The following is a 55,002-nucleotide window of genomic DNA, read 5'->3' as shown; positions in this document are numbered from 1 at the left end:
CAGCAGAAGCAGCGTGGTGTCGATGGTGGACGCCCGGGTCGTGAGCGCGCGTCGGGCCCAGCCGTGGCGGGGTGGACGTGTGGGGAGGTGGCCGGTCCAGTTGTGCTGGACGGAGACGGTGGTGTGATCCCAGCGCAGGAGGTGACGTCCGTGTTCGAGGATGCCGCCGTTGCCTTTGAGGATGGCGAGTCCGGTCCTGTGGCGCCAGTCGAGGTGGCCGGTAAGCCGGGCCAGGTGCCCTTGGACGGGGATGTCGGCTGTGACCTGGGCGGCACCGCGCCGGTAGTTGGTGAACCGAGTGAGGGCGAGCAGTTCGGCCTGCGGGGTGGTCAGGGCGGGGGCCGTGGTGGCGACGGCCGGGGTGTGCGGCTTGTCCTGGGTACAGGCCGAACTGCCGAGGAGAAGCAGGAAAGTCAGGAGGGTCAGCGCGATGCAACGTTCGGGTGGGCGCGGTGAGGTCCGGCGGCGTGACGGCGTCACCGTGCGGTCGCGCCTTGGCGAGGGCGTGGGGCGAGCAGGTCCGCGGCGGGGAGGCGTACGCGGCCGGGATGAACGTCGCCGGGCAGGTGGAGGGCGGGTGTGGCGGGTGCGGTGCGGGCGTGCGGAAGTTGCGGCTGGGCCGGGGGCGCGGTGACGTCCAGGAAGGCGATTCCGGCTGGTGGCGGGGCGGTGCGGCGGGCCGCGGCGGAGGACCGGCTGTTCCCCTCGGGGCAGGGGGCCGTGCGGGGGAAGCCTTCGGGGAGCGTGCGGTGAAGGGTGTTGCCACGCAGGCAGTTGCCTTCACCGGGGGCTCGGGCCGAAGCCTGGTAGGTGATGTCGGCCGCGTTGTCGGACAGGGTGTTGTCCTCCAGCCGGTTGTTCAAGGGAGGTACGTCCTCGTGGGAGGCGAGCACAACACCGGCGCGTGAGTTGCCGCTGACGCGGTTGCGCAGCAGCCGGTTGCGCTGCCCGCCGGCGATGCCGATGCCGATCCCGAAGCCACCGTCCGCCTGCTCGGGAGTGTCGCGGGCGTTGTTGTCGGAGACCAGGTTGCCGGCGACCACGCCACCGGTCTGGGGTACGTACGCCTCCTGGTAGTCGGTGTTGACGGTCAGGCCGACCCGATTGCGGGTGAACCGGTTGCGCAGCACCCAGATGGGGCCGCTGGCGTTGGTGCCCTCGTAGCCGATGGCGTTGTGGTCGGCGATGTTGTCCTGGACGAGCACGTGACAGGGCTTGCACTGGCCCACGTAGAGGCCGGAGTCGGCGCTTCCGGAGGCGTAGTTGCGCTCGATCACACCGTTCCGGGCGTTGAACGCGTAGATGCCGTACAGGCCGTTGGCATGAGCGGTGACGTAGCGGACGCGGAAGCCGTCGAGGGGAGGGAAGCGGTCCGGGTCCAGGTGCTGGTAGCCATCGCTGCCGCGGGCGAGCCCACCGTCGGCGTCGCTCATACCGGTGACCAGGACCCCGTTGAGGAGGTGGTTGCGGACGGTCAGATTCTCCACGGAGACGCCTGCGGCGGTGACCACGATGCCGTTGGAGCGCCGACCCTGGCCGTCGATGATGACGCGGTTGCGGTCGGTGCCCCGCAGCACCACGCGGTCGGTGCGCACCTGAACGCTCTCGTGGTACACGCCGGGTGAGACGAGCACCAGGTCGCCGGGGTGGGCCCGGGCGAGGGCTGCCCTGATCGTCGGAGCCTGATCCGGTACCCGGATGGTGGCGGGCCGGGACGAGCGGGCAGGAGCGCGGTCGTCCGTAGGGGCTGACGTACCCGAGCAGCCGCCGCACAGGAGCGCTGCGGCCAGCACGATGCCCAGCGTCGTAGCGCGCCAACGGCCATGTGCCCGGCGGGCGATGAGCGGCACCATGTGCGGATTTCTCCGATCCGTGACGACAGCCAGCCTTAGCCTAAAGTGCTCGAATGACCACTGACAGTACTCGTCTGGGTGAATCAGGTACGCCGCGACGGCCGTCGCGGCGCAGGGCGCTGGTGGCGGGGACGGCGGCCATGGCGACTGCAGGAATCACCGGCTACGCGGTCGGTGATCGGGGACGGCCGGCCGCTCCCCCGGACGGCGCGCCTCGGGAGGGGGCCGCCGGGGCCGGGCCGTCTTCCGTACCGGGGATGATGGCCGCGTCCGCTCGGGGCAGTCGACAGGCCGGGGTTGACCGTCCGGTGCAGCCCCAGCAGCACGTGGCCCTGTCGGTCTACGACCTGCCCGGAGCCGGACACCCGGATGCGCCGGACAGCGACTTCGTGCGCCGGAGCGGGCGGCTCGTCGCCGAGTTGGGCACCCGCGTCCGTACGCTCACCGCCCGGGACGGTGGCGCGGCCTTGGGCGGATTCCCGCCGGGCGACCTGACCGTCACCGTTGGGGTGGGGCCACGCGTCGTGGCCGCCGTGGACAGCGACCTGCCCGGAGCCCGTGAACTGCCCGGATTCGACCGGGAGGAGATGCCCGACTCGGCCCGGGGCGGCGACCTGATGGTCCAGGTCTGCGCGTCCGACCCGCAGGTGGTGACGCTGGCCGACGGCGCCCTGAGGGCCTGGCTCCAGGAGCACTCGGTGGAGCCTCGCTGGACGCAGCAGGGTTTCCGGCCCCCCGCGCCACCCGCCCGCCCCGGACAGACCGGGCAGCGGGTGCCGATGCGCAATCTGCTGGGGTTCCTGGACGGCATCGTCGTACCGCGCACCGGACGGGAGTTGGACCGGGAGGTGTGGCTGCCGGCCCCGGACCGGGTGCGGGGCGGCACGATCTCGGTGGTGCGGCGCCTGCGGCTCGATGTGGCAGGTTTCCTCGCCCAGGACCTCGCACAGCAGGAGCGGGTGATCGGGCGGCGCCGCGAGGACGGGGCGCCACTGAGCGGCGGCGCCCCGGACGCGCCCATCGATCTGGGTGCGAAGTCCGCGCGGGGCCGCTACCTGGTCCCGGCCATGGCGCACGCACGCCGCGCCCACCCGGGCGGCACGGGCAGCGGACTGATGCTGCGGCGCGGCTACAGCTACGCCAACGGACCGGAGGACCGCGGGCTGCTGTTCATCTGCTTCCAGCGGGAACTGCGCACCTTCGTGGCGACGCAGCAGCGGCTGGACGACGGCGACGAACTGTCCTCCTTCGCCACGGCCACCGCCTCCGGCACCTTTCTCGTGCTGCCGGGATTCACCGGGGCGCGTCCGCTCGGCGCCCCGCTGTTCTCCTGAGCCCGGAAGGGAGCCTGCCGGAACCGGAGGATCCGGGTCGCCCATGCCGGCGCGGCCCGGATCCTCGTGGCTGACGCGGGCGGCTGTCAGGTGCCGGACCACAACCCGGCGTCAAGATCGTGGTTGACCGAGCCGGGAGGACCGGTCGTCACCTTCGCCGCCGCGACCGGGTCCTGATCGTCGCCGCCGGTCGGCTTGGCGTCCGAATTGGTCGCCGGGTCACGCCCCCTGGTGCGCGTCCACTCCAGGTCGGCGGGTGAGGTGAGCCCGCCGGGCAGTTTGCTGACGTCGGCGGTGGTCTTGTCGAACTCCACCGTGTAGGCGGTGTTCGGTTTGAGCCCGTCTCGATGGTCGAAGTAGTACTCGCCCTTGGCGTTGGTCTTCTTCGTCGCGACGACCTGCCCGGAAGAATCCTTGAGAGTGACGGTCACGTCCGGGATACCGAGGGTTTCGTTGTTCATGGCGTTCTGGGTGCCGCCGCCGTCGTCGAGCCAGACCCGGTTGCCGATCTGCACCGGCGGGTCGTCACACAGCAGTTCCAGGTCGCCCAGACCATTGGCCTTGCCGAAGCCGCCGTCGGTGGCGTAGACGACCCCGAACCCGTCCCGGACCGCGTCACGTTGGCCCGTCGTCCGGTCGAACCACCCGACCCCGCCCGAGTTGATGGTGCGCCACGGGTCCAGGAAGGTGCTGGCGATCGTGTCCTGCTGGAGCGGCAGGGCGAGCGAGCCCCACGCCGCCTCCCGATGGCCGGTCCCGGTGTAGTAGGTGTCGCCGGTGAACCACTCGTTGCCGCCGCCGGGGCGGGGGCAACCGGCGCTGCCCTCCCAGTGGTAGGTGCCGTTGGACTTGCGGCAGACCTTGATGATGTCGCCGCCGGTGACGGTGGACTCGACGGGACCGTTCGGGTTGGCGTTGGGGATCACCAACCCGGACTGGTCACCGAACCGGTCGCGGAAGCCCAGGACCAGGCCGCCGTCGCGCTCGATCTCGATGTCGCTGAGCATCGGCTGGGGGTAGGCCACGTTCCCCATGGGGAACTGGGCCAGGTTGTCCCGCGTCCACGGCTTCCAGTCGCCCGGCGTCGGATCATTGGCCGGGTCGCGGGGGAAGTTCAGTGGTTCGTCGACGATGGGTGCGGCACCGAACGTGGCGGTGGTGGGGTCGTACGTCCACACCACCGCCCGCAGTTTGGTGGTGTCCTGCGTGCTCTCGGCGGAGCAGACGCCGCCCACATACACCACACCGTCGCGCACGCCCAGCCCCATCGGCCGCCAGTCGCCGGGAGGGGAGCAGGCGGAATCCGGGATCGGGACCGGTGCGCGCTTGGGGCCGCCGGCAGTGGTCCGCGTCGCGTCGTAGGTGTAGAGCTTGCCGTCGTTCATGTTGACGACGTACAGCTCCGAGCCGTCCGAGGAGATGTCGATGTCGCCGAGCGACTCTTTGCCGGGCCGGTTGGAGAACGGGGCGTCCACGCGGTTGCCCTGGTTGTGCGCGGTGGTTCCGGCGTTCGGCACCTTCGTGAACAGAGTGGTGGAGCCTGTGGTCCGGTCGGTCACGTAGATCGCGCCCTGGCCGTCGGGGCCGTACTCGGTGTGGCGCTTGGCGTAGGCACCGGAGAAGAGCCGCTTGTCCTTCTTCCGGTAGGCCAGCCCGTAGACAGAACCGGTCTCCTGCACCGTGGCGATCGGCTTCGGGTTCGCGGTGTTGCCCTGGGTGTCGCCGCGGGAGTTGTACGGGAAGGTGACCAGGGTCTTCTCGCCCGGCTTCGTCGCCGCCTGCTGGCACGCCGTGACGAGGTCGGGGTTGTCCTGGCAGTAGTCGTCGGGATTCCACACGGCCATGTTGAGCGTGGCGTCCCGGCCGCGTCTCATGTCCACGAAGTTGAGGTGGGAGGACAGCCCCGTGCCGGCGAACGCCGGCTGGAGGAAGCCGGTGCCGGTGGCCGGGTCGTACTTGTCGGGCCAGTCGATCAGCTCGACCCTGTACCTCCCCTCGGAGCCCGTCCAGGTGTCGAAGTCGATGGTGATGGTCCCGTTGGGACCGACGGGGTAGGTGCGCGTCTCTCCTGATTGGTCGCTCTTGACGCGAATGGTCGCCCCGGCCAGGGCGGTCTGGATCTGCGGGTTGAGAGCGCCCCTCGCCGCGAACTCCCTGAACACATTGACCGTCAGCTTGCCCTCACCGGGGTCGGCGGATGCCGGCGCGGCGGGCGCCAGCAGCGCGCCCGCACAACTCAGCGTCAGCACCGCCCGCCAGGCTGTTCGTCTGATCACGTCATTCCCATCTCTGCCTCGCAGTCGCCATGGAGCGGGGCCCAGGGCGGGTGCGCCCGGGGCCCGTGTTCTGTGGGGTCCGCGACAGGAGAAACGCGGGTCAAGTCCTGGACGTCAGGCCCCCATGAGCCCTGACCGAACACGGCCCCCTCGCTGCATCACAGCCACACCCCTAGCTCAAAGTAACAAATGTCACACTGAGGGTGACTAGAGTCCGAGTGGGCGACCCGGGCCCGCCGCCAGAAAGTCGGGTAAGAGACCACATCACCCCCGAGATCAGCGCCGCACGAGACGCGGGCGTGCTGCCCAGCCCTGGCACTGGTGGGATGCACGGCGCGAGCGGGCCTCACGCGGTCTTCGGCCCCGTCCGCCTCTTCGCCGCACGCAGCAGCGGGAAGAGCAGCAGCCCAAAGGGCGAGAGCAGGATCGTGAACACCAGCAGCGGCCCCATGATCAGCGGATGGATCCCGATCCGCGGGGCCTCGCGGTACATCCACTGCCCGATCAGCAGGTCCCAGGCGATGACCTGGGCCCAGATCGCGCCCGCGCCGTTGGCGCGCACCATCGGACGGCGGAACGTGTCGATGTCCGGGCTGCTGACGGCGGCCCGGAGTTCCGGAAAGACCCGGCAGTACCATCACGAGATAGACGGCCAGTACGGGCACCACGGTCAGCGGCGACGCGGCGATAGGGGCGGTTGGCCGTGCCGCCCGCTCGGGGCCTGGGGGCCGGAGTGCCCCCTAGGCGGCCGTCGGGGCGCCGACAAAGATCAGCCCCGCCGCCGCCAAGGTCGCCCCATCCGGGTGGATCAGCGGCTGCCCGCGTCGCGCCTGCCAGGTGACCAGGGCGAAGACGGCGGCGTAGGCACCCGAGGCGACCAGGATCAGACGCAGCCGTACCCGCTCGGCCCGCAAGCGCGGCAGACGCGGGGCCAGTGCCACCAGCCCATGAGCATCAGTGGAAGCAGCCGCAGCGCGTGCATGCCGCAGAAGCGCGGGACGCGCAGATCGCCGCCGGTGGTCGACCAGCACCAGCTCGGCACGGCGCCGAGCGATGACGACGACGCGGAGTCGGCGGCCGCGAGCGCCGCCGTCGCCGAGTTGATCGCGCGACGCGGCTGGCTCGCGCAGGAGTCGGCCCCGGCCACCGGGGACACAAGGGAGCCAGGGCGGGCAGGTCGGCGAGGGAGGTCATCTGCGTTCCGGCTCCGGGTGGTCGCCGCCGGTGTTCACCGCTCGTTACGGATGCGCGGCCAGCGGGTCGAGGAACGTCAGGACGGAGGCGTCCTCCTCGATCAGGGGGGTGAGGGCCGCGTTGAACGGGGCGCCGTACGGGGCGTTCAGGTGCGTCTTGAAGGCGTCCTCGTCCCGGTAGACCTCGAAGATCCAGTAGGCGCGCGGGTTCGCCGCCTTGGTGTAGACGTCGAACGCCAGGTTGCCTTCCTCTTCACGCACCTTCCGGGCGTAGTCCCGGATCAGGCGGGCGACCTCGCCCTCCGCTCCTTCTCGGGCGGTGAACTCGGCGAGCAGGGTTTTCGTCACGGTTCCTGTCCTTGTCAGTGGGTGGAGTCGAGGTGGTGCAGCAGCCCGGCGGTGAAGGAGTCCCCCACACCGACCGTTTCGACGACCGACGTCGCCACCAGGGACTGCTCTTCTCTTGGGACGCGCGACGCGGAAACGGGCAAGCCCCGGGCATGCCGACGAACGGCTTCGGGCGGGCGACGGTCACGGTGTTGCCGATTTGTGACCGGTAGAAGGCATTGACGTTGCCTGGAGGCGGAGTCCATCATCCTCGCCAAGAAGTGTCAACGATGACATAAGTCAACGATGACACCTCGGGCGGCATGCCTCGGCGCCTACCGCTTCGCCCGCAATCCCGCAGGAGTCGTTCATGTCACGTACCTCTCGTCTTCCTTCGTCCCTGCTCAGAGCCGCCGCGTGCACGGGCATCGCGGCCCTCACCCTGACTGCCTGTGGCTCCGGATCCGGATCGGGCACCGCGAGCACCGGATCGGGCGACATCAAGGTCGGTCTGATCACCAAGACCGACACCAACCCGTTCTTCGTGAAGATGAAGGAGGGCGCGGAGAAGGCCGCCAAGGAGAACGGCGTCAAACTGTCCACCGCCGCCGGCAAGTTCGACGGAGACAACGCCGGTCAGGTCACGGCCATCGAGAACATGGTCGCCTCCGGCGTGAAGGGCATCCTGATCACCCCCAGCGACTCGAAGGCGATCGTGCCCGCGCTCGAGAAGGCCAAGGCCAAGGGCGTCCTGGTCATCGCCCTGGACACCCCGACCGACCCGGAGAGCGCGGTCGACGCTCTCTTCGCCACGAACAACCTCAAGGCCGGCGAGCTGATCGGCGAGTATGCCAAGGCCGCCATGAAGGGCAAGACGGCGAAGATAGCCACCCTCGACCTCGCGCCGGGCGTCTCGGTCGGCGTCCAGCGGCACAACGGCTTCCTGAAGGGCTTCGGCATCAAGAAGGGCGACTCCTCGATCGTCTGCTCCCAGGACACCGGCGGCGACCAGGCCAAGGGACAGACCGCGATGGAGAACTGTCTGCAGAAGGCCCCCGACATCAACGTCGTCTACACCATCAACGAGCCCGCCGCCCTGGGTGCGTACACCGCGCTCAAGGCCAAGGGCCGGGAGAAGGACGTGCTGATCGTCTCCGTCGACGGCGGCTGCACCGGTACCCGGGCCGTCAAGGACGGCAAGATCGCCGCGACCTCGCAGCAGTACCCGCTGAAGATGGCGGCCCAGGGGGTCAAGGCCGTCGTCACGTACGCGAAGGACGGCAAGAAGGCGTCGGGCTACACCGACACCGGCGTCACCCTGATCACCGACAAGGCGCAGGCCGGAGCCGCTTCCAAGGACACCGCCTACGGCCTGGCGAACTGCTGGGGCTGAGCCGCCGGCCCCGGATCCCGCCGTTCGACACCCCTCAGCGGGGCGGCCGGCCTCCTCCCCGACGGGGACGGCTGCCCCCTCGTCCTCTTGCCGTCCGACAGGCACGGACAAGGACTTCTGTCTTCCGACAAGGACCTCGCATGACTGCCACGTCCACGCCACCCTCCACGTCCACGCCGTACGCGGAGCTCAAAACGCCGACCACGGTCCGCAGGCTGCTCACGCAGCCGACCACCGGCCCGCTGGTCGCCCTCCTCCTGGCCTGTGTCTTCTTCTCCGTCTCGACCGCCCAGTTCCTCACCGGCGGGAACCTCTCGCTGATCGTGCAGCAGGTCATGGTCGTCGGCACCCTCGCCATCGGCCAGACGCTGATCATCCTCACCGCGGGCATCGACCTGTCCTGCGGAGCGGTGATGGCGTTCGGCAGCATCGTGATCGCCAAGATGGCAGCCGAGGGCACCGTGCCACCGCTCGCCGCCATCGCGCTGGGCCTGATCGTCTGCGCCGGCTTCGGCATGCTCAACGGGGCACTGGTGAAGAAGATCCCGCTGCCGCCGTTCATCGTCACCCTCGGCATGCTCAACGTGGCGTTCGCACTGACCCACATCTACTCCGAGGAGCAGACGGTCAGCAGCCTGCCCGGCCCGCTGACGGCCCTCGGGCAGACCTTCCCCCTCGGCAAGACCGACATCACCTACGGCTCGCTGGTCACCATCGCTCTGTTCCTCCTCCTCGCCTACGCGCTGAGCAGCACCAGCTGGGGCCGGCACGTCTACGCCCTGGGTAACAGTCCGGAGGCGGCGCGGCTGAACGGCATCCGCACCTCCCGCCTGGCCATCGGCGTCTACACCGTGGCCGGCCTGATGTACGGCATCGCCGCCCTGCTCCTGATCTCCCGCACCGGAGTCGGCGACCCCCAGGCCGGGCAGACCGACAACCTCGACAGCATCACCGCCGTCGTCCTCGGCGGCACCAGCCTCTTCGGCGGACGCGGATCGGTCCTGGGCACGTTCATCGGCGTCCTCATCGTCGGCGTCTTCCGCAACGGACTCCAGCTGATGGGCGTCGCCTCCATCTACCAGACCCTCATCACCGGAATCCTGGTGATCCTCGCGGTGACCGTCGACCAGATCTCCCGGAGGAAGGCCCGATGACCGCCACCACTTCGCCCCCCATCCTCCAGGCCCGCGGCCTGGTCAAGCGCTACGGCCATGTCACCGCCATCGACGGCGCCGACTTCGACCTCCTGCCCGGCGAGGTCCTCGCCGTCATAGGCGACAACGGCGCCGGCAAGACCAGCCTCATCAAGGCCCTCACCGGCGCCTTGGTGCCGGACGAGGGCGAGATAAGCCTCCACGGCAAGCCGATCCAGTTCTCCGGCCCGCAGAGCGCACGCGCCCACGGCATCGAGACGGTCTATCAGGACCTCGCCGTGGCGGCCTCCATGGACATCGCCTCCAACATGTTCCTCGGCCGCGAGCTGCGCCGCCCGGGCATCCTCGGCAGCGCGTTCCGCATGCTCGACAAGAAGCGCATGCGTCAGGAGGCCGCCGAGCACATGGCCGACCTGAAGATCGGCCTGCGCTCGCTGACCCAGTCGGTCGAGACCCTCTCCGGCGGGCAGCGGCAGGCCGTGGCGGTCGCCCGCGCGGTCGCCTGGGCCCGCAGCGTCGTCGTCATGGACGAACCCACGGCCGCCCTCGGCGTCAAGGAGTCCGGGCAGGTCCTCGACCTGATCCGGCGCGTCCGCGACAAGGGCATGCCGGTCGTCCTGATCAGCCACAACATGCCCCATGTCTTCGAGATCGCCGACCGTATCCACGTTCACCGGCTGGGCCGGCGCGCCGCCGTGATCAAGCCCTCCGACTACTCCATGGCGGAGGTCGTCGCAATCATGACCGGCGCGCTCAGCGTCGACGAGTCCGGAGATACTGTCGTAGCGGATTCCAAGGCCGCGAAGGCCGCCGGAGTACAGGCCACCTGACAGCGCAACCCGCCCTCGCATGTTCCGGCCGAGGCCGCGGCCCGCAACCCGAGAGCACCCAGGAGACGGTTTCCTCCATGGCAGCGAGCCGCCGCCCCACCTTGGCCGATGTAGCCCGAGAAGTAGGTGTCAGCGCCAAGACGGTCTCCCGAGTCCTCAACGAGGACGGCCCCGTCTCGGCGCGGACACGGGAACAGGTACTCGCCGCCGTGGCCAAGTTGGGCTTCCAGCCGAACCTCATGGCCCGCAACATCCGCGTCGGCGGTCCGGACACGACCATAGGGCTGGTCATCCCCGACCTGGCCAACCCCTTCTTCGGAGCCGTGGCCCGCGGTATCGAGGAAACGGTCCGGGACCGCGGACTGACGCTGCTCATGGGCTCGTCCGCGGACGACCCCGAGCGCGAACGCGCCCTGACGGCCCAGTTCCTCGCCCGGCGGGTCAGCATCCTGATCGTCGTGCCGTCCGTCGGAGCCGACCACTCCGACCTCAAGTCCCACCGTACGGCGGGGCTGCCCGTCGTCTTCCTCGACCGGCCAGGGGTCGGCCTGTCCACGGACAGCATCGTGAGCTCCAACCGTGCGGGGGCCCAGGAGGGCGTCACCCACCTGATCGCCCACGGGCACCGACGCATCGGTTTCGTCGGCGACCTCCCCGTGAAGCTGTACACCCGCCGCGAACGCCTCGCCGGATACCGAGCGGCCCTGCAAGAAGCCGACATTCCCTACGACCGCTCGCTGGTCGCCAGCGCACACGATCAGCAGGGCGCGGAGGCCGCGACCTCCCAACTCCTCGACCTGGCCGATCCCCCCACGGCTCTGTTCGCCGGAAACAACATCGTGGCGCTCGGCATCGTCGCCGAACTCGCCCGCGGCAAACGCAAGGACGTGGCCGTCGTGGCTTTCGACGACGTGTCCCTCGCCGAAGCATTGGAACCGGCCCTGACGGTCGTCGCCCAAGCCCCCGAAGAACTCGGCCGCACCGCCGCGGCCACCGCCCTCGCCCGTCTCGACGGCGACCGCTCACGGGCCCGCACCATCACCGTTCCCACTCGCCTGATCGTCCGGGGCTCGGGGGAGCAACCCGCGCCCCCGCTGTAGGCGATGCATGGCGCCCGTGGTCACGTCAGGTCGCCAGGCCTCGGCGGTAGGCGTAGACGACTGCCTGGACGCGGTCGCGGAGATCGAGCTTGGTGAGGATGCGGGAGACGAAGGTTTTCACGGTCTCCTGGCTTATCTGGAGGGCCGCGGCGATTTCGCTGTTGGAGCGGCCGTCCGCGATGAGGCGAAGTACTCCAGTTCGCGCGGGGTCAGCGGGTTGTCGTACGGGGTGCCGGCGGCGGGCCGGATCCGGGCGGCGTACGTGCCCACGAGCTTGCGCGTCACGTCGGGGTCCAGCAGGGCCGCGCCGGTGGCCACGCTCCGCATGCCGTGCAGCGGTTGGGACGGCGGTGCGTCTTTGAGCAGGAACCCGCTCGCCCCCGCGCGCAGCGCCTCGTAGACGTACTCGTCCAGGTTGAACGTCGTCACCACAAGCACCTTGACGGGATGCGGCACCCCGGCACCGGCCAGCGGACGGGTGGCCTCGACCTCCGTCGACCGGCGCCGCTCGGTCCGCCGCACCACCCACCCGTAGACGAGCACCGCGAGCACGGCTGTCGGGACGCCGATGGCCGGCGAGAGCCACGGGTTCCCGTCCACCGCGGCAAGACCCTGGCCGCCGATGAGAGCGACCGCCGCTACGGCCACGAGCTGCCGGACCAGTCTCATGAAGACTCCTTCGCCGAATCCGCGGCCGGAGCGCCGCGGCTGCACCGGACGCTACGGATCCGTCGGCCCGGAATCGTCACCTCGCGCTTCAGAGGGCCCGGGCGGCGTCGGTCAGCGCTTCGTCGAGGATGGCGACGCCGCGGGCGATCTCGTTGTCGCTCGCGGTCAGCGGGGGCGCGATGCGGAAGGTGCCTCCCATGCCGGGCAACTGGACGATGTTCATGTGCAGTCCGAGATCGAAGCAGCGCCGGGTGACGGCCGCGCCGAGCCGGTCGGCACCGCCGGCGCCCAGGACCTGATCGCCGGCCAGTTCCACCCCCAGCAGCAGCCCGCGCCCGCGGACGTCTCCGACGATGTCGTGGCGGGCGGCGAGGCCGTCGAGGCCCTTGCGCAGGATCGTGCCGAGCCGGCGTACGCGCTCGTCGAGGCGGTCGCGGACCAGCACGTCGAGGACGGTGTTGCCGACGGCGGCCGGCAGCGGGTCGTTGACATGGGTGGTGAGGAACAGAAATCCCCGGTCGTGCGCCTGTTGCTCGATCTCGGGGCTGGTCAGCACGGCGGCCAGCGGCAGACCCGCGCCGAGCGTCTTGGACAGCGTGAGGATGTCGGGGACGACACCGTCGTGTTCGAAGGCGTACCAGTCGCCGGTGCGGCACAGCCCGGTCTGGGCCTCGTCGAGGATCAGCAGCATGCCCCGTTCCCGGCACTTGCCGGCCAGGGCGGCGAGATAGCCCGGCGGGAGTTCGATGATGCCGCCGGAGCTGAGGATCGGCTCGACCAGACAGGCGGCGAGACTGCCGACCGACTGGGCGTCGATCAGGTCGAAGCCCAGGTCGAGCTGGCGGCGCCAGTCGAGCGAGCCGTCGGCGTCGGCGATGTCGGGGTGGAAGCGGTCCGGGACCGGCAGCGCGAAGTTGCCCGGCGCGGCGGGTCCGTAGCCCTTGCGCCCCGCGCTGTACGTGGCGTTCGCGGCGGCCTGGGTCATCCCGTGCCAGGACCGGGCGAACGAGACGATCTCATGGCGGCCGGTGACGAGTTTCGCCATCCGCACGGCGGCCTCGTTCGCCTCCGCCCCGGTGGTCAGCAGCAGCGCCTTCTCCAGCGGGTCGGGCAGGGTCCCGGCGAGTCGGCGGGTGAGCTGGACGACCGGGCGGCTGAGCATGCCGCTGTGGAGGTGATCGAGGAGGCCGACCTGCTCGCGGACGGTCGCGACGACATCCGGGTGGGAGTGCCCGAGGATCGCGCTCATCTGGCCGGAGGTGAAGTCGAGCAGTTCGCGACCGCTCTCGGTGAACACCGATGTGCCCGCGGCGCGGGCGATGACCTCCGGAGTGAAGGCGGCCTGGCCGGAATAGCGGATGAGGTGGCGCTCCGGGGCGCCATCGGCTGTCTCGGAATGCATGGGGCCGACGGTAGGGACGCACCCCTGCGCGCGTCCATCGCACAGATCCGACCGTCCTGTTCGGCAGAACCGTACAATCTCGCGCATGCTCAACTCGGGGCGGCTGCGGCTGATCAGCCTGCTGGAAACCCTGGGTACCGTCCGTGCGGTCGCCGAGACGCTGCACCTGAGCGCGTCGACGGTGTCCCAGCAACTGGCGGTGCTCGAGACCGAGACCCGGTGCCGACTGCTGGAGCGGACCGGGCGGAAGGTGCGGCTGACCCCGGCCGGCCGGCTGCTGGCCCGTCGGGGCCGGGAGATCCTGGACCGGATGGCCGAGGCCGAGGCCGAGTTGCACGCCCTGAACGACGAGCCCATCGGCACCGTCCGGCTCGGGGCGTTCCAGAGCGCGATCCACACCCTCGCGGTCCCGGCGGCGACACGTCTGGCCGCCACTCACCCGCGACTGCACCTCGAACTGATCGAGTCGGAGCCGCACGAGAGCGGGCCTGCCCTGCGCTCCGGGGAGGTGGACGTCGTCGTCACCACCACCGACTACTCCGGCCTCTCGTGGGGTGCGGACCTGGAGATCATTCCGCTGGGTACCGATCCGATCGTGCTGGTACTGCCGCGCGACCACCCGCTCACCGGCCGCACGACGGTGAACCTCGCGACCTGCGCGGAGGAGACGTGGGCGTGTGACCGGCCGCGTTCGTACATGGCGGAGCTGACCGTGCGGCTATGCCGCGAGTCGGGATTCGAACCCCGGGTGGCATGCCGGTTCAGCAACTACCTGATGCTGCTGCAACACGTCGAGTCCGGCAGATCGATCGCCCTGCTGCCCGCCCTGGCGGTCACCCCGGACCACGCCGTCGCCACCCGCCGGCTCAGCACACCGGTCCACCGCAACGTCACCATCGTGGTGCGGCGCGGCACGCCACAGCGCGCCGCGGTCGACGCGGTCGTCGCGGCGCTGCGCGACCACCCCGAGATCCCGGCCCTCTCCGCACCCGTCCGGCGCCCCGGCCGAGAACAGCATCCGCTCTCGCAGTTGCCCACGGCGTGATCAGCCGAACAGCTGGGAACCGAGCGGGCGTCGCCGGTCGAAGCCGGGGAGGATCAGGAAGGTCGCACTGGCGGTTGTGGTGGTGAATCGCAGCAGTGCGTCGGAGGCGTCCATGTGGGTGAGGGTGGCGGTGAAGGTCCGCAGGTCGTTCTGGAAACTGATGAAGAGCAGGCCGGGGGCAGGCTCGTCGGTGCTGTAGGAGCGGCGGAGCATGAGGCCGGCGCCGACCACGACGGGGTTGGCCCTGCGCACATGGGCGTCCGCGGGGACGAGATAGCGTCCGTCCGGTGTCTTGGCGCCGAGGTTCGGACCCGAGGCGACGGGGCCGCCGGAGAGGGGGACGCCGCTGGCCCGGCGCCGCCCGAAGACCGCCTCCTGCTCGGCTACGGACAGGGCGGCGAACCGCGGCAGGTCGAGTTCCATGCGCCGCAGTACGGCGAGGGTGCCGCCGGCGACCGCGGCGGGCCCGGCCAGCCACAGGTCGCGTTGTTGTTCGGCGGTCGTGTGCGGGCCCACGATGCCGTCGATGAAACCGAGCGGGTTTCGTGGCGCGGTGAGGCCGTTGCCGATGGGCACGTTCGCACCGCGGCGTGCGGACTGCCGCCAGCGTTCGTGGACGCGGTCACCGGCCTGGTCCAGGAGCGCGGCCGCGACGACCGGCAGGAGCAGCGCGTCGTCGGCGCAGATCTGTATCAACAGGTCACCGCCGCGCGCCCGCGGGGCGATCCGCTCGCGGGAGAAGCGCGGGAGGTCGGCCGCGCCGGGCAGCGAAGCACCGGCCGTGCGCACCAGCCGGGGGCCCACGCCGACGGTCACGGTGAGGTCGCCCGGCGGCAGGCCCAGCAGTCGCGGGTCGGTCCCCGCGACGAGTGCGCGGATGGCCCGGCCGAGTTCGGCCAGTAGCGGGCCGGGAGTCACGGTGGCGCCGAGGTCGGCCACCACGGCCAGCAGGTTGCGCTGGGCGGGCTGAGGGAGGGTGATGCCTGCCTGATGCCGCCCCGTCGCCACGACCGGCTTCGGCGTGGCCGCTGAGGTAGGGGCGTGCCGGCCTGGCCGGGCGGGGTCCGATGTGCACCCGGCGGTCAGACCGGCGGCCACCATGGCGCCGGTGACATCGAGGAACGTGCGGCGGGACGGATGGTGACCGGCTGGGTGCATGGGGTGCAGGGTCCCACACTCGAATCGTGCGTGCCGGTCAATCTCACTGATTCTGGCGTGGAATTGGGCGTTCTGCCAGACTGGGATCATGCCTCGATTAGCTCTTCGCGTGGTGGCGGCGGTACTGGGCACGCTGACACTTGTGGTCGGCTGCGGCGGCGGCGATGGCGGATCGGGCAAAGGCCGGCGACCGGCCGGTGCGCATGTGACGATCCGCGTGCCTTCCGATGCCCCGACCATCTCGGATGCGGTGTCCTTGGCGCGGCCCGGTGACCTGGTGCTGGTCGCTCCGGGCGTGTACCACGAGTCGGTGAAGATCAATACGGCTCGCATCACTCTTCGCGGCGCGTCCCGGCACAAGGTCGTCATCGACGGGCGGTTGCGGCAGCCGAACGGTGTCGTCGTCGCGGCGCCCGGGGTGGCCGTGGAGAACCTGACCGTGGAGAACAACACGCAGAACGGGGTACTGGTCACCGGTTCGGCGGCGGCCGCCGCCGGGCTGCCGGGGCAAAGCGGCGGCTACAACACCGGCGACGAGCCCGTCACCTTCCTGAAGTCGTTCCTGGTCTCGTATGTGACCGCGACCCGCAACGGTCTGTACGGCATCTACGCGTTCTCCGCGCAGAACGGTGTCATCGAGCATTCGTACACCTCGGGCGGCGCCGACTCGGGGATCTACGTCGGGCAGTGCAAGCCGTGTCACATCGTGGTGCGGGACAACGTCGCCGAACTCAACGCGGTCGGTTACGAAGGCACCAACGCGAGCGGCGCCATGTACGTGGTCCGCAACCGTCTCGTCGGCAACCGGGTCGGCCTCACCACCAACTCCGACCACCAGGAGAAGCTGCTTCCGCAGCGAGACGCCGTCATCGCGGGCAACCTGATCGCCGCCAACCAGCAGCGGGCCACCCCGGAGCAGGCCGACGGCGGGTGGGGCACCGGCATCGGCATCGACGGCGGCAGCGACAACCGGTTCATCCGCAACCGCGTCGCCGACAACGCCAACGCGGGGCTGGTGATCACCGCGACCGCCGACCTGCCTTCGGTCGGCAATCAGATCGTGGACAACACGTTCGCCGGCAACGGTGTCGACGTCGGCTGGACGTTCCCCACCGCCACGCGGGGACGGGGCAACTGCCTGCGCGGCAACGATCTGCGCACCACGGTGCCCGCCCGGCTCGCGAAAACCGCGTCCTGTCCGCTTCCGGTCAAGTCGCCCTCGCCGGCGGGCACATGGGCGATGCCGACGGCGCCCCGTGGCATCCCGTTCACCGAGGTCGCGGCGCCGGGTCGACAGCCGCAGTTCCCCCACGCCACCACTACGGGCGCCACCGCTGTCCCGGCCGTTCCGGCCCCGCCGGACACGACAGGCATCCCGCTGCCGTCGGCGTCCCTGCTCGCGGCGAACGCGCGGGTGCGGACGCCCTGAACAGCGGCTACCGCGTCGGGGTGACTCCGGGTACCGGCTTGACCGGAAGGTACTTCTGGGTGTCGAAATCGATGACCACCGGCTGCGACTCGGAACGCACGCTGACGCGGACCCGGTGCATGGTGCCGTCCGAGCCGACCCAGTAGCGCACGTTGCCTGCCGTACCGGAGCGGTCACGGGAGGACGGCCCGGTCATGACGTCCACCCGATGCCCGTCCACCTGGTCCCGTCCCCACCAGGCGGCGCCGTTCTGCGGCATGAGTTGGGCGTTGTCCGGCCGGTCGCTGCCGAGACCGAGCGCGATGGCCAGCGAACTGTCCAGCGAGCTGCCGGACGACCGCAGCGGACGGCCGTACCAGCCCGAGCGGGGCGGCGACGCGGGTGCGTGCGCCGGGGCGTTCGCCATCGGGTGGACGAACACCGAGCGGGCCGTCCACTCGATCAGCCCGTCGCTGGAGGTGTCGCGCCCGGTGCCGTGCACCACGCCGTAACCGATCTTGCCCCGGTAGTCGACGGACCCGGTGACGACCAGCCCGCCGGCGGTGCCCGGCACAGTGATCGTCACCGCGCGGCCGTGCGCCTCGTAGTTGCGGAACCGCGTCATCGCCAGCCGGTTCACCTCATCCGGCGTCAGCGGGCGCGGACCGCTGGGGTCGGAGCCGCCGTCGATGGCCAGGAACGCGGTCACCGCGATGGCCGCTACGCCGATGGCGGCTGCCGCCCAGCGCGGGCGCAGCCATCGGCGCCGGTCAGCCGCACGGCCTGGTAGAGCTTGCTTGCTTCTCACACTCCGCACGCGGCTCGACGCTGACACTTCTTCTGATTCACCCTCTCGAGAGACGTGATCTGCCTGCCCGCGCCCTCCAGGTCGCGGGCAGGCAGATCACTGTTGTCCGGTTCGTTCAGTGTTTCTGGGCGCGACGCCTCCGGGTCACGAACGCGAGGACCAGGCCCGTGCCGACCAGCAGTCCGACGAGGGCGACCGCCTCCGGCAGCCTGGACAGACCGGTGTGCGCCAGCGAACCCGTGCTCCTACCGGCCGGAGCCACGTTGGCGGCCGGACCCGGGTTGGCGCCCGGACCCGGGTTGCCGGCCGGACCCGGGTTGCCGGGCGGCGCGGGTGACGGCGGCGTACCGGCCGGTGGCGAGGCGGGGGCCGGGGTCGGTGACGACGTGTGCGTCGGTGGTGAGGTCGGGGTCGGGGTCGGTTTCGCGGTGTCGGTCGGGGTGGGCGTCGGGGTCGGGGTTGCCTTCGGGAGGTAGACCCCGGCGTCGATCGTGTGGTCGACCCCGCCCGGCTTGTCCGGCGCCGTGACAGGCGCGGAGCCGTCGCACAACTCCCCGGTGGTCGGCGGGGTCACATTGGAGTCATGCGCACGGTTGGCACCGGCTCGCGGGAGCGTGAACCGCAGGTCGCTCGCCGGGGGCTGGTCGGGCACCTTGCTGGTGTCCGCGGTGCACACGTCGAACTGCACCGTGTATTTCGCACCCGGGGTGAGCTCGTACTCGGCTCCGACACCACCGAAGTAGTACTCGCCGGCGGCATTGGTCGTGGTCGTGGCGACCTGTTTGCCGTCCTCGTCCAGGAGGTTGATCGTCGCTCCCGGCAGCAGCACGTGCCCCGGGTCCTGGATCCCGTTGTGGTCGCCGTCGAACCACACGACGTTGCCGATCTGGATCGGCGCGTTGGCCGCCGCGTACGCGATGTCACCGAGCCCGCCGGCCTTGCCGAACCCGCCTTGTTGCCGGCTGACGAACTGGAACCCGTTGGCGGTCGGGTTGTTGCCCGGGCCCTGACCGGTCGTGATGTCGTGGTACCCGGTTCCTGAGGTCGCGACGTCGGCGACCGGGTCGAACTCGGTGCTGGCGACCCACTGCTGCTGCGGGATATAGGCCACCGACCCCAGCGCGGTCTCCTGGTGCGCGTTGGCGAAAGTGTCGCCCGGGAAGTATTCGACGACGTCGGCGGGCTGGCCGCCACTGTTGGCGGGGGTGGCGTGGTTGGGGCAGCTCCCAGTGCCTTCCCACTGGTATTCACCGGTGGGAGTGGCGCAGACCATGGTGATGTCACCACCGGACATGGCGGTTTCCGCCGTGTCGTTCCCCGGGCGGGGGTCCAGCCCTCCCCAGCTGAGCACGTCCATGAACCGGTCGCGGAATCCCAGGATCATCGAGCCGTCGCGGGCGAAGGCGAGGGAGGCCAGCTCCGGCTGTGGATCGATGAAGTTGTTGCTGTTGGGGGCCGTCTTCCGGTCGTCCCACGTGTCCAGGCCGGTGTTCCACGGGTTCCAGTGGGTGGCCTTGTCGCCGGCACCGAAGACGCTGCCGCGTTTGTCCGTGAGCGGGTGGCTCAGCACGGTGGTGAACCGCTTGCCGTCGTAGGTGGAGACGAAGGCTTTCAGGTCCGCGCGCTGCTGCGTGCTCTCGGCGCTGCACACGCCGCCCACGTACAGCGTGTTGTTGTGGACCTGGAGACCGAACGGCCGCCAGTCGTCGGGGCTCGCGCACCCCGGGTCCGGGATCGGCACCGTCTCCTCGGGCGCCGCGGCGGTGGCGCCCGTCGCGTCGAAGCTCACCAGGCTGCGGGTCCGCAGGTTCACCGCGTACAGCGTGGAGCCGTCCTCCGACAGGGCCAGGCCACCGATGCTCTCCTTGCCCGGTACGTCGGTGAACCCGGGATCCTTGATCATGTTGGCGGTGTCGTGCTGCGTCACCGCGGCGTCCGGCACCCGCGCGAACAGCTCCGGCGCACCCGAGCCGCCCACCGGCACCGTGTAGATCGCGCCCCCGCCCTGCGGACCGTACGGGGCGTACCGGCGGGCGAACGCGCTCTGGAACAGCCGGGTCCGGTTCGTGTCGTACGCCAACCCGAACGTCGTGCCCACCTGGTCCTGCGTGGCCAGCGTGGCCGGGCACGCCACATCGGTGGGACACGTGCCCCGGGTCTTCGTCCCGAACGCCACCAACGCCCGGTTGTCGGTCCCGTTGGCGCCGTTGTGGACCGGTACGAAATACCGCGAGTCCGGCAGCGCGTAGTCGGCCGGATCCCACACTCCCGTCACCACCGAGGCGTTCTTTCCGTCCGACACATCCACGAACGAGGTGAAGCTGTTGAAGTGGTTCTCCGCCGTCGACGCGGGCGCCGCCCGCAGATAGTCGCTGTACGGTGCCGGGACGCTGACGTCCACGCGGTATTGCCCGCCGCTCAGCACCGCCGACTGCGCCACCACGACCTTTCCGGTGGCATCCGTGACGCTGGTGACGACGTGCCCAGCGGGGTCGGAGACCTTCACCCTCATGCCCCGCTGCGGCACGTCCATCGTCGCGTTGATCACGCCGGTGCCGAAGAAGTCGCGCAGCACCTCAACCGTCAGCGTGCCGTCGTCGGTCGAAGCGGCGGCCGATCCAGCCGTCGCTCCCACGGTGCCGCCTGCCAGCAAAAGAACAGATAACCCCATGCGCCCCAGCGGATCCACAAGTCTCCAGGCCGACCGGCCCGAGTCTCTGCCGACTCGGTTCATGGCATCACACTCCACACTTCTCTTGTCATGAGGACGGAAAAGAAAAAGGGCCCACTGCCGTTGCGTGGACCGCTCTGTGATGATCGCTCAAGGGTATTGCGGGCGCGTCGTAAGCGCCGCAGGCCAGGAAATACGAACGCGTGTTCAGGGCTTCGGGCAGGACCGCCCCGGGCCGCATGTCTTTGCAGCTCAATCACGGCACCCTCGCCCCCACCGCCGACCTGGCCGACCGCCATCGCGAGCAGCGCGCGATATTCTATGCACTGGATACTCGGATCCGCGATAGTGCCCGAGTGCCCAGAGAATGATGACGGGAACGAATGTGCGACAGCGACGTTTACGCCCGGATGACGCGCCCCGAATGATTGACGGTGCCTTCCTATCTGATACGTGAAAAAGAAATCCGAACAGTAGTGCGGGACAGGACGACTGTTTCGTGAACCCCCGGACACGCGAGGAGCGCTACGTCCGATAGCCGCCAGACAGGGCGGGGGCAGGGGGCCAGCCTGGTGGGCGTGAACGAATCAGCCGACGCGCCCATCGAGCGGTTCCTGCTGGCCGGCGCCGAGTTCGAGCGGCGGTTGCGGGCCGTGGGGGCCGAGCAGTGGGGCTGGGAGACGCCCTGCACGGAGTGGGACGTACGTGCCCTGGTCAATCACATGGCCCGGGGCAACCTCAACTACACGGGGCTGCTGAACGGCGAAACCCGCGAGGACTTCCTGCGCCGGCGGGACGCCGACGCTCTGGGGATCGATCCGGTTGGCGGGTATGTGCAATCCGTGCAGGCGTGCGCCACGGCCTTTGCCCGGCCGGGTGCCTTGGAGAGGGTTGTTGACTATCCCCTGGGCCGGATCACCGGGCGGCAGGCCCTCGCCGTGAGGACCACCGACAGCGTGATCCACACCTGGGATCTCGCACGCGCCCTGGGCGTGGACGACCGGCTGCACCCGGATCTGGTGGAGTGGATCGACCGCGATCTGGAGCAGATCTACGCCGGACTGCCCGAGACGCCCATCGCGCCCCGGACGACCCACCGGTTCTTCGCGCCGCCCGTGGACCCCCTCCCTCACGACGCGGGTCGCCAGGATCGGCTGCTGCGCCGGATGGGCAGGAACCCGGACGCGTACAGCGGCACAGTCCGGCAACGGCCGCGACCGTAGCCGAACAGGGCTCCTCGGACGACCGGGCCTCGCGGCCACGGTCGACGTACGCCCCGGTCGGCACCCTGGTCGGGCTGAGCGAGCAGGCGTGGCGGGAGCGCTGGCGAGCGGCGCGGACGGCAAGCGTCTCCCTTGCCCCCACGGCCCACCGAGCACCTTTATGTCCGTTTCTCACGCAGTGTGATGAGCGCTGTATTACCCACTGGTATGACACGGCGTGCATGGCACCGACAAGCACTCCGGTTGACGTTGACGCTGGTCATGAGCTTCATCTGGTCTATACCGCCAACCCCTGGCTGCACGAGGTGCCATGAGGAAGCGTCACTTCCGCACAAAGGGGGCGGGCTGGCGTTAGGGGCACCCCGCGAGCAGCGAGTACTCTTCTGTGCACCAATCTCCTGTCCGGATGCTGGACCACGATGCGCGAGCCCCCGCGGGGCTCACGAACGTTGGGCCGGAAGGGAGGGAGGCCCCCATGGCCACCCAAAAGGAAGACGGCCAGCAGGGCCTCCGCAAGAAGCTGTGGAAGCGGGCGAAGAAGATCGCCCGCTTGGCGGCGAAGGTGGCTGTGCCCGTCGGGGCGACCGTGAAGGCCGTGATCGACGTGTACAACTTCCTGTCGCGGCACCTGTAGCGCCGTGACCCCGGCCAGGGATCCCGGCCGGGGTCACGTCTTGCGGTGGAGCAAAGGTCCCGTCCCGGAGCTGGCCAGCACCTAGGGGGCGGGGCCTTCTGCATTGCCGCCGTCTCTCGCCTTCCCATCCATAACGATGAGGTGTGAGGTAGGTCACGCGACGGGAAGGGCCGCCCACCATCTTGCCCCGCCGGCAGCACGGATGGCCACAGCTTCGAACAACCGCAGGGGTGCTGGACACCTGCACTCAATGCGATATTGCCTGGCCAGACGACCGAGAGTGACGTAGCTCACACCCGCCTGGGCCGGAAAACTGCGACATAAAACACAACCCATTCGGGTTCGCGCCGCACGCACATCGGCCCTCCAGGCTTGGCCAATGGTTGATTTTTGCATCATTGCGGATGAATGCCTTGATCATAATCCTATTCGCCCTATGAATGACGCCTCGCCTCCCTTCGCGACCTTGGAAAGTCCGAGAAGGTGAACCCTGGTCAGGACTTCGCGAGCAGGACCTTCGGTCTGCGCGTGGCTTGTACCAGACGCCACCGACAACGCGGCCACCACCGGACGACCTCGCCCGAGGCGACCGGTAAACCTTCGGAACTTTTCGTGATTCTTTCCGGAAAGCTGTTGACTGTTGATGTGGACAGCTCAAAACTGCGGGGCAAGGCCGGGGCTCACCGCTGTCGTGTCGCGCTGCCTGGTCTTCCCCACCGGCCTCATGAGGCGAGGAGGAATCACGCACATGAAGGACGCACCCGCTCACGCACACCAGACAAGCCGCAGGCGCCGTCGCTCAGGCGAGCTCGGGCGACGCCAACTGCTCATCGGCGCTGCCTGTACGACGGTGATGGGCGCCGTGTCGACGTTGGCGATGCCCGGCACCGCGCACGCCGACACGGTCATCACCACGAACCAGACCGGCACCAACAACGGCTACTACTACTCGTTCTGGACCGACGCCCAGGGCACCGTCTCCATGAACCTGGCCTCCGGCGGAAGCTACAGCACCTCGTGGCGCAACACCGGGAACTTCGTCGCGGGCAAGGGATGGAGCAACGGCGGACGCAGGAGCGTGACCTACTCGGGCACGTTCAACCCATCCGGCAACGCCTACCTCGCCCTCTACGGCTGGACGTCGAACCCGCTCGTCGAGTACTACGTCGTCGACAACTGGGGCACGTACCGACCCACGGGGACGTACAAGGGCACCGTCACCAGCGATGGCGGTACGTACGACATCTACAAGACGACGCGGTACAACGCCCCGTCCGTCGAAGGCACGCGCACCTTCGACCAGTACTGGAGCGTCCGGCAGTCGAAGCGAACGGGCGGGACGATCACCACCGGCAACCACTTCGACGCCTGGGCCCGCGCCGGAATGCCGCTGGGCAGCTTCAAGTACTACATGATCCTCGCGACCGAGGGCTACCAGAGCAGTGGGAACTCCAACATCACAGTGCGGTAGCCCGAGCTGACGAGGACGGATTTCGTGAGAACCAGATCCTCGCTGGCCGTCGTCGCGATGGCCGCCGCGAGCACACTCGCTGTCCAAGGCGCCCCGGCGCAGGCCGCGGCGGCCTGCGCCGGGTACGTCGGGCTCACCTTCGACGACGGCCCGTCCGGTAACACACCCGCCCTGCTCACCGCGCTCAAGCAAAGCGGGCTGCGGGCCACGATGTTCAATACAGGGCAGAACGCCGCCGCCAACGTGTCGCAGGTGCGGGCCCAGGTCAACGCCGGTATGTGGGTGGCCAACCACAGCTACACCCATCCGCACCTGACCCAGCTCGGCCAGGCGCAGATCGACTCGGAGATCTCCCGGACGCAAGCGGCCATCGCGGCCGCGGGCGGCGGCACGCCGAAGCTGTTCCGGCCGCCGTACGGCGAGACCAACGCGACGGTGAAGTCGGTCGCGGCCAAGTACGGCCTGACCCAGATCATCTGGGACGTCGACTCGCAGGACTGGAACAACGCCAGTACGGACGCGATCGTTCAGGCCGCGGGCCGGCTGACCAACGGCCAGATCATCCTCATGCACGACTGGCCCGCCAACACGCGCGCCGCGATCCCCCGTATCGCGCAGGGGCTGGCCGGTCGCGGCCTGTGCGCCGGGGCGATCTCGCCGCAGACCGGCCGCGCGGTGGCCCCGTAGAGCAGGAGCGTGTGACGCGGCGCCACGGCCGCCGCGTCACACGTGCGTACCAGCAGGTCAGCCGTTCAGCGCGGCGATCAGCGCCTTGGTCACGTCCTCCGTCGTCGCGGTGCCGCCGAGGTCGCGGGTAAGGATCCCGGCGGCCGTCGTGGCCTCGATCGCCTTGTGCAGGCGGGCCGCGGCGTCGGGCAGGCCGAAGTGCTTCAGCATGAGGACCGGGGCGGTCAGTCCCTGATGTCAGAACCGACGCGGAGAATTCCGACCGCGCCGCCCTGAGTGCCGGGGCACTTCCGCTTCGAGGTCTTGCCGTTCGAGACCCAGGGGCCGTAGAAGGTGACCTCCACGCCCCGGGAGTCCACGCAGATGATTTTCACCCGGTGCGCGCCGAGACGGCCCAGGCCCGAGCAGTACGAGTAGCCGGTGGTTCCGCCCCTCGCCCACGCATTGCAGTCGGCGGACCGGGTTGATACGCCGCCGCCGTCATTCGCCATGGCGTTCGGTGCGATGAGGCTTGCGCTCATGGCCAGTCCGGCGATGGCGAGGAAAGACTTCTTTCGATTCATGCCAGTGTCCCCTGTTGGTGGTCGTGGGTCAGAACAGTTCGACCTGGTATCCGGCCTTGTAGACGCCCACCGCGCCGCCCTGAGTGCCAGGGCACTTGCGCTGGGACCACTCACCGCTCTTTCCCGACCTCCACGGTCCGTAGAAAACGGCCTTCACACCCCGGCTGTCGATGCAGGTGACCTTTACGCGATACCGGTCGAGTTTCGCCAGGTCGGCGCACTTGGCATACCCGGTGGTGACCGTGTTCTTCGAGGTGCAGACGTACTTGACGCTCACGTCGTCGTCCGCGGCAGCGGCGGCAGGCGCCATCAGGGCGCCCGCGGCGAGCACAGACGTCGCGACGGCGACTACGGAGCCGATCGTGCTCCTCATTCCATTCCCCTTACCCACAGGGAAGGCAGGGGAGGGCCCTTGATGCGGTCATAGCCCTCCCTCAGATTCCCCCGTTATTCATTCAGGCTGAGCCTGTGTTGTGGTCGCGATCTTTGTACATGCGCCTGTTCGCCGGACGCAAGGGGCGTGCACCGCCGAATCCCAGGAGGCACCGGACTCCCACCATATCGGGCAAAATCCCGCCTTTGCATTGGCATCGAGGACCAAGCGGAATTGCTTTGCCGACACCCTGACTTCACCAATGACCTCTGCTAGCTTTCCCGCCAAGCACGATCACTCTGATCACGCTCAAACGGGGAGCAATTTTGAGGTTCAAGACCATCGGTGTGGCAACTGTCGCGTCACTCGCAGTATTCGGGGGAACTCAATCGGCATCCGCTGCCGACTGGCTCACCGCGAAGGCGCCCACCTACAAGTCCGGAAAGGTCACCGCAAGCGCGACCATGCTCGGCCCGCAGCCCGCGGGCACGAAACTGTGCGTATCCCTCCTGGTGGCCCACCCCTACTACCCCGACATCGAGGTGGCCCAGAAGTGCAAAACCACCCAGGGCGGGTCGGTGAGCGTCACCGCCAAGGTCGGCACCTGCGGCAAGTACTCGAGTTTCGCCAGCGCCAAGCGGGGCGGCACGGGGAAGTCCTCCATTCGTAAGTCGAATCCCGCGATTTACTGCAAGTAGGCAGCAGCGGCAGGCAGGTTCCCGCCTCGGGCCCGAGGCGGGGGCCTGCCGTCGTGCCCCGCATGATGGGCACCCTGGCCGCCAATGCCGCGACCGGCAGCAGGCGGTTCACCGCGCTGGGCGGAGCGGCCTCCGTCACCCGGCCACGGGTACTGCGTGACGGGTAGACGACCCCTGCCCCCGCCGCTCAGCTCCACGCGGCGGGGGCCGTCGGCGCGCCGAGGCCGGAGCCCTCAGGCCGCCGCCTTGGCGATGATGCCGTTCATCTCCTCTCGGTCGAAGGCGCGCAGGGTCGTGCAGCGGACGTTGCCCAAGCCGCTGAGCTGCAGGGATGCCGCAGTGGCGGTTTCGTCGTCGGGCGCGTCAATCGTGTAGACGACGTCGTACGGGCCGACGGTCCAGTGGAAGTCCAGGAGCTTCACCCCGAGCTTGTCCAGCGCCGCCCCGAAGGCCTCGTAGCGCTTCGCGGTGTCCTTGTAGGCACGGACGCCCTGATCCGTCCAGTTCAGCAGGGTGATGTAGGTGGGCATGGCCTTCACCTCCTCACATCAATTCTGCGGAGACCCGGGCGCAGGCGCACACCGTGGAGAAGCGGTCGCACACTCCGCCCAGACGGTCTTGCCGACCGGTACGCGGGGTGTCGTGCCCCAGCGCGTGGCCAGCAGATCGATCAGGAGCAGGCCCCGCCCCGATTCATCATCGGGGGTGGTGGCCGACGGCTTAAGCGGAAGGCGGTCGTCGCGGGCATCCGAAACCTCGATGCGGATCGTGGGCTCCTGGAGGGTCAGGCGGAGGCGGAAGTCCCGCCCGGGGACACGACCGTGGCGTACGGCGTTGGACGCCAGCTCCGCCACCAGCGAGGCCACCGTGCACGACGTGTACGACTCGGGCGGGTAGCCCCACTCCGCCACGTGCCGTACGGCGCCCCGCCGGGCGAGCCGCGCGCCACGAGGCGTCGAGGGGAACTGCGCGGTGAGTTCGTGGCGCTTCGGTTCCAGCGCGGTGTTGTCCATTTCCGTCCATCAGCCTTTCGCTTGACTCGCAGGGTGAGCAAGTCGTGACGTTCCGCATCCAAGGATCGTTGGGCGGGTCTACGCTCGAAAGGCCACGAAGCCTTACCTTCCAGGCTGTAAGGAACGGAAGTGATGTTTTGGCCAAAGAAATTGATTCTCGTGGGTCGATCGCGGGGCTGTTCGGGTCGCGTGTCCGCAGACTCCGTCTGGCCGCCGGGCTGACCCAGGTCGAACTGGGCAAGAAGACGCACGTGGTCAGCACCCGGATCACCCAGATCGAGCGGGCCTCCGGGGCGAAGCCGACGAAATCGCTGGCACGGGCTCTCGACTCGGTGCTCGGGGCGGACGAGTTGCTGGTCGACCTGTGGCCGTATGTGTACCGGGAGGCGTTCCCGGACTGGTCGCAGGCGTTCATGGAGCGTTCGGCGCGGGCCGTCGCCATCAGGCAATACGCGTCGCACGTGGTGCCGGGTCTGTTGCAGACCGCAGACTACGCACGGGCCGTTCTGAGCGTCGGCCTGTCCCTCACCGGTGAGGAGCAGTTGGAGGACCGGGTGACCGCCCGGCTCAGACGACAGGAACGGCTCACTTCCCCCGACCGCCCGGAGCTGTGGGTCATCCTGGACGAGGCGGTGTTGAGACGTCCGGTCGGCGGCCGGACCGTCATGCGGGAGCAGTTGATCCGCTTGATGGAGGCAGCCGCGGAACCCCACATCACCGTGCAGGTACTGCCGTTCGAGCAGGGCGAGCACGATGTGATGGGCGGCTCCCTGACGGTGCTCACGTCCCCTGACGATTCTGAGGTGGCCTACACCGAGGGCGCCCACTATGGCCAACTCATCGAGGAACCGGACGACGTCAAGCGCTTCGCGCTGTCCTACGATCGGCTGCGGGCAGCATCCCTGCCTCCGCTCATGTCGCTTGACATGATCCGATCCGTGATGGAGGGCAACCACCGTGGAGCGAGTGTCCCGTCCCGATCTGAACGGCGCCGTCTGGCGCAAGAGCAGCTACAGCAACCAGGAGGGTGGCGACTGCGTGGAGGTGGCCGACGGCTTGCCCGGCGTCGTCCCCGTCCGTGACAGCAAGAACCCCGGCCCGACGCTGGTCTTTCCGGCAGCCTCCTGGGCGGCGTTCATCGGTGAGTTGACGTGAACGGCGCCGTCTGGCGCAAGAGCAGCTACAGCAACCAGGCAGGTGGGGACTGCGTAGAGGTGGCACGCCTCGACGTGGACAACGCCGCGTGGCGGAAGAGCAGTTACAGCAACCAGGAAGGCGGCGACTGCTTGGAAGTGGGCGACGGCGTCACGGCCGTCGTTCCCGTCCGTGACAGCAAGCGGCCCGATGGCCCGGTGCTGATCTTCCCGGCGGGCTCCTGGGCCGCGTTCGTAGGCGAGTTGAAGACGGCCAGCGACCGGTTCTGAGTCTGCCGGGTACCGGCTGCCGTCGGTCTTCCGGGCCCACCGGACCCTCGTACGCGAGGGCCCGGTGGGCCACGAACTCCCCCAAAGAACTTGGGTAAAGAACTCCCGCCCACCCACCCTTCCGGCTGCGATCACTCGTACGGGTGGCCGGCTTGCGGTGGCGGCATGACGGTCGTTACGTTCGCGGCAACAACCGCAAAACGACGGCCCCCGCCGGGACGGCAATCCCGATCGAGGGCCTGACCGATCAGGAAGAAGCACCTTCCCGATGGCTGACCCGCAGTCTAACGCGCATGCGCGCGCTGACGCCGGAGCACCGACCTCCGGCGTGATCCACATCCGCACCCGCCTCACCGCCGACTTCACCGTGATCGCCAGCCCGAAGTACCGCCGTCCGGTCCTCGGCGGCCGGGTCGCGGAACGACTGGACGAACTGATCCGACACAAGGCCGACGAACGGGGGTGGGAGATCGTGGCGCTCGAGGTCATGCCTGACCACGTCCACCTGTTCGTCAAGCACGACCCGAAGTCCTCGGCCTCGTTCGTGGCCAACCAGTTCAAGGGCTTCACCTCCCGCGTCCTGCGCGAGGAGTTCCCGCACCTGAAGTCGCGGATGCCCACGCTGCGGTCGTCGTCGTACTTCGCGGCGTCGGTCGGCGCCGTCTCGGCGGACACCGTGCGCCAATACATCGACAGCCAGTGGGAACGCCCTGGGAAGAAGGGGGACGGCACGTGATCCGCGCGTACAAGTTCCTCCTGCGCCCCACGGGCCGTCAGACGGCCGCGCTGAGCGAGATGCTGCGGGACCACCGCTCCCTCTACAACGGCGCGTTACAGGAACGCCGGGACGCCTACCGGCACGCCTCGAAGACCACCGTCCGCTACGGCGACCAGTCCGCCCAACTCAAGGACATTCGCGCGTTCGACCCCGAGCGTCAGGGCCGCTGGTCGTTCAGCTCACAGCAGGCCACCCTGCGCCGCCTCGACAAGGCGTTCGCCGCGTTTTTCCGCCGGGTCAAAGCCCGGCAGACGCCCGGATACCCCAGGTTCAAGGGCGTCGGGCACTTCGACACCGTCACCTTCCCCAAGGACGGCGACGGCTGTCGCTGGGACTCCACCCCGCACGACCGTCCAACCCGCGTCCGCCTGCAAGGTGTCGGGCACGTCCGCGTGCACCAGCACCGGCCCGTGCAGGGCCGCGTGAAAACGATCTCGGTGAAGCGTGAGGGCAACCGCTGGTACGTGATCCTCGCCTGCGACGAGGTGCCCGCCGAGGAGCTGCCGCCCAGCGGAGCGATCGTCGGTATCGACATGGGCGTCGCCCACTTCCTGACCACCTCGGACGGCGCACACATCACCAACCCGCGCTTCCTTAAGGCGATGGCCGGCGAACTGGCCGAAGCGCAGCGGCACCTCGCGACGTTCCCCAAGCGGGCCCGGCAGCGCACCAAGAAGCATCGCGCCGCCGCACGGAGGGTCGCCAAGCTGCACGCCAAGATCCGGCGGCAGCGCGCCGACTTCCACCACAAGACCGCCCGCGCGCTCATCACCGACCACGACGTGATCGCGCACGAGCGGCTGAACACAGCGGGCATGACCAAGAGCCCCGCACCCAAGGCCGACCCCGAGCAGTCCGGCAGCTTCCTGTCGAACGGCGCTGCCGCGAAGGCCGGACTCAACCGCAGCATCCTCGACGCGGGTTGGGCGCAGTTCCTCGGAATCCTGGCGAACAAGGCTGAGAGCGCCGGTCGCCTTACGATCCCGGTGGACGCGCGCAACACCTCCCGCACGTGCCCCGAGTACGGGCACGTCGCGAAGGAGAACCGCGTCACCCAGGAAAGGTTCCAGTGCACGGCGTGCGGGTTCGCGGCGAACGCGGACCACGTCGGCGCGACGAACGTCCTCAACAGGGCCGGGCTGGCCCTCTGCGCGGCGGCTTAACCACCGACGCAGGAAGCCCGCGCGTTCACGCGTGGGTGGAGTCACCCTGGCCTCCCTGCGCCTCGCCGATCCCCGGCTGATCCTGTCCCGCCGGGAGGTCGCCGAACTCGCCCCCGCCGTCAGCGAGTGGCTCGCTGCCGGGGTGGGGCCCGCGCAGATCACCGTCGCCCTCACCAGCCGACTCCCCGACCGCCTGTGGACCCGCCCCGCCCGCATCCTCGCCTTCCGCCTCAGCGAACCGCCCCTCCCCGCATCCGCGCGAGCCGTCGCCACACCCAAGGCACCACCGGCCCTCCCCTGGCGAAACTGCGACGGCTGCGAACGCGCCTTCCGCCCAGCCGGGCCCGGCCGCCTCTGCCGCGACTGCCGAACCGCGCACGAGGCTCCCGCGCCCACCACGTCCAGCAAAGATCTCCGTGCGGCCTGTTAAGCACGACCCCACACATAAAAGTAAGGCGGTTGACACGTTGAGTATGGTGATTTGTATGGCGACGAAGAAGGTGACGGTCACGATCCCGGAGGATCTCCTCGAGGAGATCCGTTCGGAGGCATCCGAGCGCGGCATGTCGGCGTACATCGCGGAAGCGGTACGCCTCAAACGAGACCGCGACCGCCTCCTTGAGCTGGTCGACTGGCTAGAGGAAGAACACGGGCCAGTCACCGAGAGCGAGCAGGCTGCGGCGCTGAAGGAGCTGGACGAACTCGACGCCGAACACGAACGCCGCTCCGCTGCCAAGGGTCCCGCAGGGGAAGCTGCGTGAAGGAGCGACGCGGTAAGCACACTCCACCGCTCCGGATCTTCGTACTCGACTGCAAAGCTCTGTCGCTTGCTGTGCGTGGCGACCGGGGGATGCTCATGTGGCTCTCTCTCGCGGCACGAGGTGAGGCTGAAGTCGTGACGTCCCCGATGACGCTCATCGAGGCACACGACGGGAGAGCCACCGACCAACGCTGGGACTGGGTGCTCTCTCGCCTCAGCGTCGCGGATGTCGGAAAGGAAGAGGCCCGTCAGGCGCGCCGGCTCTTGGCCGCTGCCGGGCTGCACGGCCACAAGTATGCGATCGACGCCGTGCTCGCCGTCGTCGCGCGTCGGCAGAAGGGTCAGGTAACGGTCTTCACCTCGGACGTGGACGACCTGGAAAAGCTGGTCCCGGACAGGATCGTCGTCAAGAAGGTATGACCGAGGTCGGCCGCAGACGGTTCGGCCGGCGTCCAGCCGCTCGATAAAGAGCTGTACGTCCGCGACACCCTGCGAGGACAAGGCGTCGGCGCCCGGCGCTGGACACAATGACCGCATGATCGATCCCGTGGAAAGCGCCTGGCGCAGGCTGTTGCAGACAGCAGGAGACTCGGGCCCCTTCAGCGCGCTGGTACTGGCTTCCTCTGCGCAGCCGCTGTTGCGGCGGCTCTACCCGTGGACGGGGATGTGGGAGCTGCACTTCAGCCGCTGCACGGAACCGCGCTACACCTGGGACATCCCGTACGTGGCTCCTTCGTACGACAGGCGATTCCGGGTCGACGGTCCGTCCAGAAGTGAGAGCGTCGGCGAGGCCAGGAGCGTGGACGAGGCCTTGGCCATGGTGATCGACCGGCTGCCTCCGGGCTGCGGTCCGGCCTTTGTCGGCACCCCGCAGGAACTCGCGATGTTCGAGGAGGAACGAGGGGTGCGGTAGGGGCGGACCGTCTCAACGAGGGGTGGCGGCGGCAGAATTGCGGGCATGGATGCAGGACTCGCGGCGCTGGTGGGGGCGGCCCTCGGGGCGGTTGCTTCGTTGGGGGGCGGCCTCGGTCAGCGGGCGTGCCCAGGCGCGTTCCCAGCATGACCAGTGGCGTCGGCAGGTACGGCGCGAGGCGTATACGCAGTACCTGGTCGCCCTCCACGATCGCGATGTGGCGATGGACGACGTGCTGCGCGCGCTCGATGCGGAGGCTCCTGACCAGGCGGTCGTCGAGGGGCGGGTGGAGGCGTTCGTCGCGCTGGCGCGCGAGGTGCACCGGGCTGCCGAGGTCGTGCTGCTGGAGGGGCCGGCGGGGGTGGGCGAGGCCGTGAGCGGGGTGGCGGAGGCGTCGGGTGCGCTCTCCGGCGTGATGCGGCGGATGGTGGACGATGCCCGTTGTGGTGACGGCTCGCGCAGAGCCGAGGACTTGGCGCTCGCGGCGGAGAGGTCGGACGCGTTGTGGGAGGCGGTGAAGGGGTTCCGGGCGGTGGCAGGGGGTGTTCTGGGTAACGGGGACTGACCGCCGGGGGACGCGTTGGCGGGGCGGGAAGCAGGAGCGGTACGCCATCGACGCACTCGCGCAGCTGTGCCCGCCCCCGCCGATCCGCCGCGGCCGACGGCCGGTCGGGCCCCCGCTCAGCGCACGAGGCAGGGGCGCTTGGGGTCGAACGTCCAGTCCGGGATGAGGTGGCGCATCGCGGCCGCGTCGTCCCGCGCGCCCAGCGCCTTCTTCTGGTACAGCTCGTGGGCGGCGAGGAGACGGTCCATGTCGAGCTGGATGCCGAGCCCGGGGGCCGTGGGTACGGCGATCTCGCCGTCGACGATGCGCGGCGGGGCGGCAGTGAGCCGCTCCGTGCCCTCCTGCCAGATCCAGTGGGTGTCGAGGGCGTTGTACTCGCCCGGGGCGGCGGCGCCGCAGTGGGTCACCATGGCCAGGGAGATGTCGAAGTGGTTGTTCGAGTGGCATCCCCAGGTCAGCCCCATCGCGTTGCAGAGCTGGGCCACCCGGACCGAGCCCTGCATGGTCCAGAAGTGCGGGTCCGCGAGGGGAATGGACACGGATTGCAGGGCCAGCGCGTGGGTGAGCTGCCGCCAGTCGGTCGCGATCATGTTGGTCGCGGTGGGGAGGCCGGTGGCACGCCGGAACTCCGCCAGGATCTCGCGGCCCGAGTAGCCCGCTTCGGCCCCGCACGGGTCCTCTGCGTAGGCGAGCGTGCCGACCAGCGGGGCGCACAGCTCGACCGCCTCGCGCAGCGACCACGCGCCGTTCGGGTCGAGGGTGATCCGGGCCTGCGGGAAGCGCTTCTTGAGCGCGCGGATCGCCTTGACCTCCTCGGCGCCCTCCAGCACTCCGCCCTTCAGCTTGAAGTCGCGGAAGCCGTACAGCTCGTAGGTGGCCTCGGCCTGGCGGACGATCGCCTCGGGGGTCAGCGCCTCCTCGCGCCGGATCCGGTACCACTCCTCGGACGCGTCGGGTTCGCGGACGTAGTCCAGGTCGGTGCGGTCGGGGTCGCCCACGTAGAACAGGTAGCCCAGGACCCGGACGGAGTCGCGCTGCTGTCCGTCGCCCAGGAGCGCCGCGACGGGTACGTCGAGGTGCTGGCCCAGCAGGTCCAGCAGCGCGGATTCGACCGCGGTGACGGCGTGGACGGTGGTGCGCAGATCGAAGGTCTGCAGGCCCCGGCCGCCGGAGTCGCGGTCCTTGAACCGGTCCCCGATCTCGCGCAGGACGCGCTTGTAGTCGCCCACCCGCGCCCCGACGACGAGGGACTCGGCGTCGCGCAGCGTCTGCGTGATCTTCTCCCCGCCCGGTACTTCGCCCAGCCCCGTGCGGCCCTCGGAGTCGGTGAGGACGACCACGTTGCGGGTGAAGTAGGGGCCGTGCGCGCCGGAGAGGTTCAGCTCCATGCTGTCGCGGCCGGCGACCGGGTAGACGGCGAACGACGTGACGGTGGGTTGGCTCATGGAGGGCGTCCTTACGTCCGTGGGGCGTGGGCGGTGGTCAGATGCTGAGGGCGTCGAGACAGGCTTCGACGGCGAGGACCCCGCCGAGGCCGAGGACCGCGAGTGCGGTGGTGTAGGTGGTGCGGGCCTTGATCGCGTCGAGGACGGAGAGGTTGAAGTACTCCTTGAACATCCAGAACCCCGGGTCGTTCACATGGCTGAAGGCGATGGACCCGCAGGAGACGGCGAGGACCATGAGCTCAGGATGGACTCCGCTTCCGGCCACCAGCGGCTCCACCACACCGGCGGCCGTCACCACGGCGACCGTGGCCGAGCCGAGCGCGATCCGCAGGATGACCGCGATGAGCCAGCCGAGGATGATCGGCGAGATGGACCAGCCGTGGGTGACGTCCTTGATGTAGTCGGATATCCCGCCCTCGACGAGGACGCCCTTGAAGGCGCCGCCCGCGCCGATCACCAGCAGGATCATGGCCATCGCCTGGGCGGCCGAGTTGCAGGACGCGCTGACCTCGGACAGCGGGCGGCCGATGCGCGGGCCGAAGGCCCAGATCGCCAGCAGCAGCGCCAGCAGCAGGGCGACCGGCGCCGACCCGATGAAGGTGACGAACGGCCGGGCCGGGTCGGACTCGGAGACGGCCATGTCGTACACCGCCGAGCCGGCGATCAGCACCACCGGGAACAGGGCCACCGACAGCGACCAGCCCATGCTCGGCATCTCGTCCTCCGTGAAGGTGCGGTCGGAGACCAGCCCCTTGGGGAGGGAGGGGTCCATCTTCCGCACGAACGGGAGGCGCGGCCACACCAGGGCGATGAGGGCCCCGAACGGGATGGCGAAGAACAGGCCGTAGAAGAGGGTCAGCCCGACGGAGGCGTGGAACGTGGCGGCCACCGCGGTGGGGCCGGGGTGCGGCGGGAGGAAGCTGTGCATGGTCGACAGGGCGATCGACATCGGCAGCCCGACCCACAGCAGGTTGTTGCGGGTGACCCGGACGATGGTGAAGGCGACGGGCACGATGATGACGAAGGCGACCTCGTAGAACATGGTCACGCCGAGCAGCATGGCCGTCACCACCATGGCCACCTGGACCCGGCCCGCGCCGAACGCGCCGATGAGTTTGTCCGCGATCCGCTGGGCGGCGCCGGAGTCCCCCATGACGCGGCCCACCATGGCGCCGAGCCCGACGACGAGCATCGTGTCGCCGATCTGGTCCCCGACCCCGCTCGCGAGGACGTCCGGGACCTTTTCGAGGGACACCCCCTGGACCAGTGCGACCCCGACCGCCACCAGCAGAAGGGCGATGAAGCCGTTCAGCTTCAGCTTGGTCATGAGGAACAGCAGGATCAGAACGCTGATTCCGACAACGACAAGAGGCATGGATCAGTTCCCCTTTGAACTGCTCTTGGCAAGTGGTTCCCGCTCCGTGGGGGCGCCGTGCGCGCGAGAAGGCGGGACGAAGGTGTGCGGGGGGGTGGCAGCGGCCCGGTCGTCACCGGCGGGGGTGGATGCCGGGAGGGGCGACGGGGAGCGTCGGTGTCGGCGGCCGGCGGGCGGATGCGCGCGCCGGCGTCTTGCGCCCCTGATGTGCTTCAGGGGCGGGCGGGTGGGGAGCGGTACGGGCGGCGCACACGAGCCGCCCGGACCGCTCCGGGCTGGTGGGCCGTCAGGTGGCGGACACCAGGTTCAGACCGTCCTTCAGCAGCTTCTCCAGGTCGGCGAGGTCGCCGGAGGAGGGGTCGGTGAGCGGGGCGCGCACCGGGCCGACCGGCTTGCCGCGCAGCCGGGCGGCGGCCTTGACCAGGGACACGGCATAGCCGGGCACCCGGTCGCGCAGTTCGACCAGCGGCACGTAGAAGTCGCGCAGCAGCCGTTCCACGGTCGCGTCGTCGCCGTCTCGCAGCGCGGCGAAGAAGGCGTTCGCGATCTCGGGGGCGAAGGCGTGGACGGCGGAGGAGTAGGCCGGCACGCCGACGGCCGCGTAGGCGCGTGCCTGCACCTCGGCGGTGGCGGCCCCGTTGAAGAACAGCAACTCCTCGGGGGCGGCCAGGGTCAGGCGCTGGAGCCGGTCCAGGTCGCTGTGTCCGTCCTTGAGACCGATGACGGTCGGGATCTCCGCGATCCGGCGCAGGCTGTCGACGGAGAACGCCACCTGGTCGCGCTGGTACACGATGAGCGGCAGCCCGGTCCCGGAGGCGATCCGGCGGACCTGCTCCACCAGACCGTCCTGCGGGGCCTTGACCAGGTAGTGGGGGAGCACGAGCGCGGCGTCCGCGCCCGCCTCCTCCGCGATCCGGGCGAAGCGCAGCGCCTGCGCCCAGCCGTAGCCGATGCCTGCGACCACCGGCGTCCGGCCGTCCGCCACCTCCACCGCGGCGGTGATGACCTCGCGGTACTCGTCCTCGTCCAGGGCGGTGAACTCACCGGTGCCACAGGCCGGGAACACCGCGCCGGGGGCGGTGGCCAGCTGATCGGCCAGATAGGTGCGGTAGGAGTCCACGTCGAGGCTGCCGTCGTCCCGGAAGCTGGTGAGGGGGAAGGACAGCACACCGCGCGCCATGCCGTCACGCAGCCGTTGCGTGACGTCCTGCACCGTGTTCAAGGTCATGAACTCGTCTCCACATACGTGCATTCGGTCTACATATGAAAATGGAGGTTAGGGTGGCGTGCGCGCCGGGTCAATGGGTGCGCGTCCACCACTTCACTTACGGGCGCGTGCCCAGCTCGCACTCGGCGCGCGTCCAGGCCCGGGCCCGCTCGCTGAGGGTGATGCCGAGCCCCGGCCGGGAGGACACGTACATACGGCCGTCACTGATCCGCAGCCGCTCGTTGAACAGCGGCTCCAGCCAGTCGAAGTGCTCCACCCACGGCTCCAGCGGGTAGGCGGCGGCCAGGTGGAGATGGATCTCCATCGCGAAATGCGGGGCGAGCTGGAGCTGCTGGTGCTCGGCGAGCGCGGCCAGCTTGAGGAACTGGGTGATGCCGCCGATGCGCGGCGCGTCGGGCTGGATGATGTCCGCGGCCTCGTTGCGGATCAGCTCCCAGTGCTCGGCGACGCTGGCCAGCATCTCCCCCGTCGCGACCGGGGTGTCCAGCGAGGCCGCGAGGGCCGCGTGGCCACGGGCGTCGTACGCGTCCAGCGGCTCCTCGATCCAGACCAGGCCGAACTCCTCCAGCGCGCGTCCCATGCGCTGCGCGGTGGGCCGGTCCCATTGCTGGTTGGCGTCGACCATGAGCGGCACCTCGTCGCCCAGGTGCTCGCGCACCGCGGTCAGCCGGCGCAAGTCCTCCTTGCCGTCGGGCTGCCCGACCTTGATCTTGATGCCGCCGATGCCGTCGGCCAGGGAGGCGGAGGCGTTCTCCAGCAGTTCCTCGGTGGGGGTGTGCAGGAAGCCGCCGGAGGTGTTGTAACAGCGCACCGAGTCACGGTGCGCACCCAGCAGCTTGGCCAGCGGCAGACCGGCCCGCTTGGCCTTCAGGTCCCACAGCGCGACATCGAAGGCCGCTATGGCCTGGGTGGAAAGTCCGCTGCGCCCGACGGAGGCGCCCGCCCACACCAGCTTGGTCCAGATCTTGGCGATGTCACTGGGGTCCTCGCCCAGCAGCGTGGGGGCGATCTCCTGGGCGTGGGCGAACTGCCCCGGGCCCCCGGCGCGCTTGGAGTAGCTGAAGCCGATGCCCTGATGTCCCTGTTCGGTGGCCAGTTCGACGAAGAGGAAGGCCACCTCGGTCATCGGCTTCTGCCGCCCGGTGAGGACCTTGGCGTCGCTGATGGGCGTGGCCAGCGGCAGGAACACCGACGACAGCCTGATCCAGGAGATCCTGTCGAGGGTCGCCTCGCCTGCCTGCTGTGCGGCGTCCGGGGTCGGCGTCGGCTTCGTAGAGATCACCACTGAGCGCTCCTGTGAGTGCGGGGCGGAGCGACCGGTCGCGCTTCGCGGACCCGGTCGCGGAGTTCGGCGGGCGTGTCACGCTCGGCCGCCCCTTGAAGCTAAGTCGTGGAACGATCTCCGTCTAACTTAAAATTTGTATGCGCTGATACCGGAAGAGCATCGTTGTTCACTCTCACCCAACTCACCAGCTTCGTGGCGGTCGCCGAGGAACTGCACTTCACCCGGGCCGCCGAGCGGCTCCAGATGACGCAACCACCGCTGAGCCGCCAGATCCAGCTCCTGGAGAACGACCTGGGAGTCCAGCTCCTGGACCGTACGAACCGCTCGGTCCGGCTCACCCCCGCCGGCCGCGCCTTCCTGACCGAGGCCCGCCGCATCCTGCGGCAGTCCGAGCACGCCACCCTCGCCGTCCGGCAGGTGTCGACCGGGGAGGCGGGCAGCATCGTCATAGGATTCACCGCGGCCAGCGCCTATTCCATGCTCGGCACCCTGCTGGAGACCGCCCGCGAGGTCGTGCCGCGCGCGGAGATCGTGCTGCGGGAGATGGTCACCCGGGACCAGCTGGAGGACCTCACCGAAAGCCGCCTGGACCTGGGTCTTGGCCGGCCCTCGGTCACCGGCCCCGACCTGCGGACCCGGCCGGCCGTACGCGAACGGCTACTCGCGGCGCTGCCGCGGGGCCACGGCCTGGCGGCGCGCGACGGGACGCTGGAGATCACCGACTTCGACGGGCAGCAGTTCCTGATGTACTCGCCCACCGAGGCCCGCTACTTCAACGAGCTGCTCATCAGCATTTTCCGCGCGGCGCACGTCGCCCCCGTCTTCTGCCAGTACCTGAGCCAGGTCCACAGCATTCTGGCCCTGGTCAACTGCGGCCTGGGGGTGGCCCTGGTCCCCGAGGCCGCCGCCCGGCTCCGCTACGCCGACATCGTCTTCAAACCGATCGAACTCCCCACCCCCAGGCCGGTGGAACTCAACCTCGTCTGGCGTGAGGACAACGACAACCCGGCCCTGCACACGCTGCTCCGCCGTCTGGAATCGGACCCCGCCCGGGGATCATGAACGGCTTGCCTTGGCGGACCTTCGACGAAGTGCGGGAGATGCCGCCGCCGCGCGGGCGGGGGATGTACCACGCGTGGCTGATTTCTTGCCGACCCTCACTGATCAAAGAGTCAGTCAGGCCACATCATCCGCAGGAAATTCCGGTATGTCATCGCCCATAACGGGGCAATTCACACTGGCATTCATTGCGCTTATCTCAACACCTCCGTACGGTGTCGGCCATGCGTCAAGAGTTCGACGTCGCGGCGCGCGTCCGTCAGGTGATCGACGAAGCGGGCTGCAGCCATCGGGAGTTCGCGCGGCGTGTGGTGATGGACCCGTCAAAGCTGTCGCGCTCGCTCGGCGGCACCCGCCGTTTCACCGTCGCCGAACTGGCCCGCATCGCCGACGCGGGCCGGGTCGACGCCGGGTGGCTGCTCGGCACCGCCGACCCCGGCGAACCCGCCGCCGGCACCCCTGAACCGGCCGCCCGCACCTCTCCCCCCGAGGGCGGGCGGCCCCTCCAGATCGTGCGCGAGACCGTGCGGCTCATCGCCGAGCACGGCTTCCACTCCGTACGCGTCGCCGACATCGCCGCCGCGTGCGACACCAGCACCGCCGCCATCCACTACCACTTCCCCGGCCGTGCCGAATTACTGGAAGCCGCCGTGCGGTGGTGCATGGACGAGGACACCATGCGCCGCGCCGCCCGCCTCGCGGAGGCCGACGACGCCCTCGAGGAGCTGCGCCAGCTCATCGACCTCCAGGTCCCGGAGAGCACTCAGCAGCGCCACCAGTGGCTGGTGTGGATGGACCTGTGGGCCGAGGCCGCGCGCTCGACCGCCATCGGACAGCTGCACGCCGCGTTCTACCGGGAGTGGCGGCGGACGATCGCCGAGGTGATCCGGCGCGGCATCGGCCAGGGCGTCTTCCGCGACGTCGACCCCGAGTTCAGCGCGCTGAAGCTCACCGCGCTGATCGACGGATTCGCCACCCAGGTCGTGGCCACCGCGCCCGGCGAGGGCGGTACCAGCGCGGAGCACATGCGCACCGCCTGCCTCGACTACGTCGACACCGAACTGTCCGCACAGCTTCCTCACCCTCCTCACCAACCCGACGAAACCCGTTCATCCCCGTTCCCGTAGCTACGGAGCAGTCGCAGAAGACGGAGAAGGCCATGCCCATGAACGACAGCGTCATCATCACCTGCGCCCTCACCGGGGCCGGTGACACCGTGGGCCGCAGTCCCCACGTCCCCGTCACCCCCGAGCAGATCGCCCGCTCCGCCGTCGAGGCCGCGGAGGCCGGGGCGGCCGTGGTCCACATCCACGTACGAGACCCCGAGACCGGCGCCCCCGCCCGCGATCCGCGGCTGTACCGCGAGGTCGTGGAGCGGGTGAAGGAGACCGGCACCGACGTCGTCATCAACCTCACCGCGGGCATGGGCGGCGACCTCGTCATCGACCCCGACGCGCCCCTCACCCACCTCCCCGGCACCGACCTGGTCAGTGGCCTGGACCGGCTCCCGCACGTCGAGGACCTGCTCCCCGACATCTGCACCCTGGACTGCGGCTCGCTCAACTTCGGCGACGGCAGCAACCTCTACGTCTCCACCCCCGACATGCTGCGCACCGGCGCCAAGCGCATCCAGGAGCTGGGCGTCCGCCCCGAGCTGGAGATCTTCGACACCGGACAGCTGTGGTTCGCCAAGCAGCTGCTGGCTGAGGGGCTGCTCGACGACCCGACCGTCTTCCAGCTGTGCATGGGCATCCCGTGGGGCGCGCCCGCCGAGCCGGGCGTCCTCAAGGCCATGGTCGACATGCTGCCCGAGGGCGCGCAGTGGGCCAGCTTCGCGCTGGGCCGCATGCAGATGCCGTGGGTCGCCCAGTCCATCCTGCTCGGCGGCAACGTACGGGTCGGGCTCGAGGACAACCTGTACCTCAGTCGGGGCGTCAAGGCCACCAACGGCCAGCTGGTCGAACGGGCCGTCCAGATCACCGAGCTGCTGGGCGCCACGGTCGCCACGCCGGAGGAGGCCCGGCAGCGCCTCGGCCTCAAGCCGCGCTCGTAACCCCCTCCCGGCCCGCTCATCTCCTCCTCACCTCCTTAGGACCCCCATGCCCTCACCCCCCTGCGCCCCCGACCGTGTCCGCCGCGTCGCCTGTATCGGCGCGGGCGTCATCGGCGGCGGCTGGGCCGCCCACTTCCTCGCCCGCGGCTACGACGTCACCGCCTGGGACCCGGCGCCGGACGCCGAGACCAAGCTGCGCCGCCTCGTCGACGCCGCCTGGCCCGCGCTGGAGCAGATCGGCCTGGCCGAGGGCGCCTCACCGGACCGCCTCACCGTCGCCGCCACCCTCGAAGAGGCCGTCGCCGACGCGGAGTTTGTCCAGGAGAGCGCCCCTGAGAAGCTGGAGCTGAAGCGGAGCCTGCTGGCCCAGCTGGACGCGGCCGCCCCGGCGGGCGTCGTCATCGCGTCCTCCACCTCCGGCTATCCGATGACCGACATGCAGACCGAGGCCACCGACCCCGGCCGCCTCCTCGTCGGCCACCCGTTCAACCCGCCGTACCTGATCCCCCTGGTCGAGGTCGCCGGCGGCGAGAAGACCGACCCGGCGGCCGTGGAATGGGCCTCCGCCTTCTACAAGGCGGCCGCCAAGTCCGTCATCACCATGGACCGCGAGCTGCCCGGCTTCATCGCCAACCGCCTCCAGGAGGCGCTGTGGCGCGAGGCCCTGCACATGGTGGCGAACGGTGAAGCCACGGTGAAGGACATCGACGACTCCATCACGGAAGGACCCGGCCTGCGCTGGGCCTTCATGGGGCCGTGCCTGACGTTCGCCCTCGCGGGAGGCGACGGCGGCATGGGGCATATGCTCGATCACTTCGGACCGTCACTGAAATCGCCATGGACGCGTCTCGAAGCCCCTGAGCTGGACGACTCGTTGCGTACGGCCATGGTCGACGGATGTGACGAGGCGGCGGCCGGGCGGAGTATCGTCCAGCTCGTCGCGGAAAGGGACCAGGGCGTGATCAACGTCCTGCGGGCAACCGGCCGGTTGCCCGAGCAGCGCAACGAGGGAGGCGACAAGTGAGCGACCAGCTCCCCCACTACCACCAGACCGTCCGACCGGAATGGATCGACTACAACGGTCATATGAGCGAGGCCTTCTACGTCCTCGTTTTCGGACACAGCACGGACGAGATGATGGTCGAGACCGGTCTCGACTCCGGATACCGGGTGAAGACCGGCTGCTCCCTCTACACCGTCGAGACGCACATACGCTATCTCCACGAGGTCGAGGAGGGCGCCGAGCTGACCATCCGCACCCGGGTGCTGGGCGTGGACGAGAAGAAGGTGCGGTTCTCGCACGAGATGTACGTGGGCGAGCCGGAGGGTGGCGATCCCGTGGCCACCACCGAACTGCTCGCCCTCCACATCGACCAGAAGGCGGGCCGCTCGGCAGCGTTCCCGGAGGAGATCCGCGAGCGGCTCACCTCCCTGGTCGAAAAGGCACCCGACTGGGCGGGCCGCTCCATCGGCCCGATTCCCGCCGCCGCCTAGGCGGGCGGCGCACGCAGAGACGAGGGGGTCACCGGCCCGTTTCCTACGGCCCGGTGACCCCCTCGACGCGCCTCCTCACCCCGTGGCGTAGATATGTCCCCGTACAAGGCGAGCGCCCGGCGGCGCAGCTCATCCTCCCCCTGCCCGGCGAAGCGGTCCGGGGCGCGTGTCACAGTTCGGGCAGTCGTGACGTTCTACCGCCACTGCGGCCCGACCGTAGAAGACGAAGTTACCCGGAACGCTTTGCGTCCCGGGCAGCATGCGTGTGCGGCAGCCGCAAGCTCCTGGGGGAGCTACAGGTCTCAGCCGTCTCAGGCCGCGGTTGTGGGGCCCGCCGTTCCGGCGGTGCGGCGGTGTTCGGCGTTGATGCGCTGGGTTTCTTCAAGCTGGTCTTCGAGGATGACGATGCGACAGGCGGCCTCGATGGGGGTGCCCTGGTCGACGAACGCGTGGAGGGGCCCTGGTGCCATTGGCACCAGGGCCCCGAAGGAACTGCTACACCATCTGCCGGCCCTGGTACTGCGCCGGCCTTCTTGTTCCGCAGACCCGACCGAGATGCTGTCGGGGGTGCGGGGATCGCGGTTGCTTGACCGGAGACCACCTCACTATCGATGTCCTGCGGTACCCGGGGCTCAAGACTTCCGCCCGGGCGATCCTGATGGCGCCTGGCTCCTCCGTTTCTTCCCTCTGGGATCAATCACTTACCTACTGCTGGTACTGCTCTCCTGCGTACTGCTTGGTGGCCTGCCGTAGCGCCACCCTTCGGCAGCCAGCCCCGTCGCCCGTCCTGCGTCTGCTCTGGCTTGGAACCCCACTGCCGAACTTCCCGGTGCGCGCGTCCGCAGCCGACGCCTTCACCGAGGTGCTGCTCACTGACTTCACTGCTGGGTACTGCGAACTGCAACTGCGTGTACTGCTGGCCGGCAGTTCGTCTCTGCCAGGCCCCGTTGATCTCGGCTACGAGAGAAACCATAACCACACCAACGCCCAATGTCTACTACAGCCGACATAGATTTCCGCGCAGTCGGAGATGAGGTAATCGACCTCGAACGATGGTGGGTGGCGGGTGCAAGCCGGGTTAACGGGCCTCAAGGCCGGGCACAAGCTCCGGGCAGACAGGACCGGGCACTGACGATCCCAGGACAGGGGGACCAGATGGACACGATGAGCGTCGACGTCGCGACCCTCCGCTCCGCGACATCCGTCGCCGGCGCACGCGAGAGCACCCGGGACTTCCTCGACGGGCTCGTACCGGCCATCGCGGCCGAGGCCGCCGACACGGTGGTCCTGGTCGTCTCCGAGCTCGTCACCAACGCCCTGCGCCACGGCGGCGGCACCTGCACCCTGGATCTGACCGCGCACCCGGACAGCATCGAGACGGCCGTGCACGACCACAGCCCGAAAGCGCCGCGCATGCGCACCCCCGATCTCAACGACGGCACCGGAGGATTCGGCTGGCCCATGGTCAACCGCCTCGCCCGCGCCACCACCGTGAACCGCCAGGCGGGCGGCAAGACCGTAAGCGCCCTCCTCGCCCGATAGCGCCAAGGCGCCGACGCCGACCGGATTGACCGGTGGCCTTCCCAAGGGCGTGAACGAGTCGGCGCTGACGGCCAGCGCGCTGTGGGACGCGGTCACCGGCCCCTCGGCATGCGTCCGGGCCCGGCCGTGTAGGAACGTACGGAAGTTCCGCCCCCGCTCCGCATCTCCCACGCGCGCTCGTACGCCGTCGGCTTGCGCTCGGTGCACTGCTTCACGCGGCATCACGATTGCCGTGGTCGCCCGTCACGGCCGACGGCGTATGACACAGACTGGACGGGTGACACCTGAGCCCCGGTTGCCGTCCCCCGTGCAGGACCTGCACGACGAGTGGTTCGCGAGCCGGGGGCTGGAGCTGCGGCTGAAGCGGGACGACCTCATCCACCCCACCGTCCCCGGCAACAAGTGGCGCAAGCTCACGCCCAATCTGCGCGCCGCCACCGAGCAGGGGCACACGCGGCTGCTCACCTTCGGCGGGGCGTACTCCAATCACATCCGCGCCGTCGCCGCGGCCGGGGACGCGTGGGGGCTGTCCACGGTGGGGATCATCCGGGGTGACGAGCTGGCCGACGCCCCGCGCAACTGGTCCCTCGCGCTCGCCGAGTCCTACGGCATGCGGCTGGCCTTTCTCGATCGGTCCAGGTATCGGGAAATGCTGCGCTCCCTGGACGAGCCGGGGACGGTGCGGGAGCTGGAGGGGCTGTGGGGGCCGGCTTACGTCCTGCCGGAGGGCGGTACGAACGTGCTCGCCGCGCGCGGGACCGCCGAACTCGTCGCGGAGCTGCCCGACCTGGGCGCACGCGACGTGGTGTGCTGCGCGGTCGGCACCGGCGGCACGCTGGCCGGGATCGCCGCCGGCCTGCCGGAGGGGGCGCGGGCAGTGGGGTTCGCCGTGCTGAAGGGGGCGTCCGGGTATCTGGAGGACGAGGTGGCCGGGCTGCACCGACGGGGGTGGGGGCGGGCGTTCGGTAATTGGCGTATCGAGCACGGCTGGCACGGGGGCGGTTACGGGCGGGTCCCGGCCGAGTTGGAGGCGTTCGCGGCGGGGTTCGAGGAGCGGTGTGGGGTGCGGGTGGAGCGGCGGTACGTGGCGAAGATGCTGTGGGGGGTGTGGGGGCTGGCCGAGGCGGGGACGCTGCCACGGGGTGGGCGGGTGACGGCGGTCGTGACCGGCCCGCCGGACCCGGCGGAGCCGGGGTAGGGGGCGGTCTTTCCCCACCCCGCCCCTTCCCGAAACGGGGGCTCCGCCCCCGGCCCCGCCGGGGCTGCGCCCCAGACCCCCTTGCGGGGGCTCCGCCCCCACACCCCCGCCGGGGCTCCGCCCCGAACCCCGCCCGGGGGTCACTCCGGGGCCCGCAGCCGGATGACCGCGACCGCCGCGTGGCGGACCGTGCTCTCCTGGCGTACCTCCACCGTCAGCTCCGGCGCGATCGGCTGGTAGGCGATCCACGCACCGACCGTGTCGATCGCCGTGGGCAGGTCCGGAGACGGGGATTCCACCGGCGGCAGGTCGCGCAGGGCCGGGGCCAGCTGGGCCCGGACCGCCGGGGTGAGGGGGCCGGAGACGACCGGGGTGTCGTCACCCGGCAGGACGAGGGCCAGGGCGCGGGGTCGGAGGCGGGGGCCCACGACGCCGACGACCATGGCGTCCCGGGTCTCCGAGTACCGCAGTTTCCGCCAGTGCCGGCCCGCCCGGTACGGCTGGTCGGGGCTCTTGATGACCAGCCCCTCGACGCCGATGGCCGGGAACGCCTCGTACCAGGTGGCGGCCAGGTCCGGGTCCATCGTCATCGGGACTGGCTGGAGGGGCGGACCGTGCGGTTCGAGGAGCGCGAGGAGGAGGGCGCGGCGGCGTTCGTACGGGAGGGGCCGCAGGTCGTCCGGGCCGTGCGCGAGGAGGTCGAACGCGGCGTAGGAGGCGGGGAGTTCGCGGGCCAGCCGCGCGGCGCGGGCCTCCGTCGCGGCGGCGGCGCGTTTCTGGACGGCGGCGAAGTCGGTGTGGCGGCCGACCCAGACCACCACCTCCCCGTCGAGCACGGTGCCCACCGGGAGCCGTAGCGCGGCGGCCGCCAGGTCGGGGAAGGCGCGGGTGACGATGCGGCCGGAGCGGGCCTGCATCTGCACCTCGTCCGCCAGCCGGAAGATCAGCAGCCGATGGCCGTCGAACTTCGGCTCGTACGCCAGTCGCCGCCCCGGCGCCGCGACCGGCAGGGTCGGGACGGGCCGGGCGAGCGCCACCGGCACGGGTGGCAACAGGGCAGTCATGGGGTGGCGGGCAGCGGGTGGGCGTGGGCCGGGTCGAGGAGCGGGGCGAGCAGATCGCCGTGGCGGCCGAGGCGGGCGGGGAGGTCGTCGATCCGGAAGACCAGCCGCCCGGGGTCGTCGCACGCCTCCACCTCGTCCCAGGTCACGGGCGTGGAGACGGTCGGCTCCTGGCGGGCGCGGGGCGTATAGGGGGCGGCGGTGGTCTTCGCAGCGGCGTTCTGGCTGAAGTCGACGAACACCTTGCCGGGCCGCAGGGAGCGCGTCATCTTCTGGATGGCCAGCCCCGGCAGCGCGGCGACGGCCTCCGCCGCGAGCCGCCGGGCGTAGTGGGTGACCTGCCGGGACGGGGTCGGCTCCAGCGGGGTCAGCAGATGCAGCCCCTTGGAGCCGCTGGTCTTGGCGTACGCGGCCAGCCCGTCCGCGCGCAGCCGCTCCCGCAGCCATACGGCGACGGCGCAGCAGTCCACGATCGTGGCGGGCGCGCCGGGGTCGAGGTCGAAGACCAGCCGGTCGGCGACGCCCGTCCCCTCGTCGATCCGCCACATGGGCGCGTGGAACTCGACCACCAGGTTCGCCGCCCACATCAGCGACGCCAGGTCCTGCACCAGCACCTGCCGCGCGGTCTCCCCCTCATGGCGGCTGACCTCGGCGGTCGTCACCCAGGAGGGAGTGCCGGGAGGCGGGTTCTTGGTGAAGAACATCTGTCCGTCCGGGCCGTCCGGATAGCGCAGGAACGCGAGCGGGCGCCCCCGCAGATGGCCGAGCAGAGGCCCGGCGGCCGACGCCAGATAGTGCAGCAGCTCGCCCTTGGTGGTGCCGGTGGCCGGATGGATGACCTTGTCGAGGTTCCTGAGCGCGATCCGTCGCCCCTCCACCTCCGTGATCGGGGACATACGATAAGAATCTCACGAAAGGGATCAAGCATGCGATCTATCTGGAATGGGAACATTTCGTTCGGCCTGGTGAGCATCCCGATCAAGATGTATCCGGCGACCGAGGACCACTCGGTGTCCTTCCGGCAGATCCACACCGCGGACGGCGGCCGCATCCGGTATCGCAAGATCTGCGAGCTGGAGGACAAGCAGATCGACGCGGACGAGATCGGCAAGGCGTACGAGGACGCCGACGGTGCCCTGATCCCGATCACCGACGAGGACCTGGCCGCCCTTCCGCTGCCGACCACCCGCGCGCTGGAGATCGAGGCGTTCGTGAACGCCTCGGACATCGATCCGCTGCAGATGGGCGACGCGTACTACCTCGGCGCCAACGGTACGGCCGCCGCCAAGCCGTACGCCCTCCTCCGCGAGGCCCTCAAGCGCAGCGAGAAGGTCGCCATCACGAAGTACGCCCACCGCGGGCGGGAACGGCTCGGGATGCTGCGCGTCGTCGGCGACGCCATCGCCATGCACCGGCTGCTGTGGCCGGACGAGGTGCGCGAGCCGGCGGGCGTGGCGCCCAAGGAGAAGGTCACGGTGAAACCGGCCGAGCTGGATCTCGCGGACATGTTGATGGCCACGCTCGGCGAGGTGGACCTGAGCGAACTGCACGACGAGTACCACGAGGCCCTGGAGGCCATGGTGGCGGCGAAGGTCTCCGGCGCCACCCCCACCGCCGAACCGGGCGAGCGCCCGACCGGCGCCCAGGTCGTGGACCTGATGGCCGCCCTGAAGGACAGCGTCCGCAGCGCGAAGGAGGCCCGCGGCGAGCCCCTTGATGAGAAAGCCACGGTCACCGAATTGAGCGACCGCAAGGCCCCGGCCAAGAAGGCCGCCGCGAAGAAGACCACCGCGAAGAAGACTGCGGCCAAGAAGACCGCGGCGACGAAGAAGACCGCCACGAAGAAGGCGGCGCCCAAGAAGGCCGCCGCCAAGAAGCAGCCCGGCAAACGAGGCGCCTGAACCCGGCCGGGCCCGCGCCCGCCCCCGGGCGGCCCGGAACCACCGGCCGAGGAGCCGCCACTCGACGCGAAGGGGCGGAGCCACCCGACATCCGACCACCAGACGGGCCGGAGCCGGACGAAGGCCGGTGCCACCGGCGGGGGCCGGACCCTGCCCCGGAGGCCCCGCACCCTCACCACGCACCCCAGCGACCGCGCTCCACCCCCGCCCCCGCAGGGGCCCCGCACCCGGCACCCGAGCCGCACCCCCGGCGCCCCCACCGATCAGCGGAAGGCGGGCGCGTTCTCCGCGGCCCAGTCCGCGAACGTCCGCGGCGGGCGGCCCGTGATGCGCTCGACCTCCGGGGAGATCGTCTGCGGCCGGTCCACGAGCGCCCCGAAGACCCGCAGCAGCGAGTCCGCGATCTCCGGCGTCACGAACCCGCCGACCATCTTCTCGCGCGCCACCTCGGCCGGGATCTCCTCGTACCGCAGGGGGCGGCCGATGACCTCGCCGATGACGCGCACCTGGTCGGCGAAGGTCAGCGACTCCGGTCCTGTCAGCTCGGGCGCCTGGCCGACCAGGTCGTCGGAGAGGAAGGCGCGGGCGGCGACGGCGCCCATGTCGGCCTCGTGGATGGGGGCCATGTGCGCCCGGGCGTGCGCGCCGTACACCACGTCCCCGGCCTTGATCTGGTCCGCCCACTGGAGGGCGTTCACGGCGAAGGCGCCCGGCCGCACGTGGGTCCACTCCAGACCGGTGCGCTCGACCTGGGTCTCCAGCTCGCGGTGCATGACACCGATCGGGTTGGTCTGCGGGTCGTTGTTTTCGAGGACGGAGGACGAGGAGAGCATCACGATGCGCCGCACCCCGGCCTCCTTGGCCCGCTCGAGCAGCTTCTCGGCGCCCGCCTGCCACGTCACCGCGGCGTGGAGGAAGAGCCCGGTGGCGCCCTCCAGCGGCAGGTCGTCGGTCCGTGCCGCCTGCACACCGTCGGGGAAGCGCGCGGCCTCGGGGTCGCGGGTGAGCGCACGGACCTCCGCGCCCGCGGCGGCCAGCTCCTTCACCACGTGCGCGCCGACGTTTCCGGTGGCTCCGGTTACCACGATCATGACGTGTCTCCCTGCCTGTCCAAAACTACTTCGGTGTCTTCGACGCTAGCGTTCATCCAACTGGATGAACTTGTCAAACAAATAGATGGAACTAGTCTGTTCCGGTCGAGCACGAGGAGTTGAAAGACATGGAGGGGACGCCGAAGAGGCCCCGCCGCGCCCCCGCGCCCGAGGAGCGCAAGCTGTGCCCGGAGCGCTCCCGGCGGCTGCTGCTGGAAGCGGCCCGGGACGAGTTCGCGCAGAAGGGGTACGCGGGCGCCCGGGTGCAGGACATCGCGGACCGGGCGGGCGTCAACAAGCAGCTGATCGCGTACCACTTCGGCGGCAAGGAGGGCCTGTACCGGGAGCTGGGCCGCGAGTGGCTGAAGCGCGAGGAGACCTTCAACGACCCCACGATCCCCCTGGACGAGCTGGTCGGCCGCTACCTCAGCGAGGCGTTCGCCGACCCCCGGGCGACCCGGTTCAACGCCTGGTGCGGCCTGGACGACACCGCGCCGGAGGAGGGCCCGGAGGACCTCTCCGACCTGCGGCGCCGCCAGGCGGCGGGCGAGATCGCGGAGGACATCGATCCCGCCATGGCGATGCTGCTGTACGTCAGCCTGGTCACGGCGCCGATCGCGCTGCCGCACGCCGTGCGGCAGTTCTTCGACGCCGACCCGGAGTCGCCGGAGTTCCGCGAGCACTACGCGGAGCAGGTGCGGAGGGTCGTCCGCCACCTGGCGACCTGAAAGCGACGTAGCTACTCCGTCACGCCGTCGATCTGGAACGTCTGCACCGACTGCGCGGCGAACGGCACGGTCAGCCGCTTGCCGTCCAGCACCGTGTCCCGGCGCGCGGTGTAGAGGTCTCCGCCGCCCGCCGTCTGGGTCGACCAGCGCGGCACGAGGCCGCCCGTACCGCCGGTGACCTGGCCGAATCGCGACAGGTCGAAGGTCATGGTCTGCGCGGCGCCGGGATTGACGGCGACGAGCACGAGGCGGCGGGCGGCCGGGTCGTACGCCGCCACCGCGTGGTCCGAGCCGGTGGCCAGGATGCGCATGCCGGGGCGGATGTGCCGGGTGAACTGGGCGAGGACGTAGTACTTGGTCTGCACGGCACCGGGCTGCGCGGTGTTCGGGTCGTAGTGGATGAGCGCCCAGCCGGCGCTGGGGTCCATGACCTGCCAGTAGCACCAGGCGGTCGGGTGCAGCCAGCGGAAGTCCAGGCAGAGGTTGGTGGCGAGGGTGAGGCCGGTGCCGTCCTTGTCGCCGGTCTCGGAGTTCCACAGCTTCTTGCCCGCGGCGCGCACGTCCGCGTACAGCAGGTCGCGGCGGCCGCCCGAGCCCTGGTAGCCGTGCACATTGACCTGGTCGACGAGGGCGCGGGTCGCGGCGTCGAAGGAGCCCCAGGTGGTGCGGGCCAGGTCGTAGCTGGTCTCGTCCGAGGCCGAGATGCGGGCGGCGGTCAGGCCGCGGGCGTCCAGCTCGGTGCGCAGGTGGCCGAGGACGGTGCGCTGCACGGCCGCGTCGATGTGGCAGCCCTCCTGCTTGCCGTCCGCCTTCCACCAAGCGGAGGAGGGTTCGTTGAACGGCTCTACGGTGGCGAAGCGCACGCCCCAGTGGTCCTGGGCGTAGCGGGCGGTGGTGGCGAGGTAGACGGCGAACTGCCGGTAGTTCCACGACTGGAGGTTGTTGCCGCCGTCCGCGGCGCCGGAGGGGTTGTGGTTGAGGCACATCCACCACATGGGTGAATTGGAGAACAGCTCGGTGACGGCACCGCGCTGGACGGCCTTGGTGAGCGCCGCGCGCTGGGCCGCGTCGGAGGTCCAGCGCCAGGCGGCGGACGCCGGGTCCTCGCTGGACCAGTCGTGCCAGTAGCCCTCGATCTGCTTGAAGCGGGGGATGTTGGGCGAGACGGCCATGGACTGGCCGCCCACGCTGGTCCAGGCGCAGCCGCCGAGGTTGTAGCGGGCGATGTTGAGGCCGAGGCCGGGGAGGGTGGTACCGGCGTAGGCGGTGTTCCTGGTGGTGAAGAAGATGTCGGCGAAGTCGTCCCGCCCACCGAAGAGGTTGGCCCACCAGGCGAGCGAGGTGCCCCAACCCTCCCAGCCTCCGTGGTCGGTGCCCGGGTCGACGCTGACGGCTTCGTCGGCGTGGGCCGTGCCGGTGGTGAGTGCGGTGCCGAGCAGAGTTGCGCTTGCTGCCGTGAGGAGCGTTCTTCGTCGCACCATGTGTCCCTTCTGCCGCTTGGGGCCCCGTGATCTGAAGCGTCGGGCGCGGAGGGGGAGTTGTCGAGAGGTATGACAGCGCTTTCTCCCGACGAAGCGGGCGGGCCGTAATTCGGTTGCTCCCGGCCCGCCGCCGCGCTCAAGATGTCCGCGACATTCCGCCGACACCGCAAGCCGACACCGCAAGGAGCATGCGATGCGCCGATTCCTCGGAACGACTCAGGGCCCCCGCCGGACGACCGTTTTCGAGGACATCACCACGCATGCACCACACCATCAACATCGGCGTACTCGCCCATGTCGACGCCGGTAAGACGAGCCTGACCGAACGGCTGCTGTTCGACGCGGGCGTCATCGACCGCCTCGGCAGCGTCGACTCCGGGGACACCCAGACCGATACGGGCGCCATCGAGCGGGAGCGCGGGATCACCGTGCGGTCGGCCGTCGCCTCCTTCTCCGCCGGTGACACCCAGGTCAACCTGATCGACACCCCCGGCCACTCCGACTTCATCGCCGAGGTCGAGCGGGCGCTCGGCGTGCTGGACGGGGCCGTGCTGGTGCTGTCCGCCGTCGAGGGCGTGCAGGCACAGACGCGGGTGCTGATGAAGTCGCTGCGGCGGCTGCGGCTGCCCGTGTTGCTCTTCGTCAACAAGATCGACCGGGCGGGCGCCCGGCACGCGGAGCTGCTGACGGACATCCGGCGGCTGCTGGCGCCGCACATCGTGTCCCTGACGGACGTACGGGACCTGGGCACGCGGGCCGCGCGCACCCGCCCGCGGTCGCTCGACGACGCCGACGTACGCACCGAGGCGGCCGAGGCGCTGGCGGAGACCGACGACGCGCTGCTCGCCCGGCTCGTGGACGGCCCGCTCCCCTCCCCCGCCGAGGTGCGCGCGGCGCTGGCCGCGGCGACGGCGGAAGCGCGGGCGCACCCGGTGTACTGCGGTTCGGCGCTGAGCGGGGAGGGCGTCGCGGCCCTCGTGGAGGGCGTCGTACGGCTCGTCCCGCCCGGCCCGGACCACGGCGGTACGAAGCCCCGGGGCACCGTCTTCGCCGTCGAGCGGACGGCGGGCTCCGCCACGAAGACCGCCTATCTGCGGCTCTTCTCGGGCGAGCTGACCGTACGGCAGCACCTCACGCTGCACCGGCCCGGCACCGGGCACAGCGGGCAGATCACCGCGCTGGAGGTCGTCGGCCGGGCCGGGGAACGGGTGCTGACCGCCGGGAACATCGCGCGGATCAAAGGCCTGCCCGAGGTCCGCGTAGGCGACCGGCTCGGGGACTTCGACGCTGACGAACAACGCCACTTCGCCGCGCCCAGCCTCCACACCCTCGTCCACACCCGCGAACCCGGCCCCGCGGCCGCCACCCGGTTGCACACCGCGCTGCTCGCCCTGGCCGACCAGGATCCGCTGATCCACGCCCGGGCGATGCCCGGCGGCGCCACCTCGGTGCTGCTGTACGGCGAGGTCCAGAAGCAGATCATCGCCGCGACCCTCGCCCAGGAGTACGGCATCGAGGCCGACTTCGAGCCGAGCCGCCCGGTCCTGGTGGAGCGGCCGGTGGGGGTCGGCGAGGCGTGCTACGAGATGGCCGAGCGCGGCCATACGGGGCCGTGGGCGACGGTCGGGCTGCGCGTCGAGCCCGCCGCGACCGGGTCCGGGGTCGGCTTCGGCTACGAGACCGAACTGGGCGCCCTGCCACGGGCGTTCCACACCGCGATCGAGCAGACCGTGCACGCCACGCTGCGCCAGGGCCCGCGCGGGCGGGCGGTCACGGACTGCCGGGTCACCCTGATCCGTTCGGGCTTCGCGGCCCCGATCAGCACGGCCGCCGACTTCCGGGGCGTCACCCCGGGGGTGCTGGGAGAGGCCCTGGAGCGGGCGGGGTGGCGGGTGTACGAGCCGTACCACGCCTTCGAGTTGGAGGTTCCGTTCGATGTGCTCGCCCCCGTCACGGCCCAGCTCGCCGCGGTCGGGGCGGACATCGTGGAGAGCGCGGGTGCTGGGGCGGGGTGGCTGCTCACGGGGGAGATTCCGGTGCGGACGGTGCACGAGTTCGAGCACGCGCTGCCGGGGCTGTCGCGGGGCGAGGGGGTGTGGCTGTCCCACCCGTCCGGCGACCGGCCGCTCCCCGGCGGCGCCGCCCGTTAGATACCCGGTCCTGCGACGCGGGCGTAGCTCACGGCGTTGCTCGTACCGCCGTCCGTTGTCACGGTGACGTTGACCGCCCCGGCCGACCCAGCCGGGGCGGTCGCCGTCACCCAGGCGTCCGACACGACCGTGAACGCGGCGAGTGTGGAGCCGAAACGGACCGCGCTCGTCGTGGTCAGGCCGCTGCCGAACAGGGTGACCGTGTTGCCGCCGCCCAGCGGGCCCTGGCCGGGGACCGCGCTGGTGAGTACGGGGACGGCGGCATAGAGGTAGGTGACGCCGTTGCTGGTGCCGCCCGGCGTGGTGACCGTCACCTGCACCGGACCGGCGGCCCCCGGCGGCGCCACCGCGTTGATCTGGATGGCGGAGACGACCGTGAAGGACGTGGCGGCGACGGCGCCGAACTTGACGGCCGTCGCGCCGAGCAGGTTCGTCCCCGCGAGGGTGACGGCCGTGCCGCCGGAGGCCGGGCCCTGGCCGGGGGTGACGGAGCTGAGGGTGGGAAGGCCGACGTAGAAGTACGTGACGCCGTTGCTCGTACCGCCCGGGCCGGTCACCGTGATCTGCACCGGACCGGCGGTCCCCGGCGGGGCCACCGCCGTGATCTGGGTCCCCGACACCACCGTGAACGACACCGCCGGCGCCGAGCCGAACTGCACCGCCGTGGCCCCGGTGAGGCCACTGCCGCTCAGCGTCACCGAGGTGCCCCCGCCCACCGGCCCCTGACCGGGCGAGACCCCGCTCAGCACCGGACCGGCGACGTACGTGTAGGTGAGCCCGTTGCTCGTACCTCCCGGGCCGGTCACCGTCACCTGCACCGGACCGGCGCTTCCCGGCGGCGACACGGCCGTGATCTGCGACGGCGACACCACGGTGAACGGCGCGGTCACGGAGCCGAACTGCACCGCCGTGGCCCCGGCGAGACCGCTGCCGCTCAGCGTCACCGAGGTGCCCCCGCCCACCGGCCCCTGACCGGGCGAGACCCCGCTCAGCACCGGACCGGCGACGTACGTGTAGGTGAGACG

General features: G+C 70.1%; 56 protein-coding genes and 3 pseudogenes (1 of these 59 only partly in view). 32 read left to right on the top strand and 27 right to left on the bottom strand.

Annotated features, from left to right (window positions below):
• Both ACH4SI_RS37760 and ACH4SI_RS37755 read right to left on the bottom strand, forming a co-directional pair.
• Window positions 1-480, bottom strand: partial view of a hypothetical protein gene (locus ACH4SI_RS37760; protein ID WP_398304048.1) — the 5' portion only. 264 nt of this gene lie to the left of the window's left edge; the window shows 480 of its 744 coding nt (coding positions 1-480); it begins with the start codon at window positions 478-480; its stop codon lies beyond the left edge, outside the window.
• Window positions 477-1,853, bottom strand: coding sequence for a right-handed parallel beta-helix repeat-containing protein (locus ACH4SI_RS37755; protein WP_398304046.1), 1,377 nt, complete (start codon window positions 1,851-1,853; stop codon window positions 477-479). Before ACH4SI_RS37755 ends, ACH4SI_RS37760 begins: the two co-directional genes overlap by 4 nt.
• Before the next feature lie 140 nt (window positions 1,854-1,993).
• Between ACH4SI_RS37755 and ACH4SI_RS37750 the strand changes: the two genes are divergently transcribed.
• Entirely contained in the window at window positions 1,994-3,187 is a 1,194-nt protein-coding gene (locus ACH4SI_RS37750) for a Dyp-type peroxidase (RefSeq protein WP_398304044.1), read from the top strand.
• 86 nt (window positions 3,188-3,273) lie between these two features.
• On the opposite strand, the gene ACH4SI_RS37745 is transcribed toward ACH4SI_RS37750, so the two are convergent.
• The 5 genes and pseudogenes from ACH4SI_RS37745 to ACH4SI_RS37725 form a co-directional block, all read right to left on the bottom strand.
• Complete coding sequence (locus ACH4SI_RS37745; protein ID WP_398304042.1) at window positions 3,274-5,463, bottom strand: SdrD B-like domain-containing protein; 2,190 nt, start codon at window positions 5,461-5,463, stop codon at window positions 3,274-3,276.
• A 346-nt stretch (window positions 5,464-5,809) separates the two neighbouring features.
• Window positions 5,810-6,161 (bottom strand): annotated as a pseudogene (locus ACH4SI_RS37740) (abscisic acid-deficient protein Aba4 family protein); the annotation flags it as partial.
• 42 nt (window positions 6,162-6,203) lie between these two features.
• Window positions 6,204-6,404, bottom strand: a complete 201-nt coding sequence (locus tag ACH4SI_RS37735; RefSeq protein ID WP_398304040.1) for a hypothetical protein — start codon at window positions 6,402-6,404, stop codon at window positions 6,204-6,206.
• A 297-nt stretch (window positions 6,405-6,701) separates the two neighbouring features.
• On the bottom strand, window positions 6,702-7,004 hold the full coding sequence (locus tag ACH4SI_RS37730; protein WP_398304038.1) for a putative quinol monooxygenase: 303 nt from the start codon (window positions 7,002-7,004) through the stop codon (window positions 6,702-6,704).
• Between the two features lie 14 nt (window positions 7,005-7,018).
• Window positions 7,019-7,147 carry a hypothetical protein gene (locus ACH4SI_RS37725; protein WP_398304177.1) on the bottom strand — a complete coding sequence of 43 codons (129 nt, stop codon included), beginning with the start codon at window positions 7,145-7,147 and terminating at the stop codon, window positions 7,019-7,021.
• A gap of 206 nt (window positions 7,148-7,353) precedes the next feature.
• On the opposite strand from ACH4SI_RS37725, the gene ACH4SI_RS37720 reads away from it, so the two are divergent.
• From ACH4SI_RS37720 to ACH4SI_RS37705, 4 genes are all read left to right on the top strand, one after another.
• Window positions 7,354-8,376, top strand: coding sequence for a sugar ABC transporter substrate-binding protein (locus tag ACH4SI_RS37720; RefSeq protein ID WP_398304036.1), 1,023 nt, complete (start codon window positions 7,354-7,356; stop codon window positions 8,374-8,376).
• 140 nt (window positions 8,377-8,516) lie between these two features.
• The gene (locus ACH4SI_RS37715) at window positions 8,517-9,530 is read left to right on the top strand and encodes an ABC transporter permease (RefSeq protein WP_398304034.1); all 1,014 of its coding nucleotides are present in this window, start codon (window positions 8,517-8,519) and stop codon (window positions 9,528-9,530) included.
• Window positions 9,527-10,360, top strand: a complete 834-nt coding sequence (locus ACH4SI_RS37710; RefSeq protein ID WP_398304032.1) for an ATP-binding cassette domain-containing protein — start codon at window positions 9,527-9,529, stop codon at window positions 10,358-10,360. Before ACH4SI_RS37715 ends, ACH4SI_RS37710 begins: the two co-directional genes overlap by 4 nt.
• Before the next feature lie 77 nt (window positions 10,361-10,437).
• A complete protein-coding gene (locus ACH4SI_RS37705; RefSeq protein WP_398304030.1) occupies window positions 10,438-11,460 on the top strand; it encodes a LacI family DNA-binding transcriptional regulator in 1,023 nt (340 codons plus the stop codon).
• A gap of 25 nt (window positions 11,461-11,485) precedes the next feature.
• Here the strand turns inward: ACH4SI_RS37705 and ACH4SI_RS37700 are convergent.
• Both ACH4SI_RS37700 and ACH4SI_RS37695 read right to left on the bottom strand, forming a co-directional pair.
• Window positions 11,486-12,073, bottom strand: a pseudogene (locus ACH4SI_RS37700) (LuxR C-terminal-related transcriptional regulator); the annotation flags it as partial.
• 144 nt (window positions 12,074-12,217) lie between these two features.
• Window positions 12,218-13,531: an aspartate aminotransferase family protein gene (locus ACH4SI_RS37695; protein ID WP_398304028.1), complete on the bottom strand. Its 1,314-nt coding sequence runs from the start codon at window positions 13,529-13,531 to the stop codon at window positions 12,218-12,220.
• 85 nt (window positions 13,532-13,616) lie between these two features.
• Here ACH4SI_RS37695 and ACH4SI_RS37690 point away from each other — a divergent pair, with 85 nt between their 5' ends.
• Window positions 13,617-14,576 (top strand): LysR substrate-binding domain-containing protein, encoded by a 960-nt coding sequence (locus ACH4SI_RS37690; protein ID WP_398304026.1) that lies wholly within the window; start codon window positions 13,617-13,619, stop codon window positions 14,574-14,576.
• Here ACH4SI_RS37690 and ACH4SI_RS37685 read toward each other — a convergent pair whose 3' ends face one another.
• Window positions 14,577-15,734 carry a Dyp-type peroxidase gene (locus ACH4SI_RS37685; RefSeq protein WP_398304024.1) on the bottom strand — a complete coding sequence of 386 codons (1,158 nt, stop codon included), beginning with the start codon at window positions 15,732-15,734 and terminating at the stop codon, window positions 14,577-14,579.
• Between the two features lie 88 nt (window positions 15,735-15,822).
• On the opposite strand from ACH4SI_RS37685, the gene ACH4SI_RS37680 reads away from it, so the two are divergent.
• Window positions 15,823-17,163, top strand: coding sequence for a nitrous oxide reductase family maturation protein NosD (locus tag ACH4SI_RS37680; protein ID WP_398304022.1), 1,341 nt, complete (start codon window positions 15,823-15,825; stop codon window positions 17,161-17,163).
• Window positions 17,164-17,170: 7 nt separating this feature from the next.
• Here the strand turns inward: ACH4SI_RS37680 and ACH4SI_RS37675 are convergent, their stop codons facing one another.
• Entirely contained in the window at window positions 17,171-17,851 is a 681-nt protein-coding gene (locus ACH4SI_RS37675; RefSeq protein WP_398304020.1) for a hypothetical protein, read from the bottom strand.
• A gap of 214 nt (window positions 17,852-18,065) precedes the next feature.
• On the bottom strand, window positions 18,066-20,621 hold the full coding sequence (locus tag ACH4SI_RS37670) for an SdrD B-like domain-containing protein (RefSeq protein WP_398304018.1): 2,556 nt from the start codon (window positions 20,619-20,621) through the stop codon (window positions 18,066-18,068).
• A 578-nt stretch (window positions 20,622-21,199) separates the two neighbouring features.
• Between ACH4SI_RS37670 and ACH4SI_RS37665 the strand changes: the two genes are divergently transcribed.
• From ACH4SI_RS37665 to ACH4SI_RS37650, 4 genes are all read left to right on the top strand, one after another.
• Entirely contained in the window at window positions 21,200-21,844 is a 645-nt protein-coding gene (locus ACH4SI_RS37665) for a TIGR03086 family metal-binding protein (RefSeq protein WP_398304016.1), read from the top strand.
• 475 nt (window positions 21,845-22,319) lie between these two features.
• Complete coding sequence (locus ACH4SI_RS37660; protein WP_398304014.1) at window positions 22,320-22,478, top strand: hypothetical protein; 159 nt, start codon at window positions 22,320-22,322, stop codon at window positions 22,476-22,478.
• 853 nt (window positions 22,479-23,331) lie between these two features.
• The gene (locus tag ACH4SI_RS37655; RefSeq protein ID WP_398304167.1) at window positions 23,332-23,949 is read left to right on the top strand and encodes a glycoside hydrolase family 11 protein; all 618 of its coding nucleotides are present in this window, start codon (window positions 23,332-23,334) and stop codon (window positions 23,947-23,949) included.
• A 24-nt stretch (window positions 23,950-23,973) separates the two neighbouring features.
• Complete coding sequence (locus ACH4SI_RS37650) at window positions 23,974-24,636, top strand: polysaccharide deacetylase family protein (RefSeq protein WP_398304012.1); 663 nt, start codon at window positions 23,974-23,976, stop codon at window positions 24,634-24,636.
• Between the two features lie 57 nt (window positions 24,637-24,693).
• Here the strand turns inward: ACH4SI_RS37650 and ACH4SI_RS37645 are convergent, their stop codons facing one another.
• Genes ACH4SI_RS37645 through ACH4SI_RS37635 form a run of 3 tightly spaced genes read right to left on the bottom strand, consistent with a single transcriptional unit; the run spans window position 24,694 to window position 25,572 of the window.
• Window positions 24,694-24,846: an isocitrate/isopropylmalate family dehydrogenase gene (locus tag ACH4SI_RS37645; protein WP_398304010.1), complete on the bottom strand. Its 153-nt coding sequence runs from the start codon at window positions 24,844-24,846 to the stop codon at window positions 24,694-24,696.
• 14 nt (window positions 24,847-24,860) lie between these two features.
• The gene (locus ACH4SI_RS37640) at window positions 24,861-25,199 is read right to left on the bottom strand and encodes a hypothetical protein (protein WP_398304008.1); all 339 of its coding nucleotides are present in this window, start codon (window positions 25,197-25,199) and stop codon (window positions 24,861-24,863) included.
• A gap of 28 nt (window positions 25,200-25,227) precedes the next feature.
• On the bottom strand, window positions 25,228-25,572 hold the full coding sequence (locus tag ACH4SI_RS37635; protein ID WP_398304006.1) for a hypothetical protein: 345 nt from the start codon (window positions 25,570-25,572) through the stop codon (window positions 25,228-25,230).
• Window positions 25,573-25,898: 326 nt separating this feature from the next.
• Between ACH4SI_RS37635 and ACH4SI_RS37630 the strand changes: the two genes are divergently transcribed.
• Window positions 25,899-26,270: a hypothetical protein gene (locus ACH4SI_RS37630; RefSeq protein ID WP_398304004.1), complete on the top strand. Its 372-nt coding sequence runs from the start codon at window positions 25,899-25,901 to the stop codon at window positions 26,268-26,270.
• Window positions 26,271-26,503: 233 nt separating this feature from the next.
• Here ACH4SI_RS37630 and ACH4SI_RS37625 read toward each other — a convergent pair whose 3' ends face one another.
• Both ACH4SI_RS37625 and ACH4SI_RS37620 read right to left on the bottom strand, forming a co-directional pair.
• Window positions 26,504-26,800, bottom strand: a complete 297-nt coding sequence (locus ACH4SI_RS37625; RefSeq protein ID WP_398304002.1) for a GYD domain-containing protein — start codon at window positions 26,798-26,800, stop codon at window positions 26,504-26,506.
• A gap of 18 nt (window positions 26,801-26,818) precedes the next feature.
• Window positions 26,819-27,283, bottom strand: a complete 465-nt coding sequence (locus tag ACH4SI_RS37620; protein WP_398304000.1) for an ATP-binding protein — start codon at window positions 27,281-27,283, stop codon at window positions 26,819-26,821.
• Between the two features lie 167 nt (window positions 27,284-27,450).
• Here ACH4SI_RS37620 and ACH4SI_RS37615 point away from each other — a divergent pair, with 167 nt between their 5' ends.
• The 10 genes from ACH4SI_RS37615 to ACH4SI_RS37570 all read left to right on the top strand — a co-directional run bounded on the left by ACH4SI_RS37615 (window position 27,451) and on the right by ACH4SI_RS37570 (window position 32,886).
• Window positions 27,451-28,365 (top strand): helix-turn-helix domain-containing protein, encoded by a 915-nt coding sequence (locus ACH4SI_RS37615; protein ID WP_398304165.1) that lies wholly within the window; start codon window positions 27,451-27,453, stop codon window positions 28,363-28,365.
• Window positions 28,322-28,438, top strand: a complete 117-nt coding sequence (locus ACH4SI_RS37610) for a DUF397 domain-containing protein (protein WP_398303998.1) — start codon at window positions 28,322-28,324, stop codon at window positions 28,436-28,438. Before ACH4SI_RS37615 ends, ACH4SI_RS37610 begins: the two co-directional genes overlap by 44 nt.
• Window positions 28,435-28,707, top strand: coding sequence for a DUF397 domain-containing protein (locus ACH4SI_RS37605; protein WP_398303996.1), 273 nt, complete (start codon window positions 28,435-28,437; stop codon window positions 28,705-28,707). The genes ACH4SI_RS37610 and ACH4SI_RS37605 overlap by 4 nt, the downstream gene beginning before the upstream one ends.
• A 268-nt stretch (window positions 28,708-28,975) precedes the next feature.
• The gene (gene tnpA, locus ACH4SI_RS37600) at window positions 28,976-29,443 is read left to right on the top strand and encodes an IS200/IS605 family transposase (protein ID WP_398303994.1); all 468 of its coding nucleotides are present in this window, start codon (window positions 28,976-28,978) and stop codon (window positions 29,441-29,443) included.
• Window positions 29,440-30,648 (top strand): RNA-guided endonuclease InsQ/TnpB family protein, encoded by a 1,209-nt coding sequence (locus ACH4SI_RS37595; protein ID WP_398303992.1) that lies wholly within the window; start codon window positions 29,440-29,442, stop codon window positions 30,646-30,648. The genes tnpA and ACH4SI_RS37595 overlap by 4 nt, the downstream gene beginning before the upstream one ends.
• 31 nt (window positions 30,649-30,679) lie before the next feature.
• A complete protein-coding gene (locus ACH4SI_RS37590) occupies window positions 30,680-31,078 on the top strand; it encodes a hypothetical protein (protein WP_398303990.1) in 399 nt (132 codons plus the stop codon).
• Between the two features lie 55 nt (window positions 31,079-31,133).
• Window positions 31,134-31,409 carry a hypothetical protein gene (locus ACH4SI_RS37585; protein ID WP_039941289.1) on the top strand — a complete coding sequence of 92 codons (276 nt, stop codon included), beginning with the start codon at window positions 31,134-31,136 and terminating at the stop codon, window positions 31,407-31,409.
• A complete protein-coding gene (locus ACH4SI_RS37580; protein ID WP_398303987.1) occupies window positions 31,406-31,828 on the top strand; it encodes a hypothetical protein in 423 nt (140 codons plus the stop codon). The genes ACH4SI_RS37585 and ACH4SI_RS37580 overlap by 4 nt, the downstream gene beginning before the upstream one ends.
• A 115-nt stretch (window positions 31,829-31,943) precedes the next feature.
• Complete coding sequence (locus tag ACH4SI_RS37575; protein WP_398303985.1) at window positions 31,944-32,321, top strand: DUF6193 family natural product biosynthesis protein; 378 nt, start codon at window positions 31,944-31,946, stop codon at window positions 32,319-32,321.
• 49 nt (window positions 32,322-32,370) lie between these two features.
• Window positions 32,371-32,886 carry a proline dehydrogenase gene (locus tag ACH4SI_RS37570; protein WP_398303983.1) on the top strand — a complete coding sequence of 172 codons (516 nt, stop codon included), beginning with the start codon at window positions 32,371-32,373 and terminating at the stop codon, window positions 32,884-32,886.
• 116 nt (window positions 32,887-33,002) lie between these two features.
• Here ACH4SI_RS37570 and ACH4SI_RS37565 read toward each other — a convergent pair whose 3' ends face one another.
• From ACH4SI_RS37565 to ACH4SI_RS37550, 4 genes are all read right to left on the bottom strand, one after another.
• Complete coding sequence (locus tag ACH4SI_RS37565; RefSeq protein WP_398303981.1) at window positions 33,003-34,331, bottom strand: enolase C-terminal domain-like protein; 1,329 nt, start codon at window positions 34,329-34,331, stop codon at window positions 33,003-33,005.
• Window positions 34,332-34,368: 37 nt separating this feature from the next.
• Window positions 34,369-35,706 (bottom strand): gluconate:H+ symporter, encoded by a 1,338-nt coding sequence (locus ACH4SI_RS37560; RefSeq protein WP_398303979.1) that lies wholly within the window; start codon window positions 35,704-35,706, stop codon window positions 34,369-34,371.
• Window positions 35,707-35,992: 286 nt separating this feature from the next.
• On the bottom strand, window positions 35,993-36,934 hold the full coding sequence (locus ACH4SI_RS37555; protein ID WP_398303977.1) for a 5-dehydro-4-deoxyglucarate dehydratase: 942 nt from the start codon (window positions 36,932-36,934) through the stop codon (window positions 35,993-35,995).
• 97 nt (window positions 36,935-37,031) lie between these two features.
• On the bottom strand, window positions 37,032-38,213 hold the full coding sequence (locus ACH4SI_RS37550; protein ID WP_398304163.1) for a mandelate racemase/muconate lactonizing enzyme family protein: 1,182 nt from the start codon (window positions 38,211-38,213) through the stop codon (window positions 37,032-37,034).
• Between the two features lie 168 nt (window positions 38,214-38,381).
• Here ACH4SI_RS37550 and ACH4SI_RS37545 point away from each other — a divergent pair, with 168 nt between their 5' ends.
• The 5 genes from ACH4SI_RS37545 (at window position 38,382) to ACH4SI_RS37525 (ending at window position 42,825) form a co-directional block, all read left to right on the top strand.
• Window positions 38,382-39,281 carry a LysR substrate-binding domain-containing protein gene (locus ACH4SI_RS37545; protein WP_398303975.1) on the top strand — a complete coding sequence of 300 codons (900 nt, stop codon included), beginning with the start codon at window positions 38,382-38,384 and terminating at the stop codon, window positions 39,279-39,281.
• 221 nt (window positions 39,282-39,502) lie between these two features.
• Window positions 39,503-40,405 carry a TetR family transcriptional regulator C-terminal domain-containing protein gene (locus ACH4SI_RS37540; protein ID WP_398303973.1) on the top strand — a complete coding sequence of 301 codons (903 nt, stop codon included), beginning with the start codon at window positions 39,503-39,505 and terminating at the stop codon, window positions 40,403-40,405.
• A 32-nt stretch (window positions 40,406-40,437) separates the two neighbouring features.
• Complete coding sequence (locus ACH4SI_RS37535) at window positions 40,438-41,331, top strand: 3-keto-5-aminohexanoate cleavage protein (protein ID WP_398303971.1); 894 nt, start codon at window positions 40,438-40,440, stop codon at window positions 41,329-41,331.
• A gap of 46 nt (window positions 41,332-41,377) precedes the next feature.
• Window positions 41,378-42,355, top strand: a complete 978-nt coding sequence (locus ACH4SI_RS37530) for a 3-hydroxyacyl-CoA dehydrogenase NAD-binding domain-containing protein (protein ID WP_398303969.1) — start codon at window positions 41,378-41,380, stop codon at window positions 42,353-42,355.
• Window positions 42,352-42,825 (top strand): thioesterase family protein, encoded by a 474-nt coding sequence (locus tag ACH4SI_RS37525; protein WP_398303967.1) that lies wholly within the window; start codon window positions 42,352-42,354, stop codon window positions 42,823-42,825. Before ACH4SI_RS37530 ends, ACH4SI_RS37525 begins: the two co-directional genes overlap by 4 nt.
• 311 nt (window positions 42,826-43,136) lie before the next feature.
• Here ACH4SI_RS37525 and ACH4SI_RS37520 read toward each other — a convergent pair.
• Window positions 43,137-43,268: pseudogene (locus ACH4SI_RS37520) on the bottom strand (MerR family transcriptional regulator); the annotation flags it as partial.
• Between the two features lie 712 nt (window positions 43,269-43,980).
• On the opposite strand from ACH4SI_RS37520, the gene ACH4SI_RS37515 reads away from it, so the two are divergent.
• Together ACH4SI_RS37515 and ACH4SI_RS37510 are read left to right on the top strand one after the other, a co-directional pair.
• Window positions 43,981-44,367, top strand: coding sequence for an ATP-binding protein (locus ACH4SI_RS37515; protein ID WP_398303965.1), 387 nt, complete (start codon window positions 43,981-43,983; stop codon window positions 44,365-44,367).
• 277 nt (window positions 44,368-44,644) lie between these two features.
• Window positions 44,645-45,565: a 1-aminocyclopropane-1-carboxylate deaminase/D-cysteine desulfhydrase gene (locus tag ACH4SI_RS37510; RefSeq protein WP_398303963.1), complete on the top strand. Its 921-nt coding sequence runs from the start codon at window positions 44,645-44,647 to the stop codon at window positions 45,563-45,565.
• Between the two features lie 140 nt (window positions 45,566-45,705).
• On the opposite strand, the gene ACH4SI_RS37505 is transcribed toward ACH4SI_RS37510, so the two are convergent.
• Window positions 45,706-46,629 (bottom strand): ATP-dependent DNA ligase, encoded by a 924-nt coding sequence (locus ACH4SI_RS37505; protein WP_398303961.1) that lies wholly within the window; start codon window positions 46,627-46,629, stop codon window positions 45,706-45,708.
• Window positions 46,626-47,522 (bottom strand): non-homologous end-joining DNA ligase, encoded by an 897-nt coding sequence (gene ligD / locus ACH4SI_RS37500; protein WP_398303959.1) that lies wholly within the window; start codon window positions 47,520-47,522, stop codon window positions 46,626-46,628. The genes ACH4SI_RS37505 and ligD overlap by 4 nt, the downstream gene beginning before the upstream one ends.
• Before the next feature lie 30 nt (window positions 47,523-47,552).
• Here ligD and ACH4SI_RS37495 point away from each other — a divergent pair, with 30 nt between their 5' ends.
• A complete protein-coding gene (locus tag ACH4SI_RS37495) occupies window positions 47,553-48,527 on the top strand; it encodes a Ku protein (RefSeq protein ID WP_398303957.1) in 975 nt (324 codons plus the stop codon).
• Between the two features lie 263 nt (window positions 48,528-48,790).
• On the opposite strand, the gene ACH4SI_RS37490 is transcribed toward ACH4SI_RS37495, so the two are convergent.
• The gene (locus ACH4SI_RS37490) at window positions 48,791-49,618 is read right to left on the bottom strand and encodes an NAD(P)H-binding protein (RefSeq protein ID WP_398303955.1); all 828 of its coding nucleotides are present in this window, start codon (window positions 49,616-49,618) and stop codon (window positions 48,791-48,793) included.
• Between the two features lie 128 nt (window positions 49,619-49,746).
• Here ACH4SI_RS37490 and ACH4SI_RS37485 point away from each other — a divergent pair, with 128 nt between their 5' ends.
• Window positions 49,747-50,346, top strand: a complete 600-nt coding sequence (locus ACH4SI_RS37485; protein WP_398303953.1) for a TetR family transcriptional regulator — start codon at window positions 49,747-49,749, stop codon at window positions 50,344-50,346.
• Window positions 50,347-50,357: 11 nt separating this feature from the next.
• Here the strand turns inward: ACH4SI_RS37485 and ACH4SI_RS37480 are convergent, their stop codons facing one another.
• Window positions 50,358-51,827: a glycoside hydrolase gene (locus ACH4SI_RS37480; RefSeq protein ID WP_398303951.1), complete on the bottom strand. Its 1,470-nt coding sequence runs from the start codon at window positions 51,825-51,827 to the stop codon at window positions 50,358-50,360.
• Between the two features lie 260 nt (window positions 51,828-52,087).
• Between ACH4SI_RS37480 and otr(A) the strand changes: the two genes are divergently transcribed.
• Window positions 52,088-53,977 carry a tetracycline resistance ribosomal protection protein Otr(A) gene (gene otr(A) / locus ACH4SI_RS37475; protein ID WP_398303948.1) on the top strand — a complete coding sequence of 630 codons (1,890 nt, stop codon included), beginning with the start codon at window positions 52,088-52,090 and terminating at the stop codon, window positions 53,975-53,977.
• On the opposite strand, the gene ACH4SI_RS37470 is transcribed toward otr(A), so the two are convergent.
• Window positions 53,974-55,002 (bottom strand): IPT/TIG domain-containing protein (locus tag ACH4SI_RS37470; RefSeq protein ID WP_398303946.1); only part of this gene is annotated, 1,029 nt, incomplete at its 5' end. The two genes, otr(A) and ACH4SI_RS37470, sit on opposite strands and share 4 nt — an antisense overlap.

The organism is Streptomyces sp. NPDC021212, assembly GCF_044332925.1.
GTDB lineage: Bacteria > Actinomycetota > Actinomycetes > Streptomycetales > Streptomycetaceae > Streptomyces.
This window is presented reverse-complemented; position numbering and strand designations above follow the sequence as displayed.

Bases quoted from the DNA above. Each gene is read 5' to 3' on its own strand.
- ACH4SI_RS37755 (WP_398304046.1), bottom strand. From the start codon at position 1,853: ATGGTGCCGCTCATCGCCCGCCGGGCACATGGCCGTTGGCGCGCTACG.
- ACH4SI_RS37750 (WP_398304044.1), top strand. From the start codon at position 1,994: ATGGCGACTGCAGGAATCACCGGCTACGCGGTCGGTGATCGGGGACGG.
- ACH4SI_RS37720 (WP_398304036.1), top strand. From the start codon at position 7,354: ATGTCACGTACCTCTCGTCTTCCTTCGTCCCTGCTCAGAGCCGCCGCG.
- ACH4SI_RS37715 (WP_398304034.1), top strand. From the start codon at position 8,517: ATGACTGCCACGTCCACGCCACCCTCCACGTCCACGCCGTACGCGGAG.
- ACH4SI_RS37710 (WP_398304032.1), top strand. From the start codon at position 9,527: ATGACCGCCACCACTTCGCCCCCCATCCTCCAGGCCCGCGGCCTGGTC.
- ACH4SI_RS37705 (WP_398304030.1), top strand. From the start codon at position 10,438: ATGGCAGCGAGCCGCCGCCCCACCTTGGCCGATGTAGCCCGAGAAGTA.
- ACH4SI_RS37695 (WP_398304028.1), bottom strand. From the start codon at position 13,531: ATGCATTCCGAGACAGCCGATGGCGCCCCGGAGCGCCACCTCATCCGC.
- ACH4SI_RS37690 (WP_398304026.1), top strand. From the start codon at position 13,617: ATGCTCAACTCGGGGCGGCTGCGGCTGATCAGCCTGCTGGAAACCCTG.
- ACH4SI_RS37685 (WP_398304024.1), bottom strand. From the start codon at position 15,734: ATGCACCCAGCCGGTCACCATCCGTCCCGCCGCACGTTCCTCGATGTC.
- ACH4SI_RS37680 (WP_398304022.1), top strand. From the start codon at position 15,823: ATGCCTCGATTAGCTCTTCGCGTGGTGGCGGCGGTACTGGGCACGCTG.
- ACH4SI_RS37670 (WP_398304018.1), bottom strand. From the start codon at position 20,621: ATGGGGTTATCTGTTCTTTTGCTGGCAGGCGGCACCGTGGGAGCGACG.
- ACH4SI_RS37660 (WP_398304014.1), top strand. From the start codon at position 22,320: ATGGCCACCCAAAAGGAAGACGGCCAGCAGGGCCTCCGCAAGAAGCTG.
- ACH4SI_RS37655 (WP_398304167.1), top strand. From the start codon at position 23,332: ATGGGCGCCGTGTCGACGTTGGCGATGCCCGGCACCGCGCACGCCGAC.
- ACH4SI_RS37645 (WP_398304010.1), bottom strand. From the start codon at position 24,846: ATGCTGAAGCACTTCGGCCTGCCCGACGCCGCGGCCCGCCTGCACAAG.
- ACH4SI_RS37640 (WP_398304008.1), bottom strand. From the start codon at position 25,199: ATGAATCGAAAGAAGTCTTTCCTCGCCATCGCCGGACTGGCCATGAGC.
- ACH4SI_RS37635 (WP_398304006.1), bottom strand. From the start codon at position 25,572: ATGAGGAGCACGATCGGCTCCGTAGTCGCCGTCGCGACGTCTGTGCTC.
- ACH4SI_RS37625 (WP_398304002.1), bottom strand. From the start codon at position 26,800: ATGCCCACCTACATCACCCTGCTGAACTGGACGGATCAGGGCGTCCGT.
- ACH4SI_RS37620 (WP_398304000.1), bottom strand. From the start codon at position 27,283: ATGGACAACACCGCGCTGGAACCGAAGCGCCACGAACTCACCGCGCAG.
- tnpA (WP_398303994.1), top strand. From the start codon at position 28,976: ATGGCTGACCCGCAGTCTAACGCGCATGCGCGCGCTGACGCCGGAGCA.
- ACH4SI_RS37585 (WP_039941289.1), top strand. From the start codon at position 31,134: ATGGCGACGAAGAAGGTGACGGTCACGATCCCGGAGGATCTCCTCGAG.
- ACH4SI_RS37575 (WP_398303985.1), top strand. From the start codon at position 31,944: ATGATCGATCCCGTGGAAAGCGCCTGGCGCAGGCTGTTGCAGACAGCA.
- ACH4SI_RS37570 (WP_398303983.1), top strand. From the start codon at position 32,371: ATGCAGGACTCGCGGCGCTGGTGGGGGCGGCCCTCGGGGCGGTTGCTT.
- ACH4SI_RS37565 (WP_398303981.1), bottom strand. From the start codon at position 34,331: ATGAGCCAACCCACCGTCACGTCGTTCGCCGTCTACCCGGTCGCCGGC.
- ACH4SI_RS37560 (WP_398303979.1), bottom strand. From the start codon at position 35,706: ATGCCTCTTGTCGTTGTCGGAATCAGCGTTCTGATCCTGCTGTTCCTC.
- ACH4SI_RS37555 (WP_398303977.1), bottom strand. From the start codon at position 36,934: ATGACCTTGAACACGGTGCAGGACGTCACGCAACGGCTGCGTGACGGC.
- ACH4SI_RS37540 (WP_398303973.1), top strand. From the start codon at position 39,503: ATGCGTCAAGAGTTCGACGTCGCGGCGCGCGTCCGTCAGGTGATCGAC.
- ACH4SI_RS37535 (WP_398303971.1), top strand. From the start codon at position 40,438: ATGCCCATGAACGACAGCGTCATCATCACCTGCGCCCTCACCGGGGCC.
- ACH4SI_RS37530 (WP_398303969.1), top strand. From the start codon at position 41,378: ATGCCCTCACCCCCCTGCGCCCCCGACCGTGTCCGCCGCGTCGCCTGT.
- ACH4SI_RS37515 (WP_398303965.1), top strand. From the start codon at position 43,981: ATGGACACGATGAGCGTCGACGTCGCGACCCTCCGCTCCGCGACATCC.
- ACH4SI_RS37505 (WP_398303961.1), bottom strand. From the start codon at position 46,629: ATGACTGCCCTGTTGCCACCCGTGCCGGTGGCGCTCGCCCGGCCCGTC.
- ligD (WP_398303959.1), bottom strand. From the start codon at position 47,522: ATGTCCCCGATCACGGAGGTGGAGGGGCGACGGATCGCGCTCAGGAAC.
- ACH4SI_RS37495 (WP_398303957.1), top strand. From the start codon at position 47,553: ATGCGATCTATCTGGAATGGGAACATTTCGTTCGGCCTGGTGAGCATC.
- ACH4SI_RS37490 (WP_398303955.1), bottom strand. From the start codon at position 49,618: ATGATCGTGGTAACCGGAGCCACCGGAAACGTCGGCGCGCACGTGGTG.
- ACH4SI_RS37485 (WP_398303953.1), top strand. From the start codon at position 49,747: ATGGAGGGGACGCCGAAGAGGCCCCGCCGCGCCCCCGCGCCCGAGGAG.
- ACH4SI_RS37480 (WP_398303951.1), bottom strand. From the start codon at position 51,827: ATGGTGCGACGAAGAACGCTCCTCACGGCAGCAAGCGCAACTCTGCTC.